The organism is Scytonema sp. HK-05, from assembly GCF_963872035.1.
In the GTDB taxonomy this organism is placed as follows: domain Bacteria; phylum Cyanobacteriota; class Cyanobacteriia; order Cyanobacteriales; family Nostocaceae; genus Kalymmatonema.
In genome coordinates, this window is record NZ_CAWMYC010000002.1 from 1 (window position 1) to 57671 (window position 57671).

Sequence of the window (57671 nt, forward strand, 5' to 3'; positions counted from 1 at the left end):
CCAAACCCTCGTTACCAGGTTCAACCTGGTAACGAGATATTAGAGCCTCTGGCTTTTATTGAAAATGGTGCAAGATCTGAGGCAGCAAAGGCGGGGCTTTGCGCTTACGCCAGTCGCCGTGACAGTTGGAAACACTCCTTGGCTGCGCTGGACTCACCGCAAGCGAGGAGGGGAAAACATCTCCCCCTCTCTGCTTGCGGAGAGGGGGTTGGGGGGTGAGGTTCCTTTGTGTATTGCAACGAAGAGAGAATAACGGTTCCGTCTGCCAGTTTTAATAAGCGAAGGACTGATAAACTTCTACTTCAGGTTTCTCCTCAACTGAATCGACAATCGGATTAAAACGCAACAAGTGACGAGCGCGAGGGGAGAGTGTATCCAAGGCTTGCCGTGGTATATTAATAGACACTTCCGGACGATACAGCCAGCGGCGACTATAGCCAATAACTACCATCGGACGTGGGATTGAGGTGTGGTTAGGCGTACCCCGATGCAAGCCCCGCACATCGCGGATCATCACGTCACCGAGTTGCATTGTCACTGGTTCTAACTTGATTTCACCCGACTCCATGCGGCGCAGTCCTTCCTCCTTGGACATCATGTGTGTACCGCGTGTAATATCCATTGGACCGTTTTCTAGGGTGATATCGACCAGCGGAAAGTTTACTGCTAGTTGATATGGTGGCGTTTCCTTACCAGTTTCGGGGAACAGTGGCAAAGTATCTCGATGCACGTCTTGATAATCAGAACCAAGCAACGGCGTATCAGTTGCCAACTGGCACATCACCATGTCTTTGCCTACCAATAGCTCAACAATTGCCAAAATATCCTCATCTTCGTAAATATTTGCATCGGCAAAGGGAGTCGTAAACGGAAGCGTGACATAATAGCGGGCTGAACCTCGATTCTGAAGCTTGCCTTCGCGCTCAATGTGCTCCTTGAGTAACGGTGCGAAAGCCTCGCGCCAAGCATCGAGTGTTGCCGGGGAGAAGTGATTGGGCAACACGCAGTAGCCATCAAGCAGTACTGCTTGGGCAAAGGATTCAATTTGTTGTTGGTTATAGCGTTGTATAGTCATATGCTAATTTTAAAATCAGCGATCCCCGATAGTGGTGAATCAGTTGTTAAAACTTGTTACACAGTTTCGGCAAGTATCCTGACTGGCTCCCTACAAATTAATACACTAAAGCTGAGCGCAGGTATTTTAATTTTGCTTTCGGGGATAATTCCTTTTATAAAGCAGTGCTGAGAGGGAGAACCTACCATGACATCACAAGATATAGTGATCTGGCTACAAGAACGCACGGCTTTAGGAATTCTTTCGCCTGCATCTTTGAGCGCATTAACCGAAGTTATTAAAGAAGAAGTTTTAAGCGCAAACCACCGTCTAGTTACCGAAGGGACTCCTCCAGAAGCCTTGTATATTCTCCAACAAGGTCAGTTGGAAAGCGATAGCAGCAATCAAACCAACCCAGCCTTAGCTGTTGGGTTGCTTCCCGGAGCAGTTATTCACCTACAAGAACTTCTTTTAGAACAATCAGCGCAGCGTACAATTACGACAGTCACAGAATGCCATTTGTGGGTTGTACCTGCCGCTAAATTTCGGGAGATACTCAGCCAGTATCCTGAAATTGCTCAGGCTTTTTCCCGCCAGATGGCGCAAGAATTAGCTCAAGTCACATCTGCTCTCACCTACGAACAGGAACGTTCCACAGCGTTGCGACCTTATTTAGTAACCAAGGCGCAACGTGGAATTGTGGGGACAAGTCGCTATGCTGTGCGTTTGAGACAAGAAATTCGAGAAGCAGCAGATGAGCGTAAGTCAGTGTTGATTTTCGGCGAACCAGGTTTAGGAAAAGACATTATAGCAGCCTTAATCCACTTTGGTTCCAAACAGCGGCGAGAACCGATTATTAAAATTAACTGTGGTATTCTCCAAACAAGTGGTGCTGATTTGTTTGGTCGCGCCGGAGGTAAACCAGGACTGCTGGAATGGTTGGGGGAAGGCACTTTAGTTCTCAACAACATTCAAGAAACACCAACAGAGTTGTTGCCGGCGTTAGCAACCTTGTTCAAAACGGGCAAATATACTCCCGTTAGCCGTTCGGGAGAACCAACCCCCGAACCCCGCGTCAGCAATGCTCGCATTTTGATAGTTGCAGAAAAAACACAACCCACAATTGAACGCTGTGTTGGTCGTGTTATCAAAGTGCCACCACTGCGGGTACGAAAAGCTGATATCAAAGCACAGGTTGAATATTACATCAGTCTTTACACACGCTCCAGAGGTATTGCCCGACCGAAAGTCAGCCCAGAAGCATTGCGCCGCTTGCAGTCCTACGATTTCCCCGGCAACTTAAAAGAGTTGCAAAATCTAGTGGAACGGGCGATAGTCCAAGCAGGGGAGGCAAAAGAACTCACAGAAGAAATTTTCTGGTCAGCTGATACTAAGAAAAAGCAATTTCGGGTGAATCTGTTGAATGCTTATCCTGGTTTGCGGAACTTTTTACGTAGTCCTTGGTGGCCTGATCGCATCAACTATGGTTTTACTTTAGCAGCGTTTGCCTTCATTGTCGGAGTGCTATTTATTGGTCCACAAACGCGCGATCGCAATTTCGCTTTAAATCTATTTTGGGCTTGGTGGTGGCCCTTCTCCCTGCTGGCATTTCCCTTTTTAGGTCGCGTTTGGTGTTCTATATGTCCTTTCATGATTTATGGGGAAGTCACGCAAAAGCTATCTCAAAAGTTCTTTCCTCGACAGCTGAAACGCTGGCCCAGACATCAAGCTGAAAAATGGGGCGGATGGTTTCTCTTTGGGCTGTTTACCCTCATTTTCTTATGGGAAGAACTTTGGAATTTAGAAAATACCGCCTACCTTTCTGGTTGTTTGCTGCTTTTAATTACTGCTGGGGCGATGATATTTTCTGCCATTTTTGAGCGGCGGTTTTGGTGTCGTTATCTCTGTCCCATTGGTGGAATGAATGGGTTATTTGCCAAACTCTCCATGACCGAACTCCGGGCGCAACAAGGTATTTGTTCTGCCACTTGTACCACGTATCAATGCTACAAAGGTGGACCGCAAAAGGGCGAGGGGATGGAAACTAATGGGTGCCCGTTGTACTCTCACCCAGCACAGTTGGAAGATAATCGAGACTGTGTGCTGTGCATGACTTGTCTCAAAGCTTGTCCCCATCGTTCTGTTGAATTTAATTTACGTCCCCCTGGGGTTGAACTGTGGACAACTCATGTTCCCCATACCTACGAAGTCGCACTGTTGTTTTTACTGTTAGGGGGAGTATTTCTCCATCGCTTACCAGAGTTGCAATCTTTGGTAGGGCTACATCTGGATTTAACCCAGTTTTTACCTCACTTAGGATTATCTTTACTGGCTCTGATTATCCCAGTAACTATTCCTTTTTTGGCATATGGCGTGATGCAAGTATTATATCTAAGTAACAAAGGTTTAAAATCTACTCAACAAAATCCTAAACCGCGACGATTTGTAGAGCTTGCCTATGGCTACTTACCACTTGTACTAGGAGGAAACTTAGCTCATTATTTGCGTTTAGGTTTGGGGGAAGGAGGGCGTATTCTCCCGGTAAGTTTTGCAACCTTCGGTTTAAATGGTGAACAATTACCTATATTGCTGGCTCATCCAGCCGTGATTGCCTTTTTGCAGGGAGTCACCCTGATTTTTTCAGTGCTGTTGACGGTAGTATTAACACAAAAAATTGCTCGTCAGCCGATGCGTTCGCTTTTTTGGCAACACTTGGCAACTATAGGGCTAGCAGCTAGTCTATGGGCAATTATTGTATCTAGCTAATTTGTTCGTAGTAAGCGCTTCAGCGCTATTGTTTACACCATTTTGAATTATTTTATGGCTAGTTTTTTAGAACCACCACGCTTACGCATCGGTGAAGACAGCGAAGAAGAACGACGCGCCACTTGGCTGGAACTGTTTTATGATTTGGTGTTTGTCGTTGCAGTTTCTCAACTCGCCCATTATCTTCACGATCATGTTTCCCTATCAGGAGTGTTGGGCTTTGTCGCTCTTTTTATACCCGTTTGGTGGTCTTGGATTGGTAGCACATTCTACGCCAACCGCTTCGATAGCGACGACGTGACACATCGAGTCCTGACTGCTGTGCAGATGCTTGCCATTGCTGCACTAGCTGTTAATGTCCATCACGGCTTGGGCGAAACTTGCACTGGCTTTGCCCTTTCCTATGCTCTCGGTCGCGCTGTGCTTGTCATTGAATACATCCGTGCTGGACAGCACATCCCCACAGCACGTCCGTTGACAACTCGTTACGCCACAGGTTTTGGAATTGCTGCTATCCTTTGGACTATATCAGCATTTCTACCGAGTCCTTGGCGGTTTGTATTCTGGGCATTGGGGCTTATCATTGACTTCGCCACACCCCTTTCAGCACGCAAGTTGATGCTAGAACTACCTCCCCACTCCTCCCACTTGCCGGAGCGTTTTGGGTTATTTACTATTATTGTCTTGGGTGAAGCGATTGTCGCTGTGGTCGATGGTGTCTCAGAGCAAAAATGGGATGTTTCAACGGTAATCGGCGCAGTTTTCGGTTTATGTATCGCTTTTAGCTTGTGGTGGGTCTACTTTGATAACCTGGGAGGCACACCTATTCAGAGGACGCGGACAGAAGGACGAATTGCCATTTTCAATATCTGGCTCTACACTCATCTACCTCTGGTGATAGGCATTGCCGCTACCGGAGTCGCCGTGGAACTCGTATTGTTGAGCGAGAGTGCGATCGCATTACCCGATGCAGTGCGATGGCTGCTGTGTGGCTCTGTAGCGCTGTGCTACCTAACTTTAGGTATTCTCCACCGGATTGGGGTCATCCGCTACTGTAAAATTCGTGCCAAGTTTCGCATTGGGGCAGCGCTTCTTATCCTGGCGATCGCCATTTTTGGCAAAGGTTTATTACCTGTTGCGGTCATTGGGCTTGTCGCCGTAGTCTCTGCTGTGCAAGTTGTGCAAGATTTGTCTCAAAGCCGTCCTACAACCCGCTTAGTTGACCCAGAAATTTAGTTTCAAATACTTGATGAAAATAAGTCGCAGCGCCAGCCCCCTATTTCGGCATGGATGCGGCTTGTTTGCTTAAAATGGGTAGTAATACCCAAGGATGAGCGGTGTTAAGCTAACAATTAAGTGTCAACACCCCTGCCTAAAGGCTATTGGCTCTCTAGCCTCAAACCGATAGGATTAGTTGACCAGACGCGCGTACCTTGAGTACTACGTTATTGGTAAGTGTTTAAGTTCCTACCTTGGGATGCGTTCGCGCAGCGTGCCGTTAGGCATAGCTAGTTCCAAGCTCTAGAACCAATCATATTAAACAAGTTTAGAGGGTTAAGCTAGTGTATGAATGGAAGTACCGACCAATAACATTGTCGTTCGCGTTCGCGCAGCGTGCCCGCAGGGCTCAGCGTCTCCCCTTGGGAGAAGCTAACTTTACTCCCGCAAGGGAAGGCTCTATGGAGCAAACTATTATGCGTACAGGGTGAAAAATATCAGTTCGCAATTGCCCGAACGAAAGTACAACGCATTCATTACACGGTATTAAGTAACCCCAAGGCGGTAATAGTTCACAAAGATGCAAAGCCGTCCTAGAAAGACGGGGTTTGTACCCACAATTTTCGATGAGTGAGCCTATGAGAGATATTATCACTGTGTACATTTGGCTTCCTAAGGAGTTCTTAGGGCACGCTTCAATGCAGGTAGGCGAAGATACTTATATAAGCTTTTGGCCTAACAAAGAAGTTTTAAACCGCTCATCAAGTGAGATTCGTAAAAATATAATTAATCATAAAAACCATAACATTAATCAATTGTTATTTCAGCACTTAAATCAGATAAAAAGTGATAGTTACGAACAAGATTGTTTGGTTTTAGGTAAAAATGGATCGAAAAGAGAGGCAGACTGTATAGTTGAGTTATTAAACCTTCCTCAAGAGCCTATAAAAATATTTTGGAGAGAATTTCAAAATCAGCAAGTTTCCTACCATTTGATAAAAAGGAACTGTTCTTCAGTCGTTGCAGAAGCGATAAATGAAGGCTGGAAAACTTATGTTGCGGCTGAAACAACAGTCAATAATTTTTTCGGAGATTTGGAAACCGTTGCAGAATATGAAAAAGATTTTGAAGCATTAAGCTTCACCACCGCTGCATTAAATTTAGGCAGATTGCTTTTTTGGTCTCCAAAACAAGTTTTGCTTTATGCACAAATGGTCAAAAGATTAACAGATGGAGTACAAGCGAAAGCCAACCTATAAAATTTCGTTCCTCTCATACCCAGTGCTAGAAGTAACTTAGAAGGCTGGACTATTTTCGGCGTGTAGTACCCTCGCCCCCACTAATTACATTCTGTATTCTGAGTTCTGCGTTCTCTTGTTCTTCTTCAAATTATCGTGTTGTCAGCTACAGTTTTGCCACAAATAAATGGGCAAGAATAGGAGGAAATGTCTAATAATGCAGCTTTTCCTTTGTAAGTCATGCTGCGATTACATGAAACCTCGAATCATTGTCTGTGGCTTAAGTCGCACCGGATATAAAATCTTTCGTTTGTTGCGACAACAGGGGGCGTTAGTCGTCGGCATTCATCATAAACCCATCCCAGGGGAATCAGCAGGAGATGTGATTGTCGGCGTACTGCACGCAGCTAGTACCTTAACAGCAGCGGGAATTCAGCAGGCGCACACTTTGGTGATTGCTGGACCTGACGATGAACTGAATTTGTCAATCATGATGCAAGCGCGGGTGTTGAATCCGCGAATTCGGATTATCAACCGCTTTTTTAATACAAATTTGGGCGATCGCCTCGATCAAACTGTGCCCAACCACTTGAGTATGAGTGTTGCCGGTTTGGCAGCACCTGTCTTCACGTTTGCGGCTTTGGGAAACCAAGCAATTGGACAAATCAAGCTTTTCAAACAAACTTGGCCGATCCACGAAGAATATATAGATGAAAATCATCCGTGGCTAGGTCGCAAGCTGGTTGATTTGTGGAATGACCGTTCGCGGATGCTCATTTACTATATGCCACTCAAGGGTGAGATCGATTTGGTAGCGGCGGTGTTGTCTGGACAAGAGTTAAAGGTGGGCGATCGCCTCATCGTTGGTACTCAACCCCGTGTCCGTTCCATCCGCAAATCCCTAATTGCAAAAGTGTTGAAAGTCCTGACCAATTTGCGGCAGTTTAAGAAACACGCGGAATCAGTGGTGGCAATGTCTATTGTGCTGTTTGTCATTGTTGTGATTGCCACACTCACCTACACTTCTACTAATACGAATATTTCTATTGTTGATGCCTTATATTTTGCAGTAGGCATGATTACGGGAGCAGGTGGTAATGACAAAGTCGTAGAAAACGCTCCTGCCAGCATTAAATTATTTACCGTTTTCATGATGCTAGTTGGGGCTGCCGTAATTGGTCTATTGTACGCATTGCTCAATGATTTTGTTTTGGGCAGTCGCTTCAAGCAATTTTGGGATGCAGCACGAGTTCCCCACCGCCATCACTACATCGTTTGTGGCTTGAGCGGCATAGGTATAAAAATTGTCCAACAACTCTATGCTAGCGGACATGAAGTGGTCGTCATTGAACGCGATTCTAACAACAAATATGTCAACACAGCCCGTGGAGTAGGTATTCCCGTCATTTATGCTGATGCCAGCTTCTCAGCAACGCTCAAAGTCGCCAATTTAGAATCTGCCGCAGCAGTGCTTGCCGTCACAGGGAACGACGCGACTAACTTAGAGATTGCCCTCAAGGCAAAATGCATGACACCCAAAGTGCCGGTGATAGTCCATTACGCAGAGCCGGATTTTGCTCGTATGGCGCAACAGGTGTTTGACTTCGAGGCGGTTCTGAGTCCTGCTGAACTCGCAGCCCCAGCTTTTGCCGCTGCTGCACTGGGTGGAGAAATACTCGGTAATGGCATCACAGCAGATAGTCTTTGGGTAGCTTTTGCAACTTTGATTACAGCCTCACATCCCTTTTGCGGTCAGCCAGTGAAAGATGTTGCCATGTCCGCTGACTTTGTGCCTTTGTACTTAGAAACCAACAGCCAAACCATCCACGGCTGGGATTTACTGGAAACGAGCCTGAGTGCTGGGGATGTGTTGTATTTGACTATGCCTGCGACACGGTTATATCAGTTGTGGCGTAGTGCGCCGCCGCAACTGATGGCGAGTTGATGATAACCCGAATTTAATTTTCTCATGCAAACTTTTTACCCAGTACTACTGGGTCTTTTTCTAATTCCTTAGTCTAAAGTCTAGTTTGGGAGCATCACGCTCACAATTGGTTCGTCTAATGTAAACTTTTTCTACTTTTTTGAGATCCTAATTTACTAGGTATAAAATATCTTTTACACTTGTTAAATTTCAAATTTTTATTATTTCTTGGAAGTTAAATTTCTTCATAACAAGATGAATAAATTAAAAGCATATGGTCTAACAGTTTTACTTTCAACTTTCACATTTATCCAAGCAAGCCAGGCTGCAACCATTCCTCCACCACTTGAGGAACAAGTTCAGGAGACAGCCCAGTGGTTCATTGGTGTATTTAACAATGCTCAACAGGTCACAAGTAACCCTTCTGTTCCTTTTATCAGTATGTCCAACTGTGGGGTTCAATTAGACAGTAATGCTTCTAGTAATGAAATACAGAACGTTTATCTGGAACAAAGAGGTGCTATTGCTCGCCAACGCCTTTATTCCTTCAGTCGAGGAATTTCTGCTGTAGAACTCAGTGTTCGCAGCCTTGTTAACCCAGATATTTTAAATGGCATATGTGGTGAGCCAGAATCACAGCGAATTGTTAACACTAGTAATCTATTAGCAACAAGCTGCAATCTCGAAATTCTATGGGAACCCAGTCGTTATGTAGGAACTAACGCTCCAAATGGTTGCCCAACAAGTACTGGTGGCAAGGTGGTTTCCAATATTGTTTTTTGGCAGACTGGTATTGACTCATTGGATCAGATCTTTGATGCCAGAGGTAATTTAATTGTCAATACACCAATCCAATTTCGGCGAGTTTATACTATTCCCGAACAATCATATACTTTGGGACTTATAGGCTTTGCGATAAGTTATGTAGGTCTGAGACATAGGCGCAAACAGAAACAAAGATTAACGCAGGGGCAAAAAACGTTTATCTAAAGTTTATGAACGAAGAACAGAGGTAGCAGATGAATACTGTTTGCATGACAGACAAAGGGGAAAACTGAAAGAAAAAAAATAAGTTGTTTAGGGAACCATCCTAAATATGTAAATTTATTTGATTTTGTAGTCCAGGCTTCTAACCTGCTTCGGTAATAAAGTAGGGAGCTTTTCGGCTCCTACTACCATCTTTACAAAATTGGGATGCTCCCGTTGTTTAGCCTATTCCCCTGCGCCTTCATAACCTTAGTGAAATTCAACTTCTTCCATCCACGCAATACACTTTTCCATTTGCTCTTTCATTGTTTCAGTATCACTATGATACCTTCGCCCATGACCTGGTAGAACCCACTCAAATGAGTAATGAGTCAGCTTACGCATCGATTGAATCTGTTCTGAGAAGGAATACCAGCTATAATCGCGGAACGCATAAAGGTGCTTCAGTTCATTAGACCATGCCAAATGGTCGCCAGTGAACAAAAACTTGTTCTTATAAAGTAAAACTGTGTGTCCTTTGCTGTGACCTGGAACCGGAATAATTAATACATCGGGAGCCAACTCAATGGGTTCTGTCCCTGTAAGCTGAATTTCCACACTACGAGTATCAGCAGTGATGTCATCTTTATGGAGGATGCGCTGACACTGAAAATGCTCCGCGAACTTTTGATGATCCGCCACATCATCTCTGTGAGTCAGGTACATATAGCGAATTCCTCCCATCTTTTCCAAACGCTTGACTAAGGGAGGGGTAAACCGGGGAGAATCTACTAAAATATTACCTTCAGGTAGCTCAATAAAGTAGCTAGCAGCGCCGTAGGAATTTTCCGAGTGATAACCGCAATGGTAAACATTATCCTCTACGGGGATAGGAAAACTCAGTTGAGCGGCTTTGACATCTTGGGGCTTTTCAACTGTACCAATAGAACTGGTAGGACAAGCTAAAAGAGCTTGAAGCGCTGCTAATCTTTGGGCCTCGTTAGCTGGTTGGTGATGCACCGCCGACTGTTCACCAGCTTCAATAAACACCTCTGGTGCCATCCATCGACAAGTATCACAATCAATGCAGGAAGTATCGACATAAAAATCGCCACTGACATTTTCGGGGCGACGCAGATTTAAATGAGCCATATGAAACCTCTTTCGCCCAAGCACTTGCGCTTAAGGGCGACGAACCCTGTATCCCCACGTTAGCAAAAGCGCTGATCGACTGTTGGGGAGTGATATTTGATAGAAGGAAATGGGATAACTTAATTAAAAGCACTCAGAGAATCTCTGAGTGCAAATGGTATATTCTGAAGTCTAGGCGATCGCCTAAATTAAATTTAAAGGATTATTGACACTCCCCAGCCTAAAGGCATGGGGATTCTTGCTTCATCCGTCCTCCCTAGACACCCAAATGCAAGCATTCAAATATCCCCGTTTGGATACGTCCACAAGCGCACACGGGCTGTCCGACCGCGTTTGAAACGATTTATTCAAATTTTTTATTTCTCATTCCCACACTATGTCGCACTCAGCTGAGCATTGTGGATGGTGAAGCAGCGCGGTCTTGGGGGTTTCCCCCATGAGCGACTGCTGAACCCGAAGGGCGAGCTACCAACGTTGGCTATCTAGGCGTATTACCGCAGTGCCATAAGTATGATATCACATCCGTATGCCCAGTTTAAATAAAGCCGTCCTAGAAGGACGGGGCTTTAGACCCAGTTTTTTCGGTAAAACTTAGACAGGTTTCAAAAGTTAGAAAAAGTTAGAAGTTTTTAAATGAAAAGGTCACAAAAAGCAATCATTTAGGCAATGGCGCTTACCCTGGTGTTCCAAGTTTGCACCCATTCGCATTCCTTAGGGTCATCAAGGCGCTTGCTTGTCCAAGACTACTTATAGGAATCAGTAAGCTTTGATTCTTCGCTTTCTAGACCAATTAAGCGATAAATAAAATTTAAAACTTTTTTCATTGTTTACTCCTCGATTTTGTAATTGGTGTTCTACATATATCCTCAACGTGTCTGCTGGCGTTTCCAGAAACAAAACATTTATTTTTTTATTAAGTTGGGTACCTCTATTACAAACACCTCTTGTTCCTGAAATTACTGCGAATCTGGCGCAGGTATTCTAACTTTTAAACGAAACGGTTTAGTTTAAGTTGTACAAACTAGGAGGGCAAAAATAAAAACCCCCCTGGTTTTACCTTCAAGGGGGCGAGGAGGTCATTTGGAATGTGGCGATCAGCAGTCTAATTATCAATAGGTGCAAGGAAAACCGACTTATGCACCTTACTTTTCACCGGATGTGAGAAACCTCGCTTCCATTCCTCTCTCCTACAAGGAGAGAGGCTTTCATTTTTCCCCCTTCCCTAGTAGGGAACTCGGGGCCCCCACGGAGTGGGGATTAGGGTCAGGGGGCTAGTACCGCTGCGCGGAAGTCAAAAGTCAAAAGTCAAAAGTCAAAAGGCTGATTCTGTGGGCTTTTCGCGCTATGAGTGAATGGTAGCTTTATTTCCGCCGTCGTGTACTAGGGGGTTAGGTTTTTCGTGGATTTTTCCACATGGCGTGAAAAGTCAGACTTATGCACTTGGAGGCGATTTTACTTGTGCTGCTCAGGTGCTAGCAGTTCTACATAGTCAGCAAGTTTCTTAAGTTGTTTCAATTGTTGGGTTCACGCCAAGTTGGTTGAGCCTTAAAGCTTGTGGAATGTAAAATCTAGTAGTTACACAAAATAGCTATGACTGAAATTGTATTTCTAGTTGAAGAAGATCCAGACGCTGGCTATACAGCCAGGGCATTAGGGGAATCGATTTTCACTCAAGCTGATGATATCGAAACCCTGAGAGAAATGGTGCGTGATGCGGTTCATTGCCATTTTCCTGATGCACAAAACCGTCCTAAGGTCATTCGTTTGCACATAGTCCGTGATGAGGTTATTGCTTCTTGAAGCTCCCACGAGACTTATCTAGTAGAGAATTAGTTAAAGCTCTTGCTCGTCTTGGATACGAGGTGAGTCATCAGACAGGTAGCCAGATTCGGCTAACTACCCTACGCAATGGTGAACATCACGTCACTGTACCAGCGCATGACCCTATCAAGATAGGTCACTTAACGCAATATTAAGAGATGTTGCTGACCATACTGGTTTGATCCGTGAAGAATTACTAGAGCTTCTATTTGGATAATTAGTCATATTAGCGCTTTAAACTATTACAGGTTTTGTTGATGGAATTGCGATTGGCTTTGCCACAGAAGCGAATCGCGATTGGGCACGAGGGCACTGGCACCTTTGCAATCGCCTCATCTATCTTTTCACGACGTGCGATGCTCGCAAAGGGAGCCGCCCAAAGGGCGGGCGCGGAGCGCCATCGCCCTTTAAGCGATCGCAAAAATTTCCAAGCCTTGTCTCAACCTATCAGTAGATGCACTTTATCTACCACAACATCAATGACATGATGAGTGATAGGAAGGCTATCAATGACCATGCCAAGGCACAACAGCATCATGTAGGAGATGGAATAGAGAAACAAACCTTTAGCTAAGCTGCGGTCTTCTGGGTTTTGCAACAATTGCCAAGCTTTGTAAATAAATACACTTCCTAAGCCGATGGCAATGACTCCGTAGAGGATTCCACTCACTTGCAAAGGATAAACTAACAAGAAAGTTGCTGCTACGGTAATTATGGTATAGTACCAAATCTGCCGCACTGTAGCCGTAGTTCCCGCAACTACTGGTAGCATTGGTACGCCAACTTTTGCGTAATCATCCCGAATCATTAAAGCGAGCGACCAAAAATGAGGCGGTGTCCACAAAAAGACGATCGCAAAGATTAACCATCCTGCCCAGCTTAACGTACCCGTGACAGCTGCCCAACCTACCAAAGCTGGAATTGCCCCTGCTGCACCACCAATAACGATATTTTGAGTGCTATGCCGTTTTAACAAATGAGTATAAACTAGCACATAAAAAACCAGACCAGACATTGCTAGCAGGGCGGCTACTAGGTTGGCAAATACAGAAAGCAAGGTAAAGGAAATGACAGCCAAAGTGGTGGCAAAAATCAGAGCATCGCGCGGCTGTATTCTCCCTGAAGGCAGTGGACGATGACGCGTGCGCTCCATGTCATAATCAATATCCCGGTCATAGACACAGTTGATTGCTTGGGCGCTTGCAGCTGCCAAAGTGCCACCAGTCAGTGTAACGAGCAATAACAGTGGATCTACCTCTCCCTTTGCTGCAATCCACATACTTCCAGCAGTGGTAATGAGTAGCAAAGGGATAATCCTGGGCTTTGTGAGCTGGTAGTAGCTTTGAATAACTTGTAGAAACGTTTGATGGTGGCGAGAGACATTAGTCTCAATCATTTTGGCACTATTTCCTTTTTTTCAAAACTTATAGGAACTCATGGCTAACTGCTAACAGCTAACAGCAACCAAAAATGAGCAATTAGCCATTAGCAGCCATGAGTAATTAGCAAGTCGATTGTCATGGATTCAATCCATCGATTGCTTGTTGGCTTATAGCGCCTGCTTCTTCCTTGTTGCTCGTAGCGTTGATCCCACGGCTACTCACCCAATCTCGCAGTGCGAGAACTGTAAAAGCCACCAAAGTACCCAGCAAAGCTGCCCCTATAGCTTGGTGAGAGACGGTGAGTGGCTCAACTTGAAGATGCAACCGGAAAGTGGCAACTCCCAACAGGAGTTGTATAATCAATAACCCACCAGCGAGATTTGCCAGTCGCCGTAAAGCTGGATGCAGTGCTGGTGTCCGCCAAGAAAGAAAGACCACTGCCAATGTTGCTACTGTTGGGGGCACGACGCCAGCAATATGGCTGTACATTACGGCACAAAGTTGAGATGCGCCAAAGCATTGATGGAGCGCCCAGCGAGAGCCTACCAAGGCACCTAGTAGACTTTGCAAATAAACTAAAATAGCTGCTGTTAAACCAACATACGGCAAGTTACCAACGGTTCCGGTTCCCTGGTAGGGGATGAGCGCGGTGCCGATGACCAATAGGGTAGTAAAAAATAACAGCGCTGTTCCTAAGTGGGCGGTGACAATATCAAACCGCAAAAGTTCAGTGACAGTCAGTCCGCCCAAAACACCCTGAAAAACGATTAAAAATAAGGCGAATGTGGATGCCCAAGGAAGCCATCTAGGTAAAGAGCGACGATGCCACCAAGACATTCCAACGAGTGCGATCGCGCTGACACCAATCAATGCCGCATCTAACCTGTGAAACCACTCCAAGAAAACCTGGAAATTCATTTGCTTGGTTGGCACAAGTTCCCCATAGCACAAAGGCCAATCAGGGCAAGCAAGTCCAGCATTCATCACACGGGTGGCACTGCCTATTGCCATCAAAATCAAGGTGGCTACACACATTCTCCACACCAAGCGACGAATTCGTTCCTGTGGCACCTGCTGCGGCGCAGTCGTTATGTTTTGTTGTTCTAGGACAAATTCGCTCATGAAGGATACCTTCTGTCGCTCTTTGAGAGCTATCTACGTTCTAAATGTGTCAGTACCAAACGGACATCTTGCAAGGGCAGGGGAACCCAAAGGAAGTTTGGAGTGGCGGCGCAGGACCGCTTCAACTTCTCGCCACAAGCAAGTGTCCTCCTCATCTCCCACCCTAGCGTACAAATAGGGTTCGAGACTGGCTCTCACTATACTGTGAATCACCCTAACCACTTTTTGCCTGAAGCTTTAGGGATTTTTAAGTTGTCAGGCAACCAGAAGAACTTAGAACACAAAATTTAGAATTGGTGAATGTTCCTACGAATCAATTCGCACAATTCAACAAGCCTGCATGAATAATAAATACAGAGCCTCGCATCCTGACTCGACACCCAGTTGCAAAAAACCATACCTGTGTTCTTTTGTTCTTTTCTCGTCGGGCATTGATTGATGGTAATTACTCTAAATCCTTGAAATTTTTCCCCCCTACCACATCCACCCTGCGGCACATCTCATAAACTACTTCTGCTCACAATTGAGAAAATTAGCCTAAAAATTAATAAAAATTTCAAGACTTCCCCCAATATGTCTTTTAGGCTGGACTACTGTAGTAAGTGAGCAGTTCTGTCCAACGTAGTAAAGTCATTAACTCAATAAACCCGTGAAAATTCCAAGTTCAATCTGGACATTACTCATTGGCATCCTGCTGACCCTAGTCAGCCTTTGGTACGGTCAAAATCATGGTCTACTACCAATAGCAGCCTCTGATGAAGCCACTCTGGTGGACGGTTTGTTCAACACGATGATGATCGTCTCCACAGGTATATTTCTGCTTGTAGAAGGTATTTTAATTTACTCTGCCATCAGATACCGTCGGCGTGCAGGTGACAATGCAGATGGTCCGCCAGTTCATGGCAACGTACCGCTAGAAATCCTTTGGACAGCGATCCCAGCTGTTATCGTTATCGGTATTTCTGTTTACAGTTTCGACGTTTACAACGAAATGGGCGGCTTCAATCCTCATGCCGTCCATGAAGCCCCGATCGCACCACAAGCAATGAGAATGCCTGGGGCAGCTATAGCAGCAACTTTAAGCGATACACCACCCAGTACCGAAGCCAACCGAAATCAGGAAAGATCTGATGAGGCAATGCAAGACCCAGCCACAGCAGCAGTCCGCAATGCTGATCAAATTCCTCAAAAGCAGGAAGCTCCTGGTACAGGGTTAGTTTCTCCCACCATTGGTCCTACTCCCGATAAAGAAGGCAGACCACCCGCATTTGTGGTGAACGTCACAGGTTTGCAGTATGCCTGGATTTTCACCTACCCTGAAACTGGTGTTACTTCCGGTGAACTACATGTTCCGATTGGGCGTGAGGTACAACTCAATATGACAGCGAACGATGTTATCCACGCTTTTTGGGTGCCAGAGTTTCGCCTTAAGCAGGATGTGATCCCCGGTCGGCAAAGCGAGATTCGCTTTACGCCCAGCAAAGAAGGTGATTATGCGCTGATCTGTGCTGAATTGTGCGGTCCCTACCACGGCGCGATGAGAACACAAGTTGTTGTTCAAAAGCCGGAAGAGTTAGAACAGTGGATTCAAGAACAGCTAGTTGCTAGCACAGAAGAGCTCAAGCAAGCAGTTGCTGTGAATCCTACGGATTTATCTCCACATGAATTTCTCACTCCTTACACAAGCCAGATGGGAATTCATTCAGAAATGCTACATCAACTGCACAAGTAATTATTCATCATCAGTCATTAGCAACTGACTTCTGAGTTGTGAATTCTGACTTCTGACTCCTGACAACTGAAATTTTTATGACACAAGCACAGGTACAAGAAACAGCCAATATCCCTGCTCGAATTGAAGAACCAGGGGTAAGAAATTGGCGAGACTACTTTACCTTCAACACTGACCATAAGGTAATTGGGATTCAATACCTGGTCACTACGTTCATTTTTTACTGTATTGGTGGCGTTTTGGCTGACTTGGTTCGTACTGAACTGCGAACCCCAGAATCAGATTTTGTCAGCCCGGAACTGTACAACAGTTTGTTTACGCTGCACGCCACAATCATGATTTTCTTGTGGATCGTGCCTGCGGGCGCAGGGTTTGCTAACTTCCTGCTGCCGTTGATGATTGGGGCAAAGGATATGGCATTTCCACGCCTGAATGCTGTTGCCTTTTGGATGATTCCTCCTGCTGGGTTGTTGCTGATTGCCAGTTTGGTAGTGGGCGATGCACCCGATGCGGGTTGGACTTCTTACCCTCCCTTAAGCTTGGTCACAGGTCAAGTGGGTGAGGGAATATGGATTATGAGTGTCCTCCTGCTGGGTACATCTTCGATTTTGGGGGCGATCAATTTCCTTGTCACCCTGATCAAAATGCGTACCCCAGGCATGGGATTCCATCAAATGCCTTTGTTCTGCTGGGCAATGTTTGCTACCTCAGCGCTGACTCTGGTATCAACGCCAGTGCTCGCAGCTGGTCTGATTCTGCTTGCTTTTGACTTACTTGCAGGAACAACATTTTTTAACCCGACTGGCGGTGGTGATCCAGTTGTGTACCAGCATATGTTCTGGTTTTACTCCCACCCAGCGGTTTACATCATGATTTTGCCCTTCTTTGGGGCGATTTCCGAGGTGATCCCCATTCATTCGCGCAAGCCAATTTTTGGTTATAAAGCGATCGCCTACTCTAGTCTTGCCATCAGCTTTTTAGGGCTTATCGTCTGGGCGCACCATATGTTCACCAGCGGTATCCCTGGTTGGTTACGGATGTTCTTCATGATCACCACAATGATCATCGCCGTACCTACGGGGATCAAAATTTTCAGCTGGTTGGCAACTATGTGGGGTGGCAAGCTGCGCCTCAACAGTGCCATGCTCTTCGCGATGGGCTTTGTTGGCACCTTTGTGATTGGCGGGATCAGTGGCGTGATGTTGGCGGCGGTGCCGTTTGATATTCACGTTCATGACACCTATTTTGTGGTGGCGCACCTGCACTATGTGTTATTTGGTGGTAGTGTTCTCGGTATTTATGCGGCGATATACCACTGGTTCCCCAAAATGACTGGGCGGATGCTAAACGAATTTTGGGGTAAGGTTCACTTTGCCCTGACGATTGTCGGTCTAAATATGACCTTCTTACCCATGCACAAGTTGGGGATGATGGGGATGAACCGCCGCATTGCTCAATATGACCCCAAATTCACATTTCTCAACGAAATTTGCACCTACGGTGCTTATATACTCGCGGTTTCCACATTCCCCTTCATCTTCAATGCGATTTGGAGTTGGATGTACGGACCCAAAGCAGGTAATAATCCCTGGCAGGCATTGACCCTAGAGTGGATGACGACCTCACCGCCAGCGATAGAGAATTTTGATAAATTACCAGTACTCGCGACTGGTCCCTACGACTATGGCTTGCAGAACACCAACCAGGGTGTCCCCTTATCTGACCCAGATCCAACCTTGTCTGGTGGTCCTAACTCGGTGTTACGCGCCGAACCGGACGAGCCATATGCCACCATCACTGCCGAGAAAGAAGAACGCTAATCAATAATGGATTATGAATGATGAATGCTAAAAGATTTCTTCATTCATAATTCATCAGCCATAATTCATCATTAAACGGAAGATTCATGCAAAGTCAAACTATTGACCCAGCAAAGACAGCCCTTAATCATCATCACGCTGCTACAGCAGAAGCTCATCACGAAGAACATCCAGATCATCGCATCTTCGGGCTGATTATGTTCCTAGTCGCTGAAGGGATGATTTTTCTAGGGTTGTTCGGGGCTTATATAGCTTTCCGTTCTACACTACCTGCTTGGCCCCCAGAAGGCACGCCAGAGTTAGAACTGTTGCTACCAGGAGTCAACACTATTAATCTGATTGCTAGCAGTTTTGTTATCCATAATGCCGATACCGCTATCAAAAAGAACGATGTGCGGGGAATGCGAATATGGTTCGGTATAACTGCGGCAATGGGTATTATTTTCTTGGTGGGGCAGGTGTATGAATACACCCATCTAGAATTTGGTCTAACTACCAATTTGTTTGCCAGTGCATTTTATGTCTTGACTGGCTTCCACGGTTTGCACGTGACTATCGGAGTTTTGGCAATTCTCGCCGTGTTGTGGCGATCGCGCACCAAAGGTCATTACAGCGATGAACATCACTTTGGTATAGAAGCAGCCGAAATTTATTGGCACTTCGTTGATGTGATTTGGATCATCCTTTTCGGTTTGCTGTATCTGCTTTAAGTTGTGGTTTTTACTCCACCTCAGGACTGATAAAAACCCCCATTTGGGGGTTTTTAGTTTTTTTATTGTCTCTTGCAAAAATTAAGAAGAATGAAAATGAAACCACAGATGGACACAGATGGACACAGATGATTAACGAGTGTTTATCTGTGGTGTGGTTCTAAATGGGAGCATCCCAATTTGGCAACAAACCGGAGGTGGATTTTATTTGCTTTTCCCAAGCATCATCTTTTCCACTAAAGACCGCCATAATCTATCGGGAAGAATGGCATGCATAAGGAAAAACAACTCGCCATGAGGGGAATAACGCAGTCTGCCAGAGTAATCATTTGCTGCTCGATAAATTGTTTTGGCAACACCTTCGGGTCCTGGCAGCGAATCATTAATTTTTTCCATGAACCCCTTGAGTTCGTTGCTCATCTGTGTATAATCAGCATGAGTCGCCCAAGCTGTACCGTGATTAATGAAATTCGTCCTGATGCCACCGGGTTCAATAATTTTTACGCGAATACCAAAACGGCGTAGCTCATAGCGTAGAGCTTCAGAGAGTCCCTCTACAGCCCATTTTGTTGCATGATAAGAGGACGTAAGCGGGAAGGCAAGACGACCCCCTATTGAAGTAACATTAATGATTGTGCCTCCTCCCTGTCGGCGCAAAACTGGAAGGATAGATTGGATAGTGGTCACCAGCCCGAAAACATTCGTTTGAAACTGATGCTCTAACTGCTCAGGTGTAACACCTTCAAGCGGACCCATAAGCGCGTATCCAGCATTGTTAACTAGCACGTCAATGCGCCCAAAATGCTCTAATGTTTTGTGCAGCGCAGATGTGATTGTCTCTGGGTCCGTCACATCAAGATGTGGACAGATAACTCGTTTTGCTTTAGCCCAATCTCCTGCTTTATGAGGCGATCGCATGGTTGCTGCAACATTCCAACTTTTTTGAAGGAAGTATTTCGCGGTCGCTTCACCAATGCCACTTGAAGCACCTGTAATCAGAATGGTCTTACTCATCGTTGACTTCTGTGAAATCCAAATACTGCTAAGCAAAAGCGTAAACTGTGGAGTATACTCCACAGTCAAGTGGTTTCTTCAAGAGATGGATTGATGCAATGCTGATTGGTGAACTATCCAAAAAAACAGGATTGTCGAAAGACACAATCCGCTTTTACGAAAAAATTGGACTCATTACTGCCAGTGAACGCCAAGCAGGAACAAGAGCCTACAAAGATTTCAGTTCAGAAATGGTTGAGCGTCTTTTGATGATTCACCAGGGTAAAGGATTAGGCTTCACTCTCGGTGAGATGAAGCATTTGCTGGATGAATGGGGAGAAAAGACCATCCCAAAACAGGAGCAAGTCCAAATTATTGAACGCAAACTGCAAGAGATTTCTGAAAAGATGCGTAACTTGGAGAACATTAAAACTTATTTGTCTTCCAAACTCCGTCGATTGCAAGAGGAAGTTTGTAAAGGAAATTAATTGATGCTTGACTGTCATGTATTACACGGAGGTAAGTGGATTCCTTTTTCCATGTACTACACCTTTACCCTTCTTCAGCCTTCCCACGTATTACATGGATCAGTACAATCAGATCCTCAACGTCGGTTTTTTCCTTACCGAGTCAGGCATTAATTCCTCTCTCTTCAATCAGGAGCAAACGTACAATTATTAGGTTTGCTTATCATATCTTTTTTCCATAAAATCTGAAATACTGTATTTTTTAATACAGTTAATGAAACAGTATTCTGATTTTCAATCTGTTTTTCAAGGCACTCGCAAAACTTTTTGGTCTACTGAAGTTACAAAAGGGTAAAGCAGCATTTGCTTACGACAAAATCAGGGCTTACGCACTTTACAAATTAACAATTATGTGCTGTTAAATCGCCGTTTGCCTCGTTCCCAGGCAGAGCCTGGGAATGTAATTAGGCGAGCCATTTGATGGTAGGCAGAGCCTCCTTAAAGAGCAGCATTACAAGGCTCTGCCTTGTAACGAGAATGTGATTTCACAGCCTGCGTTCTCTGTCAATGCGTAAAAGCTAAGTTATTAAAAAAATCACTCTAAAGACAGATTTTTAGCTTAACTGTCTTAACTGTCTTAACTGTCCTACCTGACTTTCTTAACTGTCTTAACTGTCCTTGTCTTTAAGTTTGAAATATGAAATCTTATTTATACACATTATTGCTTATTCTCACTCACGAGAAAAAGCATTGTTATGGCAATATATCTACCAAAATCGAGTCAGAAAAAAATTCCACATGGCATACCAATATTTCAATACATAAAGCAGCCCAGAAAATCGGTTCAACTCTGATTTTTTAATTTTTTGGCTTTGGTTCTTCTCAACTCAGCTTCCCTGACTCATTTTCTGCTTTTTAGTCTAAAGTCCAGTCTTAATATTTACTTTATAAATCACCTTTAATAATTAGGTATCAAGGAGTTCCTTTTATTTTGGATATCACTCTCTTCTCTGAAACAATTCGAGACAATTTCCTTCCTCTAGTCATTATTGCCTGTGCCATAGGAGTAGCAGTCAGTTTTTTTGGTCTGTTATTTTTTTTAGTTTTCTTATTTAAAAAAATGAGTCAATTCATGACAACTCGTTTCTTATCTACTCAAGGAACAAGAATGTATAACAAAGTTGTTTCTGACTATCAAAATTTGTTGGTCTTAACAGTCGTCTTAGTGCTGATTGACTTGACTTTGTTACTGATTCCCAAACCTAATTGGCTCAACTACCTGGAATTTGCTCTAGCGTTGTTAGTTGCCATTATGGTGGGTTGGTTGACTTCTCGCTTGTTTGAGAAATTCTACCAGGCTTACTTGCAAGAAAATGCCCTCAGCCGTAAAATTAACGCTGAGTTGCTGATGGTCGGTAATGTCGTTGCCGATACAGCTATTTTTCTGATTATTTTCTTCATTTTTGCTCAGACTCACCAAGTCAATGTCTTAGGTTTGACAGCAAGTTTGGGACTTGGGGGATTAGCTATTGCTTTTGCAGCGCAACAGACTTTGGAGCAGTTGTTGGGTGGGATCATACTCTATATTGACCGACCTTTTGTCATTGATGACTATATCGGTTTACCTGATGGGACATTTGGTAGAGTCGAGTCCATTGGGTTGCGTTCCACTAAGATTCGTAATTCTGGCAAAGGAACTTTAACCATAGTTCCCAATAGTTCCCTGACAAGCATGAGTATCGAGAACTTCACGGGAGCCAAAAAAGTTGTTTCTCTGGTTTATTTAACTTTCTATCGAGTTGTGCTGGAAGATGAAAGAGCTTTGATTCGTCAAGTCATATTAGAAAGTACCAATGAGATTTTTGGTATTGACTCTCGCAACACGGATGTGACATTTAAAGATACTATCCAAGAGGGAAGAGCCAATATGACTCAGGCTCAAATAAACTTTTTCATTCTTGGTTCTGGTGAGATGTCAATGGATATGCGCCGCCAGTTACTAGATATGGCGAAACAAAGCATGACTCTGCGATTAAAAGAGTATGGTATTAGCTTCGATATTGAAGAAAGACCGATTGATGTTGATGCACCCATTACTATCTAACTTAACCTAACTTAACTCTTGGGCGGAAATGGAAACTCTACTGAGCATAAAACTTTGGTTTTCGTTGGACGAAGCAACACAAAAGCTTCTGATTACAATTGGAATTAAACTCGCCATTTTCTTATTCTTTCTCTTCCTGGCTTGGATCGTTGGGAAATCTATTCCCCGCTTTCTCAAGCTAAGTGTTCGGAAATTTGCGCCCCAACTGTTGTTAAGGATTTATGAAAACTTAGTCGAGCCACAGGAAAAGATACTGGGAATTGTAGCAACATTAATTCTCGTTTCTGTTTGTCTAAATTTTATTCAAGAATACACGGGATTTTACCGATTTTTGAAATTTTTCTCCGACCTATCAATAGCTATTAGTTTAGCAATATTCATTTCTGGTTTATTTCGTCAATTCTTGCGTGTCTACGGAATTGAATTGATTCGTAAAGTGGGTTTTGAAATTGATGAGTTACTGCTCGTTTTTGAAACCATTGCTAATTTTGTTATTGGGTTTATTGTGGCTGTAGCATTTGCTCAAAGCCAGAATGTGAACTTGATTGGTTTAATTGCTGGTTTGGGGATTGGGGGTATAGCGGTTGCTTTTGCGTCTCAAAAAACTCTGGAACAGATTTTTGGAACAATTGTTATATACTTAGACCGTCCTTATATCCCTGGAGAATACATTCGCGTTCACTTAAGTTCCCAAGGAATTTTATTTGCCCGTGTCGAGGCTATTGGTTTGCGTTCAACTAAACTGCGGACACTTGCTAAAAGTACCCTCATAGTTGTTCCCAACTCACTGATGGCAGAAGCAGATATCGAAAACGTGACGCGAGGGAAAAAGGTCATGGTGTTGCTCTATCTTGATTTTACTCGGCATTTAGAAAAAGCTGAACAAGCATTGCTAGAAAAAGTCATCAAGGAAAGTACCAGCACATTGTTTGGAATAGATCCAAACAGTACAAAGATTAGTTTGTTTCCCCATCAGGATGATCCAAAAGGAGTTCGTGCTAGGGTGAGTTTCTTTATTTTAGGCTCAAATGAAAATTCGATTGAATTCCGCAAGCGTTTATTAGAGTTAGCCAATGAATCTATATCGAAAAAGCTTGAGACTCATGGCATAGAATTTACCATGCAAGAACCAACACTCTACCTTGATTCTCCCGTACCAATTTAGCTGTCTTTCATTACTAAGCGTGAGAGAATAATAGAGCAGGGTAAGCACATTTCAAATGGTATTGACAAGCGGATTGAGAGTCGTTACTACTACAGATCGGCCTAAGTAAAATTTCCAAGATTATGAGCGACTAAAGTGAGAGAAATCAAGACTTGTGAAAGTGGAAAATATCAAATTGCTAATTAATTTCATCTAATAGATAACTAAGCACATCCACTACAAAACCCGTTGCAATCGTTATGGAAAGAGCTATTGAAGTAGCCAAAGATTGATTCTTCTATCAAATCCCCCAGTAGCAAGCTTTGTCCCATCCGGACTAAAGGCTATGGCGCTTACCCAGTCGGAATGTCCATAAAGTGTCGTTATTAACTCGCCTGTTGTTAAATTCCACAGCTTAATTCCATCTCTGCCACCACTGGCAAGGGTTTGTCCGTTGGGGTTAATAGCTATTGTATTCACCCAGTTGTTGTGTCCTGTCAAGGTGCGAACTAATTCTCCACTGCTGGCATTCCAGAGTTTAATCGTGCGATCGCGGCTGGCACTGATCAAGGTATTTCCATCTGGAGTAAACAGGAGTTTGGTGACTGTATTCGCATGCGCCCCTGGAACTGTACGGATTAATTTTCCAGTACTCAAATCCCACAGCTTAACAACACCAATATTGTCACCACTTGCCAGCGTTTGACCGTCAGGACTAATTGCCAGGGTATAAATGAGGTTATCAAAGCGTGTCAAAGTAGCAAGTGGGCGCTGCTGTAGCAAATCCCACATCCGAATACCGTCCAATGCACCGCTAACGAGAACTTTACCATTTGGAGTGACTGCTAAGGACAGCACATTGCTCGTATGCCCGACAAAGGAGCGAGTAAATTTATTGTTTTTCAGGTTCCAAAGGTTAATCGTGTTATCATCACCGCCACTAACAAGAGTTTGACCATCTGGCGAAATGACCACAGATTCTATCGCTGTTTGATGCGCTCTGTTGATAATCCCACGTCTTTTGCCAGTTGCTGTATTCCATAAGCGAATGATGCCATCGTTATCAGAACCGCCGCTGATCAGAGTTTGGCTATCTGGAGTGAAGGCAAGGGATTTAATAGTTCCCAAATGCTCTGTGAAGGTGTAAATTAGTTGTGGATTAGCAAAGCTCGTGGTAGGTTGATCGACTGGTGTAATTTGTGGTGTAACTTCAACCTCAGCAGGAATCGCAGACGGTATTCGCATTAGGGGAGCAATAGCAACAGCACCTGCTACGCTCATAAGCATTAGAATATTTTTGGCACTGGTCATTTGAGATTTAGATCCTTGTCTACCTGTGGACGCTGAGCCCTTCGCACACGCTCTTGCAACGCGTTTTGGATTTGGGAGAGGAATTTATTGTAATTATTTATATACATATATTTCAAATATCTTAAGCTATCCTGTACCAAATTTTAGGGCAGGAAAGCCCCGCCCGCAAATCAGGATACCGATGCTCAGGGTTGCAAAGCATACCGTAGTTTAAATGGTTCTCCCAGCAACCATGTAAGTAACAGCCTAATCTCAAATCTCAACAGACCAAATCTACTAATATGGGGGCTTTTTCTTAGAAACACTCAGCATAGGTAAAGGAGAACTTGACGACGAGCGGGAAGGTAGGTAATGTTGCACCACAGGCTCCTCAGGCAGGGGTTGGCGCTGCTGGATACGCCACCACTTGTAAGCTAGCGTTATCCCTACTGTTCCCACGCCAAAAGCAAACAACGACCAGCTATCGTCAAATCCACCAATTAATGCATCTACCACTCCCATCGTAATCAATACACTAATGAGTGGTTCTTTACGGTAGGCTAACTTTAAAAAACGAGGAAATACAGCATTCATCACAGCTTTATTGGTTCCTGTTCACCTTTGATGTAAATTTACTGAGAATACCTCACCCGCAATTGGCGCTTTTGATGAGAGCCTCAATATTATTATACTTTTCTTAAGTAAAGGAGGGTGTAGGGGCGTATAACAATTCAAAATTTAAAATTCAAAATTTAAAATTCACGCATTCACCCATTCAAAATTATTGTTTTGACTTTGATTCTAAAGGCTATAAAGGCTTGATTAAATCAAAACCAGCTGGAATATACAGCTGGTTCTTTGCTTTTTGTCATTTATGGCGTACAACCAGCACTGTCTTAGCTTTGTGGAAATCCTACCTCAGACCGAGCCATGCTAACACTCCTTGGTTGGTGACGTATTCAATCACCACCATGATTACGAAGCCAATCATTGCAGCTCGACCATTCAAACGCTCAGCATACTCATTAAAACCGAACTTTGGTTCCTCCAGCTTGGGAGTAACGCTTGGCTGTGGTTGTGTCTGTGTCTGTGTCATCATTAAAAACCTCTTTTTGGCAAATGAACTTTATAACTGAATAACAAGAGCGACAACACAGCTTAAGCTATCAAGCAGGCTTGCCACTCTTTACATTTGTTTACGATTCTTCTTAATTTATTGTAGAAGTAGTTTGGCAATCGTCAAGGACAAAAGTTTGAAGTACATTAGTTGGTATAAGAGGAAGTTCAGTAGTCCTGAGTTCCAAGTGGTGAATGCTGAGTCGGAAAGAAAGTTCTGAGTTCTGAGCGCCCAGCTGTGAGTAATTTTTCTTACTTGCCCAAATTTGACTCACCATTCAGCACTCAACGCTCTCGCATTGTCTTTGCACTCAGGATATTCCGCTTATAACGACTTGTTAAATTCGTAGTCTCTGATTCAAAAGACTAGGGATGAGACTGACAAACTATAAGCTACACAAAAATTCATAAGAGGCAGTAAATGGAAATTGGTATTCCCAAAGAAACTAAGGATCAGGAGTTTCGGGTTGGGTTAAGTCCTTCTAGTGTACGAGTCTTACAGGAAAATGGTCATACGGTTTTCGTAGAGACTCAAGCAGGTCTTGGTGCGGGATTTACAGATGATGACTACACAAGCGCTGGTGCTAAGATAGTCACCACAAAAGAAGCTGCTTGGAACCGCGAACTGGTTGTCAAAGTCAAAGAGCCACTTGCAGCGGAATATAAGTTTTTGCAGAAGGAGCAAATTTTGTTTACCTATCTGCATCTAGCCGCAGATAGAAAGTTAACCGAACATCTGATTGATTGCGGTGTGACGGCGATCGCCTACGAAACTGTAGAACAACCAGGTAGCAACAAATTACCTCTGCTCACTCCCATGAGCATTATTGCCGGTCGTTTGTCGGTACAATTTGGGGCAAGGTTCCTAGAGCGCCAGCAAGGTGGTAGAGGGGTTTTGTTGGGCGGTGTTCCCGGAGTTAAACCAGGCAAAGTCGTGATTCTCGGTGGCGGTGTCGTGGGTACAGAAGCCGCTAAAATTGCTGTGGGCATGGGCGCTGCTGTCCAAATTCTAGACGTGAACGTCGAGCGTTTAGCTTATCTGGAAACTTTATTTGGCTCTAGAGTAGAACTACTTTACAGTAACTCTGCCCATATTGAAGCCGCAGTCAAAGATGCTGACTTGCTTATCGGTGCTGTTTTAGTACCGGGACGCAGGGCACCCATCTTGGTGTCACGCAATTTGGTCAAACAAATGCGTCCAGGTTCTGTGATTGTCGATGTTGCGGTTGACCAAGGCGGTTGTGTGGAAACTTTACACGCCACATCCCACACTAATCCAGTATACATTGAAGAGGGTGTGGTACATTATGGGGTTCCTAATATGCCAGGGGCAGTTCCTTGGACTTCTACTCAGGCACTAAACAACAGCACTCTACCCTATGTATTGCAGTTAGCGAATTTGGGGATAAAGGCACTGGCGACTAATCAAGCATTAGCCAAAGGTGTGAACGTGCAAGATCATCGCTTAGTTCATCCTGCGGTGCAGGAAGTTTTTCCTGACTTGGTGGCGTAGTCAGTTATCAGTTTGTCAGTTACCAGTTACCAGTTACCAGTTACCAGTTATTCACTGTTAAATGTTCATAGTTCACTGTTAACTGTTCACTGTTGTACAGTTGCGTTGTGCCAGTTTTACGATTGCATCAATCAAGTTAGCTGGTTCGACTGGCTTGGTGACGTACATCTCAAAGCCTAACTCCAATGCTCGCGTACAATCTTGTTCTCTGGCATACGCACTCAAGGCGATCGCTGGTATTTGCCCTCCTACCTCGGGTTCCAGGTTTCTCACTTCACGAATTAAGGTGTAGCCGTCCTCCTCTGGCATTCCAATATCACTCAGCAGGATATCAGGCGGCGATTTTTCAATAGCGCGAAGTGCTTTTCGTACTGACGCGACAGCTGTCACTGTCGCCCCAAATTGTTGCAGCACGGTGGTGAGGAGGTTTCGTGTATCGGTATCGTCATCAACGAGCAGCACTTGCAAACCTCTGAGGAGGGACTCGGAGGGGGATAAGGAAGATGAGGAGGATGAGGGGGATGGGGTAATACCTTGTGCGTGAGTTTCCCAATTCCATCTTCCCACATCCCTATCTTTACCGACTTCCCCTAATTCCTTGCCCCCCCTCTCCCCCTCGTCATCTGGACTCTCTGTATTTACAAGCGGCAGCTTCACGGTAAAAGTTGCTCCCTGTCCTATTCCCGGGCTTTGGGCATAAACGCTTCCCCCATGCATTTCCACTAGATAACGTACAATCGCCAGTCCAAGTCCCAGCCCACCTTGGTTTCTGGTGATGCTGCCATCAGCTTGACGAAAACGGTCAAAAACATGAGGAAGAAAATCTGGGCTGATGCCACTACCTGTATCGCTCACCTGAAGCAGTACTGAGGAACTTTTCGCCTGCAAAGGTTGCTGTTCAGATAAGTAGTCTTGCTGAGTGCTGAGTTGTTCAAAGCTAGACTCAGGACTACTGATAGACAATCGCACCTCTACCTTTCCGCCTTTGGGTGTGAACTTGAGCGCATTATTCAGTAAATTCCAAACAATTTGCTGCAAACGGTTTGGATCGGCAAAAACGACAAAGCCAGAGGTTGAGGAAGACGCCGAGATATTAAGCGTGTCCTGTTGTGTGTGTCCTGTTGTTTGGTTATTCCCCGTATTGCTGGATTCAATGAGAAAGTCAAGTTCAATATTTTTTGTCTGGGCTTCTAAGCGGACGCTATCTAGAACTGTTGGAATCAGAGATGTTAAGTTAACGGGACTTAGATTCAAATGCAGCTTGCCACGTATAATCCGCGAGACATCTAAAATATCGTCAATGAGTTGTGCCTGCAAATTAGCGTTGCGTTCCATTGTTTCCAAGGCGCGTTCAACGGCTTTTTCATCCAATTTTCGCTGGCGCAGCAGTCTCGCCCAACCCAGTATTGAAGTTAAGGGTGTGCGAAGTTCGTGGGAAAGGGTTGCTAAAAACTCATCCTTGAGGCGGTTTGCTGTTTCAGCTTCTTGTCGTGCTGTTTGTTCGCGGATGAACTTGATGTGTTCTTCTTGTGCTTGTTTGCGCTCTGTGATATCTTCTATTGTGCCTACATAACCGATGACTTCGCCTTTATCTGAAAGCATCGGAGACGAAGACATATGAACCCAACGCTCAATTCCTGTAGGCGTGAGTATGCGAAACTCTCCTTTGTATTCCTGACCTTCAGCGGATACAGCATACCAATCGGCAATAACTCGTCCTCTGTCTTCTGGATGAATTGCTCGCGTCCAACCGTCGCCTAAACTCTCCTCAAGCGTCATCTCATAGATTGCTTGATAGCGAGGATTAATATACGTGCATTTGCCTAATGTATCTGTGAGGAAAATGCCTACAGGCGAGCAAGCACTTAAAGAGCGAAACATCTCTTCACGCTTCCTCAGTTCCTTATTCATTGCTGCCAGTTGTGCCGCTTGTCGCTTCACCTCGAGGGTTTTCTGGAACAGATCAACAAATGCCGCTACCTTGGATTTCAAAATTTCTGAATCAATGGGCTTGAAGAGGTAGTCCACAGCACCAATGGAATAACCTTTAAACACCATGTTGTCGCTGGTGCTAAATGCTGTGAGAAAAATAATTGGCGTATGGCGCGATCGCTCTCGCTGTCGAATCAGGGTTGCTGTCTCGAACCCGTCCATATCAGGCATCTGCACATCCAGCAGAATCACAGCAAAATCCTGATTAAGCAAACATCGCAGTGCTTCTGCACCCGATGTCGCCCTGACCAAATTTTGCCCCAGGCTCTCTAAAATTGCCTCTAGGGCTAACAAATTTTCTGGATGGTCATCTACCAGCAGAACGTTAACTTTCGGTTCAAATGACATTTTTATCTGTATGCTTTAGGAAATATATTAAGGCGTTTTCACGTCTTCCTATTGACTGTGACGCTTGCGGTTATTCTATTCCCACTATCTTAAGTTATAAATTTGGTCTACTGTTGATGGTTAGAGTTCAAAGCTTTTTTCTATGAAGAATTCACAAAGAACTCGATCAAAAATTACAAATTTTCACTAAGAAAGGGGCGATCTCTGCCAAAGGTAGAATATTCTGGGCGACACCACGGGCGATCGCCGCTTTAGGCATTGTCGGACAAACTGCTGTTGAAGGTTCCTCTACCACAGTTCTGCCGCCGCGTGCCCTGATTTTTGCCATTCCTCCTGTACCATCATGGTTGGCTCCTGTCAAGAGTACTCCTATCACTTTTTCGGCATAAGTATCTGCTGCGGTTTCAAATAGCACATCTATTGACGGTCGCGCATAAGTCACAGGAGCATCAGTAGATAAAGAAAAGTAAGGATAAGGAACCGAGTCACTTCCCGCTTCTATCATCAAATGATAATCTGCTGGAGCCAAATATATGCAACCAGGCACAATTTCTTCTTTATCTTGCGGCTCTATGACAACCAAAGGACTATACTGCTGCAACATCATTCTCAATTTATCATCAGAAGATTTGTGACGGTGTTGGACAATTGCCACAGGTACTGGGAAGTTTTTGGGCAATCCGGCGAGTAAGACTTCAAGGGCTTGTAACCCTCCTAACGATGCACCGACAACAACCAGTTGAAAGGTCATTAGGAATGAAAAATTATAAGTAATTATAAATGATGAAATTTTATCATAATTTTTTTAGCATTCATCATTTTACCGAATTCGGCGGTAAAGCTTTTCTCCACCTTCTAACTCCTCATAGTCTTGCTCATGCGGGGTGAACTTCAGCGTTTCTTGGCGTCCCAAACCTAATATTCCAAACTTCACATGGCTTTCATAAAAAAGCTTATGAACTCTATCTTGTAAAGATTGATTAAAGTAAATTAAAACATTGCGACACAAAATAATATGAAATTCATTAAATGAATTATCTGTCGCTAAATTATGTTGTGAAAATATCATATTTTCTTTCAGATATGAAGAAAAAATAGCATTATTGTATGCCGCTGTATAATACTCCGAAAAAGATTTTTTGCCACCTGCTTGTAAATAATTTTGAGTATAACCTTGCATCAAATCTAGTGGATAAATTCCAGTTTTAGCTTTTCGTAATACCATGTCATTGATATCAGTCGCATACAATCGGCAACGGTGATAAAGCCCCTCTTCGTGTAATAAAATTGCCATAGAATAAACTTCCTCACCTGTCGAACATCCAGCGTGCCAAATGCGAATAAAAGGATAAGTTCGTAAGAACGGCACTACTTTTTTTCTAAATGCCAAAAAAAAGCTGGGATCACGAAACATGGTAGTAACGTTAACCGAGAGAGCGTACAAAAATCTCTCCATATATTCAGGGTGATGGAGAACTTTTTCTTGCAGTCCAGAAATACTGGTTAAACCTTCGGCTTGAATTATGTTCCAAATTCGCCGTTTGAGTGAAGCCAAAGCATAATTTCTAAAATCAAACCCATAATAACGATATATCCCTTCTAATAGCAATTTAATTTCAATGTCTTCGAGTTGCTCTCTAAGCATATAGATATCTATTTCATCATCGCAGTTGCCCAACAACCTCAACTTCTCCAGTTGCCCATCCCCTGTAACAAAGTGTAGGTTTGCTGTCAAACGCAATTCCTGAAAATTTATGTTCCAAATAACTCCCAGTATACATTGACATTTAACACTTCTAGGATATACTTGCGCCATATTGTGAGGTGTGCAACTATGGCAAATCAAAAGCTTGGGAGATTACTACCATTCAGTTTTATCAGTTTCTGTTTTTGCCTAGGGATTGGTATAGGATTATTCCTCCGCTTTGGGCAATTTCAACGAAGCAACGCCGCTACGACATCTACAGATACAGTGCCAGTTCCGTTCTCCATACCAGAAAACGCATCTCCAGACACCATCACTGTTCAAGCCGTTGGAGATGTTATTCCTGGGACAAATTACCCTAACTACAGACTTCCAAGCGATCGCAATCAGCTTATACCAAAGTCGGTAAGAGCATATCTGCAAAGAGCCGATATTTTGTTTGGTAACTTTGAGAGTAGTTTAACAAAATACCCCTACAGCGCCAAAGATATCACTCAAGGACAAGTTTTCGCTTTTCGCTCCCCACCAAGCTACGCCCAGCTTTTTGCTGATGTTGGGTTTAAAGTTATGAATATTGCGAACAACCATGCACAGGACTTTGGTATGGTAGGGTTCCAAGACACAGTAAAGAATCTCAAGGCGGTTGGCATCGAAACATTAGGTCACAAAAATCAAATTCTCTTGTTACAAGTGAATAATGTTCCGGTTGCGATGATTGGGTTTGCCCCTTACGAATTTTATAATTCTATTCACGATTTAGAAACAGCCAAAGCATTGGTACAACAAGCCAAAACACAGGCAAGTATTGTGATTGTATCGATGCATGCAGGAGCCGAGGGAACGAGCGCACTGCGTGTTCAAGATAAAACTGAGTTTTTCTATGGCGAAAACCGAGGCAATTCTATCCAGTTTGCGCGAAACATGATTGATGCAGGCGCAGATTTAGTCATCGGACATGGTCCTCATGTTCCTAGAGCTCTGGAAATCTATAATGGAAAATTGATTGCTTATTCTTTGGGAAACTTTCTCGGATACCGAACTTTATCGACAGCCGCCCAAACTGGCTACTCAATGATTTTAGAGGCGAAACTAAATTCCAAGGGAGATTTGGTGTCAAGTAAAATTATCCCTGTTCACCTGAATCGTCAAGGAATTCCCCACATTGATCAGCGTTTCCGGACAGTGGGACTTTTGCGTTATTTGATTAGTCGAGATTTTCCCAACGATCAGGTGAAGATTAACAAAAAAGGTGAAATTGTATTGGCGGATGTAGTGGCAAAGAGCAAATAGAAAGGTAACGAATGCAATGACGGATGTAACGGATGAGTGACTATCTACTCGTTACATCTGTTAGGCTAACCCTTGTGAGTCTGTGTTTGACACTCCTGCTTTGTAAAAGGCGATCGCATTCACCCAATCGCTTATTCTGAATCTAGAACCATTGAAAATCCTCAAAACTCATGAAATTTACCCGCATCACTGTTAACCCAAATCAAATGGGTGGTGTTCCTTGTATCAAAGGGTTACGGATTCCTGTAGCTACTGTGGTGGGAATGTTTGCCGAGGGGATGCGAGAGGATGAAATTTTGCAAGCCTTCCCAGATTTGGAATTGGAAGGTATTAGAGAGGCTTTACACTACGCCGCACTCGCTGTTGCTGAACGTGAATTGCCGTTGTTAATTAATCCATGAAATTTCTGGTAGACAATGCCTTATCGTCTCTAGTTGCACAAGGGCTTCGACAAGCGGGTTATGATGCAGTCCATGTCCGTGACTACGGAATGCAAGCAGCCTCAGACACAGAGGTATTCGCAACAGCTGCAGCCGAAGAACGAATTATCATTGTTATTGGGTACAAATACATCCGCAATAAGGAAATCCCCATTAAAATTAGGGGATTTCCTTATTGTCTATTACCTTTTAACCAAAGTTGACACGAAATAATGAGAGTTTTAGTCAATGAGTTGTGGAGTAGGAACTTGTGTGTCAATCTCTGCTTGAGATAATGCTGGGAGTAACCAGTCGCTTTCACCAGCCTTGAAGACTTTAGCAGGTTCAACATTCAATTCGATCACACCAGTTGCCGGATCAACTCTGGCAACCGATTGTGTACCGTCAACAAACTTAACGGCTATTGCTTCAGTTAACTCTTGTGCTGGAGTATTAGGACTGAGAACTACCGAAGTACCTGCGGGTAAATAAATCCCATCACAATCCCAATCATCATCCGTGATTTTTCCTGCTGCTAAGTAATAGAGTTGGGTGGGAGATTTTTTCGGTTTATTAGCATAAACTGCCAACGTCTTTCCAGTTTCATTACGGCATTGCGCCCGCTTCTTAGCAGTTTCTATAATATTCTTCTGAAACTGCAATTGTGCTAGTCGCTGCTGAAATTCCTCAGGTGTATAGCCAGCTTGCTCTGGTCTATCCTTCGCGGCTAGGAGTTGATTGAGTGCCTGAGTTACCTCAATATAATCAGCCCCTTTGGTGAAATCTTTTCCTGCCCAAGAAGGTTGAGCAATCATCAAATTAACGATAAATACAAGAGCGACAAGAACAATTTTTAAAATCTGCATATTTTTCTCACTTTGTTTGAGCCTAATGTCTAGATTGACAAAAAACTTCATGCTTAAGTTAGAACTTATTTACTACTTTACTCAGAGATAATAACTTGGAAAAATTTTTATATTCTTCCTTAAATTACAGATTTTCCACTTTTAGTTTTGGACTTTGAGTTGATTTGATAATGCCCATTAAAACTAAGCAGATAACTGTCAATACGAATGGAGTAAGTGAGGCACTATCTAAGATAATAAATACACCTAAACCTATCAAGATAAAAGGAACAAAATTATTGCCATAGTGAGTTAAGAGATTGGCGATCGCACTTTGGCAAGTCAGCTTGTATGCTATGTAGCACCAAACCCCAACCAATAACATAAATACGCCAATAATTACCAGCAACTCAGAAAGTACAGTGTTAGCAAACAATGGCATATATATGCCTACATTATCACTACCATTGGCTATGGTAATAGCTGTCACACTATAAGTTTGGGGAGACAGAAAAATAGCAAATATGGAAGCATGAATAGACTCGGTTTCTAACTCCTTTGGAGATGAAGAATCGCTGTTTAAACTCAGTAAACCATTTAGCCCAATAGTGATAGGAACCAAACCCAGAAGTCCAATCCAATGGGCTGGTAATACTAAACCTCCCAAAAAACCAACTAGGCTGACAATGACTAAAGTACAGAATCCCAAGTACTGGCCAATCACGATATGCTGAGGACGGAAAGTGGCATTCACCTGAGAGAATAATAATGTCAGGATAACTAAATCATCTAGATTGGTGGCGATAAAAGCTGTGATTCCAGTAGTAATTGCACTAATAAATTCATTCATTTATTTATAAGAGCTCCAGGCAATTTGCTGTAAATTATGATCCGGTTAAAAGCCGTGAAAACTCTGAAAGGGAACAAGTAACTCTTAGAACTAAATATTGCTTGGATATACACATTCACGATGATTCAGTTCTCAGATTTAACCATCTAGCCAAAGTTAGAGATAACTAAGCTAAAAGGATGGGAAAAATTGTGCGTATTGGTAAAAGTTCAATGTGAAGTTTTCGGTAGAAAAAGACGATAGGATTCGCTGTCCATCAAAATTCTGTAGCCCAGCCACATTAGTACGAAGGGAAATATCTTGCCAGCATAGCGACTGAGGACGAAAGCAATACCAGGTAGGCGAGTTAGGTTATAGGACATCAACAGCCAGCAGAAAAGAATGAAATAGCAAACTGGTATGATTACGGACAAATTTTGGATTGAGCTAGTGGCAAACAGGGGTATATAGATCCCCAGATTGTTACCACCGTTGGCAAGTGTGACCGCAGAGACGCGATAGGTATGGGGATCGCGGATTACGTCCCAGAGCGATCGCTTTCTTGAATCAAATCCTCGAAATCTAGAGTTTCTTTTCAGATTAGCTGACTTATCTTCGGCTGAGTCATCCTTATTAAGGTTGAGCAAATTGTTTAAGCCAATCAGTATCGGCAGAATCCCCAGTAAACCAATCCAAGTTGACGGAATTACTAGACCAAGTAAGAAACCAAGCAAACTTACTATCACTAATGCCGTGAACCCTAGAATCTCACCAACCACAATATGCTTAGGACGAAAAGTACGATTAACCTCACTGAAGAAGGCGGTCAGATAAATATTGTCGTCAAATGTTGTTGCCACAGCAGTAGCTAGCCCGATCTTAATTGTTGCAATCAACCAATCCATCACCATTCCTCACTCAACACCTGTCTGATGACCGAAACTAGGGATCGCTCAACCTTAGCAATCCCGACAATATCAAGAAATATTAATATGAGAACGCCAGTTTCGCGCATCGGGTGTGACTCGACTTCTTATTTATTCAACTTAGTTAGTTCTAATACAAGGATTACGCAGTAAAACTACTTATAGTGGAGATGGTGCATTATGCTGCGCTTTTCTTAAATGCCGCAGGCTATACACACCCTACATATAGAGGATTTGCGTAAGTCCTAATAAGATTATGTAAATAGCCCCAAAAAGTCTAACATTCTGGCTGCATTCTTGTATATAACGCGCCATTGATTCCAAGGATCAATTATTTTTATGGAATGACTTCGACGATCTAAGTAGGTCGGCGTAAATAATTATCAAGCGGTGCTTTGACTTTATCTCTTATCTCCAATTCATCCGGCAATGTCCATCACCTATGTTTATCAAAGGAGTCATCATGATTAGCCGTTTGATTGACCTTCTGCCTAGACGCACAGGTCAAAACATCTTACGGTCGCTCAGATCAGCCACTCGTATATCAGCTACATATAGGTTTGCAGTTCGATTTTGCATCGGACTTGTCTCGATTTTGGTCTTGACTCTAGTTTTTGACGGTCATGCTGTTGCTGCTTCTGAATCTGCCAATACACCCTCTTCTCTACTAAATCAGTTCAAAATACCCAACAATTCGACAATTCGGTTACTAGAAACCGTGGGACTATTTGTGGGAGGCATAATTTTTTGTATAGCTTTGGATCGTTGGTTTTCTAAACCTTCTACTGGATCTAGCAACACGCCCTTAGCTGAACAGGCGCGGCGGCTCAAACAACTCAAAATCGGGTATCCAGAGGGGATGACAAATCTGGAAGTTCTTCGGACTCAAGGGTTGCTCGAAAGGCGTTTGCAGCCGTTCGGACTGAGTGTCACTTGGTCAAGTTTTTTATCAGCTTCTTCTTTGATCGAGGCACTCAGCAATGGGACGATTGATTTCTGCGGTGGCGGTGGTACGGCCAGCATCTTCTCTCAAGCCGCAGATCATGTGTTTGTGCGGGTAGCTAAAGAAAAATATACTGCTCCCAAAGGTCAAGCGATTCTGGTACCGGAAGATTCACCGATTCAGACCTTGGCAGACCTGAAGGGTAAGAAGATAGCTTTTGATAAAGGTTCAAGCTCCCATTATGTGCTTGTGCGATCGCTGGCAAAAGTAGGCCTCGATTTTAGCGACATTGAGCCAGTTTATCTGACACAGCCGGAGGCGCTGCCCGCATTCCGCCGGGGTGAGGTCGATGCTTGGGTGATTTGGGTTCCCTACACAGCAACTTTTGCCCGAAGCGCTTACCCAGGGCGCTCGATTGCAGACCTAGAGAGCATATTTGCTGACAAAGCCTCTTTAGAAGTTCCGACCTATTACTACGCGATTCCAGAGCTGGTACGGGACTATCCCGACCTGCTCAAGGTGATTTTAGAAGAGGTAAACGAGGCTGGAGCTTTGGCTAAGAGACAGGAATTAGAAGCGGCTCAACGATTAGCCCAGAACCATCAAATTGATCCATCCATCGTAGAAACTTTACAGCAACATAGTGCGGAACGTGCCATCATCCCGATTGACGACCAATCGCTGACTGCTCTACAGCACCAGGCAAATATGTTTAGAGATTTAAATCTGATTCCTGAGCGGATAAATGTGAAAGATGGAACCTATAGCTTGCAGACCAAGCAAAACTGGACTTATTAATTCGACACTGACACTCCATCGCGCTACAAGAGCGAAGATTCTTCGTTAACTGACTGGAGTAAAATTTAGTTCCGTCGAACTCACGTTGTTTTAATGACAGAACAGGAGAGATATACATTCTGGCTATTGAAAACATTCAAATTCAGATAGCGCGCGACGGAAACTGGAGGTTTGTCAATGAAACCTGATTTTGAAAAAATGTCTTGGGCAGAACTGAGAGCATATGTGCTTGCACATCGAGATGATTTGGATGCACTTGAGGCTTTATTTAATCGCCGTAGTCCTGACTCTGAAGCGACTTGGTACAACTTTTTCTACACCGAAGAAGGACAGCGACAAATGGAGGAGGTTTTCCGACGCAAGATTAATGGAGAAGTTTGAAACCTAGGCTTAGCGCCATCGCCAACTATGTCTACTGTTGTCCACGCAGAAAGTTTCTTAACCACCTAATCGCCTCACTTGTCGTCTGCTCACTTGCAATTTGCAGACATTGCCGCACAATTTCTGAAACGTTAGGAAAGTAGCTACTTTCTCCAAGTACGTAGCTCTCGCCGTGCAATCTATAAACGAGTAACTGGTTATTCTTTAGCAGCCAAACCTCTGGCACTCGATAGGGTAAATAATCATTGATATCTGTATAACTAGTAACATCTATTTCAATGACCAAATCAGGCGGAGGATCGTTCTGCCAGTCGATGCGATCCTTGCCTTGAACTTTTTGCCAATTCTCAATGTAAAAGCAATAGTCAGGTTCAATGCCGCTGACTTCGCTCAAGCTCATAGTGATGGGTGTAAATGAGTCGTATACTCGGTTTAAGTGGTCAAGCAGAGTTATCACTACCAATGCAAGTAAACTTGCCTTTTTCCCATGCTCAGGTAAAGGAGCCATCAACAAAATCTCATGATGTCGATATTTGATGCGAGGAACAGTGCGATCGCCCAACTGTAAGAGCAGCCTTTGGTAGTCTTGCCAGTTTCCCAAGAGTTTCAAGACAGCGCCAGGAGGCAACTCGATTCTTTCTGGTGTAATTACAGTATTCATCTAGACCTGATCGCCTCTAGTATTTTATGCTTTAACGCCTAAAGTTTCTCGATTCAACACTTGATTTAACTTACCGCTGCGATAACCTTCTAAATCTAATGTGACGTAGAGAAAACCAAACTCTTGAAAAGCGGAAACAACAGATGGCAAATCAATCTTCAGCACAAACTCTTTGATTTGTTCTGGTGGTAATTCAATTCGTGCTGTCTCTCCTTCGGAACGCACGCGCAAATTCTGATAACCCAACTTTCGCAAGTATATTTCTGCCCTACCGACTCGTTGCAGCTTGGCTACGGTAATCTCTTCGCCGTAAGGAAAGCGTGAACTTAGGCAAGGTTGTGCAGGTTTATCCCACCAAGGTAAACCGAGTTCTTTGGAAATTTGGCGGACTTCAGCTTTGGTGATACCGACTTCTGCTAAGGGCGATCGCGCACCTCTTTCTTTTGCCGCCTGAATTCCTGGGCGATAATCATGTAAGTCATCAGCATTCACTCCATCCACCACGTATGGATAACCCAATTTGATAGCCAAGGGTTTGAGAGTGTCGTGGAGTTCACTTTTACAAAAATAACAGCGGTTCACAGGGTTGGAGGTGTAATTGGGATTTTCCATCTCGTGGGTTTTTATGATTTGATGAGAAATCCCAATAGTTGCTGCTTGAATGGAGGCGTCTTCCAACTCTTCTGGTAATAGTGAGGGAGAAACAGCCGTCACAGCCAAAGCGCGATCGCCCAACACATCATAAGCAATTTTGGCTACCAATGTGCTATCAACGCCACCTGAGTAGGCGATCATTGCCTGCTCCATTTCTACAAATAACGCTTTTAGTTGCTCAAGTTTTTCTGTTAGCATCATTTCCAATCTTGCCGAAACGGCATAGCACCCCATGAATTCCATTTTAGGGAGGCAATCAAGGAATTAGGGAATTTCTATGCTGTAATGACTGAAAACTAAGTAAAGATTATGAATGCACAATTTGCTCAATTAATAGTTAACGGTATTGCTGTGGGGAGCATTATTGCTTTAGCAGCAGTTGGACTCACGCTTATCAATGGAATTTTACGGTTATCTAACTTTGCTCACGGTGACTTTGTGACATTGGGGGCTTATCTGACGCTGCTGGTTAATACCTTTGGTGTCAATATTTGGCTGTCTATGGTAGTGGCTGCGATTGGCACAGTAGCAGCGATGCTGTTGTCTGAAAAGTTACTCTGGTCGCGAATGCGCTCTATCCGTGCGACTTCCACCACTTTTATTATTATCTCTATCGGGCTTGCCTTATTCCTTCGCAATGGCATTATCCTGATCTGGGGCGGTAGTAACAAAACTTACAATTTACCTGTCACCCCTGCTATGGATATTCTGGGCGTGAAAGTCCCACAAAATCAATTGTTGGTTCTGTTCCTGGCAGTGTTAGCAATTGTGATACTGCACTACCTTTTGCAAAATACCAAAATTGGCAAGGCAATGCGAGCAGTTGCTGACGATTTGGATTTAGCTCGGGTTTCTGGTATCAATGTAGACAGAGTTGTCCTTTGGACTTGGGTGATTGCCGGTACTCTGACATCTTTAGGCGGCAGTATGTATGGCTTGCTGACAGCCGTCCGACCAAATATGGGTTGGTTCTTAATTTTACCTTTATTTGCCTCAATCATTTTGGGAGGAATTGGCAACCCCTACGGTGCGATCGTAGCGGCTTTTATCATCGGAATTGCCCAGGAAGCCAGCACTCTTTTCCTAGGTTCTCAGTACAAACAAGGGGTGGCGCTGTTACTTATGATTTTGGTGCTGCTTGTTCGTCCCAAAGGTTTGTTCAGAAGCACAATTTAAGCAGCACCAGAACACAGAGATTCGGGATTCGGGAGTGGGAATTGTTAGTTGTGAAAAAGTACCGCTAACCAGTCCCCAATCCCCAATGCCATGAAAATGACAATTATGGATTAATCAGATGGAAGTAAATCGCTGCCACCAGGATGTTCCCTGCTAGTAGAAGAAGGCTGATTGCGGTGCGAAAGGTATAAGGAGGCTTAGCCCCGGTTTTGGCAACATCTGTGCCTACTTTTTTGTTAGCAGCTGCGAACTTGGCTTCAGTAGTCATTCTGTTCTCTCCTATTTTAAAGACTTATTAACAAATACCAAAGAGCCGTCATATATAGCCAGATTCTTTAAGAATATTTTTGAGGATTTTGCACCACAACTAATACTGTTGGCGAACAAACGTAACGGACCTCTGCCCTACCCCTCTCCACCTCTCCCTAACCCTCCCCTTTTAGGGGAGGGAAGAGGAGCAGCTTTTATTACTGAGAGGGGATAATTTGTTCCCCCTTAGTCCTCAACTCCTGCGTGATAGGAACTGCGAACGAGAGGACCAGAACGGACATGGCTAAATCCCATTTCCCGTGCTATTGTGCCTAATTCATCGAATTCTTCTGGTGTCCAATATTTTTGGACGGGCAAATGTTCCAAGGAAGGGCGCATATACTGACCAATTGTGATGCGATCGCACTCCACCTTGCGCAGATCCGCCATTGTCTCTATGACTTCCTCCAGTGTTTCCCCATGTCCCAGCATCAGACCTGACTTCGTGGGAATGGAAGAATCGATTTCTTTGACAACTTGCAGGACAAAGAGCGAGCGAGCGTACTTCGCTCCCCGGCGCACTGGTCCTTGTAACCGCCGTACTGTCTCAATATTGTGATTGTAACAAGCTGGTTTCGCCTGCACAACTTCATATATACGCTCGCGTTGACCTTGCTCTCCAGCACCCGCACCACCCCAAAAATCTGGTGTCAACACCTCAATTTGAGTTTCTGGGCTAAACTTGCGGATCGTTTCCATTGTCTTGACAAAATGACCTGCACCTTTATCTGGCAAGTCATCTCGTGCCACAGAAGTCAGCACAACATAACGTAATCCTAAAAGCTGCACGGCTTGTGCCACCTTTTGCGGTTCCTCAAGGTCAAGAGGCATGGGCGCATGACCTTTATCTACTTGACAAAAAGCGCAAGACCTGGTGCAAGTAGCGCCCATAAGTAAGAAAGTTGCTGTTTTTTGGGAGTAGCACTCCCCCCGGTTGGGACAGCGTCCTTCTTCGCAAATTGTATGAATTTGGCGCTGTTTGATAATACGTTGTACTGTAGAAAGTTCGCTGGCTTTGCCAATTGGGCGACGCAACCACCTTGGCATTGCCGTAATTTCAGACTTAAGTTGTTCCTGTTGTGAAGAAGTCATTTATCTTTCAATCTTGCCTTAAATATCACCATGACACAAATTCAGCCGCTGAAGTTCGACAGAACACATCAAATACTGTCATTTCTCCTAGAAATTACTCTCCCCCGATTCAAAGAAACATTGAGTATAGTGGGAGAATTCTTGGCATTACATGGCAAAATTACCAACTCAACCTAAAGTTTTTATTAGAGCAAACAGTCGTGGCAAGTCACAAAATTTTAGTTATCGATGACACTACAGTTGTCAGGGTAAAAGTACGAGAAATGTTGCCACCCGGCAACTTCGAGGTATTGGAAGCAAAAGATGGTCTAGAAGGATTGAATTTAATCCGTCAGGAAAAACTTAGCCTGATCATGCTGGATTTCCTACTGCCTAAAATGAGTGGTTGGGAAGTTTTTCAAGAGATTCAATCCCAACCGGCTCTCAGGAAAATCCCCCTGGTCATTATCTCTGGTCGTAAAGAAGAGGTGACGGAGAAAATACCAGAACCCTTTGAATATTTTGAATTTCTCGGAAAGCCTTTTGACCAAAAGCAACTCATTGACGCAATTAAGTCAGCAATGACAAAGGCTAAACAGCCGCGCCAAGAACCAAATCAACTCTTAGCAGCAGCTGCAAATAGTGCTGCTTCAGCCACCTCTGATGCTGGAGGAGCATCAACTGCTGAGATTCAGGTATTAAATGAGAAAATTGCCAAAATGCAGGCAGAAATAGATAGTTTGAAGAAACAGTTAGCTCAGGTGATCACCTTTATTAAACAGAAAATCACATAAGTAGATAAGTAGAAAAAAACAGAACTACGTTAAGAAATGTAAAAACGCTTGAAGCTCTTGCCAATCAATAATGACTAATGACAGTTTGAACGAGTTAACTTTATTTATCAGACCTACTTAGTAGAAGCTGAACGATGTATATGTATGGTTAAACCACTTAGCCTGCCCGAATTTATTCTCAAGCGGAGCAAAGACCTTCCAAGGCTGTCTGCTTGTGGAGTCACGCAGGCTTTTTTGTTGTTTAGGCTATTGACTGAAAATTGTGTAAAGACGGTTGGAAATAAGGTTTGTAGACAAAACTTACTATCGCCTGCAAGCTCCATGCAGTGTTATAATCAAGTCTTCTGTTAATGTTCGTGGTGTTTAACGATATTTTTGTTTATCCAAAACTTTTTTTGGCAATTTTTTTTATTTTTCTATTTAAAAATATCCGTCATTACCTAGGTTTCTAGTTTCGAGACTGCATATAGTAGCTTAGGGTAAGTGAATTCCAATATATTATATTTTTAGTATATCTTCATAGGTATACATAATAAATCGAAGTCATGGAAGTCTCTGTAATGTTAAGTATTTTTATTTAGATATCAGAAATTCTGTACTTTAGTAAAAGCTCAGAATATACTGATTAGCCTCTAGACAGCATTTCCTACTTAGGACAGATGCCAATTTAGGCATTACTACAAACATAATTTGAAGGGGTGAGAAAAATAATACTCAGGAAATATATTAATTGAATAAAAAATATGAAATGAACCTCCAATATTAATCTCGGCTTACTGAAGCTTTCCCCGAAAGAGCCGTAAACTACTCTGTTCTCACTTGAAAACGACCATTAACCTAGCGAAACCGAAATGTTTTGCCCTTTTTTGTTCCTCAATCGGTTGTACGAAATTTTGTGGTTTGTGTAGCGAGTTATTATCCAGAAAAGATTCATAATTTAATCAGCCAAAATATAAAGCCATAAATGAAAAACAATGAATTTCATAGAAAAATATAATTTCAGTCGGGAATGATACTCCTGGTAATCTAGAAATAATCTTAAAGTCATTGACGAACACAGACTTTGAAGTTGCTACTGCTATAAATGGTGAAGCAGCTATGTTTTGAGAAATACTATTGATGCTGTCAACAAAGCAAATTATCAGTGGTTCTGATACATTTCAATAAAAAAACTAAAATTATCTGGCTTAATCACAAATTATTTCTAGATAAGAAATTGGATTGAAATAATGTTTGACTTACAAAAAATGACTTTGAGAGATATGTCAGAATGCGGTTTAGCTATTCGCTCCCTAAGCGATAAAGCTAACAGCATGGAAGATGTAAGTCGGATAATTATTGAGTATTTATATAATCATATAATTGATACAAAAAATAGTGAAAGAACCTGTGTGCTTGTCCGTTTTTTTAAAACTCATTCTTATGGAGAACTACCACTTGATTTACAAGAAGATGCTCGTTTCATATTAGGTAATATTACAGTTCCTGATGGTCTTAAATGCTTAACTTTATTGGCAACTGCTGGGGAAGTAGCAGAATGGAACTCGCGGCACAAATCTGTAGAACATAAGGCAATTCCCCTAAAGAGCGAAGAGGCGATCGCTCGTATCCCAATGATTTCCCAACTCATCCAGCAACTAGGGTTAAATCCTGGTACTGTCGTGCAACCAGACCCTAATTTAATCACTGATTTAGAACAGCGGATGTATAACGTTTTTTACGTCCCTGATGCTTTGGGTAGTCCTTACATTCCCTCACAAAGGAGCTTTGTGGTTCCGTTTAAGGTTAAGTCTGTGGTAGGGTTTGGGGGATTATTGCCTTCAGGGAATATGTTTGCCGTTCTCATGTTTTTGAAGGTTGCAATTCCTCGGACAACTGTTGATTTATTGCGTCCACTTGCATTAAACGTTAAAATGGCAATTCTCCCCTTTGATAGTGGTAGGATTTTCAGCACTCATAGCCAATACGTTACGAATGAGAACACAAAGACAACTCCTCAAGATGAAACTATTGGGCGTCTCAACTCGCAAATTGCCACATTAACTCAATTGTTGGATGTTTCCGAGCAATCTACAAAAACCCAATCTGACCGCCTTGAAAAAGCTATTACGCATCTTCAGAAAACTTTAGATAAGCTGCAAAAAACTCAAATTCAACTCATTCATACTGACAAAATGTCCAGTTTGGGACAGTTAGTTGCTGGTATTGCTCATGAAATTAACAACCCGATCAACTTTATTCATGGCAATGTCTACCATGCGTTAGGCTATACGCAAGATTTGCTGAAATTAGTGCGGCTCTATCAACAATATTATCCAAATCCTCCACAAGAAATTCAAGAAGTCATCGATTCAATTGAACTCGACTTTTTGACCCAGGACTTGAATAAAATCTTTAATTCTATGACAATAGGAACAGAGCGAATTAAGGAAATTGTTCAGTCACTGCGAACCTTCTCTCGTGTTGAGCATGCAGTAGAAAAAAAGGTTGATATTCACACAGCTATAGACAGTACCTTAATGATTTTGGAACACCGATTGCAAGCAACGGACAAGTATCCAAAAATCAAAGTTATCAAAGAATACGGTCAACTTCCTTTACTTGATTGCTATTTTGGTCAACTTAACCAAGTGTTTATGAATATCATTGCCAATGCCATTGATGCGCTGCAAGAAGGAATAGGGAATAAGAATGACCAATCTGCAATCCCTACGATTCACATTCGCACTCAAGTGCTCAATGACAAATGGGTAATTATTAGTATTGCTGATAATGGTCCTGGAATAAATGGGGAAGTATGCTCAAAATTATTTGACCCCTTTTTTACCACCAAACCTGTGGGTAAAGGCACTGGAATAGGGCTATCAATAAGTCATCAAATTGTAGTAGAAAAACATGGGGGAGAACTTAGCTGTCACTCCATTCCAGGACAAGGCGCAGAATTTATCATTAAAATTCCTTTAAGAAGAACGCAGAACACAGAACACAGTTGGGTATCCTCATAAAAAAGTACCAAAAAATAAATTATCCATTATGTAGGGGGGCTGACGGCGCACGACAGTTGAGGTTTTACATACACGACTAAAGCATTAATCCCTAATCCCTAATCCCCAATCCCTTTTATTATTCTGACTACTGAGTCCCTAGTCTATGGTCTTTTTTGGTCAATGCTAATAGTGAATAATTGGGCTGGTAGTTGCGCTTGTGCGCAGCTACCAACACAAAACTAACTTACTCGTTGTTCATTGCACTCACTTGAGTGGTCACAACCGTTGTCGGTTGCAAAATTGCCGTATGAGCGATGGAATTGTTCGCCAGTGTAAATAACGGATTTGACAAAATCCCAGCGATGGAAGTGGCGATTAATGTCGCTACCAATCCCACCTGCAAAGGTCTATACCCAGGCAAATTCCAACGCACTTCAGGATAATTCTTCACCACGTCCGACATTTCATGAGGTTCTTTAACCACCATCATCCTAACCACACGAATGTAGTAGTAGATCGAGACGACCGTGGTCACTAACCCCAGCAAGACTAACCCGTATTCTCCAGCCTGCCAACCAGCCCAGAACAAGTAAATCTTACCGAAGAATCCAGCAAGTGGCGGAATACCACCTAAGGACAGCAGGGAAATGCTCAAGCCCAAAGTCAAAAGCGGGTCTTTCTGGTACAAACCAGAGTATTCCACAATTTGGTCAGTTCCTGTTCGCAGGGAGAACAGAATCACGCAGGTAAAGCCGCACAGATTCATGAACAGGTAGACTAGCAGGTAGAAGACCATGCTGGCATATCCTGCTTGTGTCCCAGCAACTAAGCCAATCATGACGAACCCGGCTTGACCGATGGAAGAGTAAGCCAGCATCCGTTTCATGCTGGTTTGGGCAAGGGCGACTACGTTACCCAACACCATACTTAGGACAGCGAGGGCGGTGAAGACAAACTTCCATTCGTTAGCAACCAAGGGGAAGGCTGTTGTCAGCAAGCGAATGGCTAAGGCAAATCCAGCTGCTTTGGAACCGACTGATAAAAAGGCAATCACGGGAGTGGGTGCGCCTTCATAAACGTCTGGTGTCCATTGGTGGAATGGTGCAGCGGAGATTTTGAAGCCAATACCTGCAACCACAAAAACCAGAGCAATTACCAACCCTAGAGATTGACCAAAACCAGATATGGCAATTCCATTGGCGATCGCACTCAGTTCAGTCTGTCCACCCGATAAACCGTACAGCAGCGAAACTCCATACAAAAATACTGCTGTACTCGAAGCGCCAATCAACAGGTATTTCAGCGCCGCTTCGTTAGAGCGGGGGTCACGCTTGGTGTAACCTGTGAGCAAATAAGAGGAAATACTTAGGGTTTCTAGAGAGATGAAAATCATCACCAACTCTCCAGCCCCTGATAGAAACATTCCTCCCAAGGTCGCAGTTAGCAAAATCGCTATGAATTCGGCTAAAGCGGTACCACTTTGTTCGACGTAGCGAATCGACATCAAAATGGTGACAACGGCAGATAAGGCAACAATACCGCGAAAGACGATACTCAGGTCATCACCATTAAAGGCACCGCCAAAGGAGATGGGGTTTGTATTCTCCCATTCAAAGAACAGGGCGACGATAGAAGCGAATAAACCTGCAATTGCTAGATATCCAATCCAGCGCGAGGATGTCCGCCCTAAAATCAAATCAACAATCAAAACCCCCAAGAGGGTGACAATCACAATTCCCTCAGGGAGAATCGTTCCAGCATTCAACTGGGATGCAAGATTAGCAAAATCCATGAGCTGTATAGGTTCTGGCTATCACACATTCAGGTCTAACTGTGTTCATTCTATTGTCTTTTACCCGCTGCGATTTAAAAGCCAAAATAAAACTAACTAAAACTAACTAAAAGTTGTTCTCATACAATTAAGCAGATCGGTCTACTACCGATCTGCTTGCATACAATACTCCAGAAACAGTTCTTTGATGAACTGCTATTTCTGTAGCATATTAAGTTTCGTGCCTGCAAATGCTTTTTGTGCTTTTTGGCAATAGCTCTGAAGCTTGATTAATCAATAACTTCAAGCCTTAATAGCGTCTACTAGAATATCCACTGGTGTTACTTCTGCCGCCCCAGCTACCGCTGCTAGAGCGAGTACTTTTTTCCTCCCGTGGTCTTGCTTTATTGACTTTCATAACACGACCCATCCACTCAGCACCGTCTAGAGCATTAATGGCAGCATTTTCTGCGGCTTCTGATTCCATTTCTACGAAACCAAAGCCACGCGCGCGTCCTGTTTCCCGGTCTGTGGGTAGTTGAACTCGCGTTACAGTACCATACTCAGAAAATACTTTGGTGAGGTCGTCCTGTGTGACGCTGTAGGACAGGTTACCTACGTAAATTGACATGAAACTCTCCAGAATCCTATATACAAGAGACATCTATCCGGAGAGCCGCTTGCAGTTATTGATAATAACAAGGTCAGAATCGCCGAATTTTCTTCTCCATATTTATCCTAACACAACTTTTCTTAAAGAAAGGTTAAATCTGTCCTTAGGACTTGATTTTTATAAAATGTATCACTAATTACTATATTTTCTCAGCCATATATCACTTCCTTAAATATTTCTTAGGGTAGATGACTTTTATAAATCATTTCAATATTGTTTTTTAGGTTGAGCTTACTCTCATATAGCAAAGATAAGGGAATGAGTATTAACTTATTTTAAATTTGAAAATAAAATAAACAAAATAAGGTTGCTAGATAAAATTTTCACCCCAGCAATTCCCCAATTCACTGAATTCATTGCCTTGAGCGCGTGATTTGATATTAGGTGGAATAGGTAAGGCGTGAATATATCCCGCGAACAATGCAAGTGATTTTTAATGAGGAAATAAACTCAACACCGACATGAGGCTCTATTTTTTATAGAGTGCATGACTACCAGAAATCTAAAATGAAGTGTAAGCCTCTTGCAGATAGCAGTGCATAGCGGCGCAATAGTTAGGTAATTTCTACTGTTAACAAAAAAATGCGACTAACGCAGCCTAGAAACAGTCTCTTATTTTTGGAATCTATTTGTATTTTGTATTTTTCTCCCTCTTGGCGTATTTTTTGAACAACTTAACAAAAGAAACGGCTTTCCTCCCCATCCCTCCTAGGAGGGGTGGGGAGGAAAGCCGCCAGCCATTTCTTGGGGCATGGGGGCATCGAGCATGGGTATTGCTCGCGTTTGAGTCTGCAACATAGCGCCAACCTTGCGGCTCGTATTCGCGCTCTCATTCGTACTATCCACCTACCCTAAAGAATAGAAATGCAGTTATGCTCTTGGTGAGCAAGCTTTGTTTATGGTCAACAACCCAGGTCTAAAGACACGCTTGCTTAAGCGCCTAAAGTCTAAAGACGATAGTTGACCCGACGCGCGTACCGAAGTGTACTACGTTATCAGCAAGTGTTAAAGTTCCTACCTACGGATGCGCAGCCAGTCTGTAGCTCTAGAAATCAGAGATTAAACAAGTTTATTGGGTTAAGCTAGTGTCTTTGATAAGTGCCGACTGATAACTTTGTCCAGGCTAACTAAACCCCTATTGGGAGGCTCTAGGGAGCAAAACATTACGCGTACAGGTGAGTCCAGTCAGTCATCGGCGGGTTTCCCACGCCCAGGGAACTGGCTCTCCCGTTGGGGTGAACAAGTTGAGATGGTAAGCCAGTACTGAAGGAGGGTCTCCCTCCTTGGAGGTACATGGCGAACCCGTAAGGGTAATTGTCCCATCGAAAGTACATTACAAAAGTACACCGATTCAAGTAACCCCAAGGCGGTAATGGAATAAAGCGAAGGTGCATGAGTCGTGTTTCCTAGGAAGGTCTGTTCGCGCAGCGTGCCGCAGGCATAGACGCGCTCGTTTCCACACATCCCATGAATTTTTATGAAACTGTGTAACGATGCAAGCAGGTGGGAACCCAGGGAAGACAAGGGAACTTCCTCGTGTCCTGTTGCTCCCAATAACACAAACCGTAACAATCAGCCAGACTGAAATCACACAAAAAATTTCTGTATTCACCTTGAGGGGGATGAGTGAAAACTGTAGTCGCCAATAATGTCCTAGATAAGTTAAAGATTGAAATAAAAGCGAAATTCACAACAAGCTGCTGCTAGCTTTCCCTCTGGGAGGGACTTGCGCCATTGTGGGCGGTTTGTGTCAGGATGAAATCACATGTTCCCTAGCGTGAGGTTTTAGCTTGACCGATGCGCTTTTAATGATTTCAATTGAGTGTTTAGCTTAGCAGCTATTCTTTTTTTTTGAAGTTTCCATGTCAACTCTCGTCATCGTCGAATCTCCGACCAAAGCTCGTACCATTCGCAACTACCTGCCACAAGGCTTTCGGGTGGAAGCGTCAATGGGTCATGTGCGTGACCTTCCCCAGTCTGCTAGTGAAATTCCCGCGACTGTCAAGGGAGAGAAATGGGCGCAGCTGGGGGTAAATGTAGAGGCCGACTTTGAACCGCTATATGTCGTCCCTAAAGATAAAAAGAAAGTTGTCACTCAGCTTAAAGACGCCCTTAAAGAAGCAGATGAACTGATCCTGGCAACGGACGAAGACCGGGAAGGTGAAAGCATCAGTTGGCATTTACACCAGTTGCTCAAGCCAAAAGTTCCAACAAAGCGGATGGTGTTTCACGAAATTACCTCTGACGCCATCAAAAAAGCTTTGAAAAACTGCCGCAACATCGATGAACAGTTAGTTCGTGCCCAAGAAACGCGGCGGATTTTGGATAGACTTGTGGGCTATACCCTGTCTCCTTTGCTGTGGAAAAAAATCGCCTGGGGATTATCTGCTGGGCGCGTGCAGTCGGTTGCGGTGCGGCTGTTAGTCACCCGGGAACGCCAACGTCGTGCTTTCCGCCAAGGTTCATACTGGGATTTGAAAGCAACGTTGACCCCCCCTGATTCTCCTAAGCAGTCATTTGCTTCCCAACTGGTCACACTGGGAGGCACAAGGATAGCAAATGGTGGTGATTTTGACGCCGCCACAGGGCAAATTGCCAGCGATCGCAATGTCGTCCTGCTCAATCAGGAGCAAGCCCAAGCCCTTAAGGAACGCCTAACCGGGAAAACCTGGAAAGTCAGCGACCTAGAGGAACGCCCTGTCACACGCAAACCCGCACCACCGTTTACCACCTCGACCTTGCAACAGGAATCTAACCGTAAACTGCGCCTTTCGGCACGGGACACGATGCGAATTGCCCAGAATTTGTACGAACAAGGGTACATTACCTATATGCGTACAGATTCGGTGCATTTGTCGGATCAGGCGATCACTGCCGCCCGTGACTGTGTAGAAAAACTTTACGGGAAAAATTACCTTAGCCCCCAACCAAGGCAATACACCACCAAATCCAAAGGCGCACAAGAAGCACACGAGGCAATTCGCCCAGCCGGTAGCACCTTCCGCACTCCCCAAGAAACTGGTTTAGGCGGTCGGGAACTACAACTGTACGACCTGATTTGGAAGCGTACCGTCGCCAGCCAAATGGCAGACTCTCGCCAAACTCAAATCACCATGCAGTTGCAAGTGGAAGATGCTGGTTTTCGCTCTTCTGGCAAACGCATTGACTTTCCAGGGTACTTACGCGCCTATGTGGAAGGTTCCGACGACCCAGAAGCGGCGCTGGAAGACCAGGAAGTCATCTTGCCTAACTTAAAAGTGGGCGATAGTCCCAACTGTTCCAATCTAGAAGCAGTTGGTCACGAAACCCAACCCCCGGCAAGATACACCGAAGCCACCCTGGTGAAAACCTTAGAAAGCGAAGGCATCGGACGTCCTAGCACCTACGCCAGCATCATCGGCACAATTATTGACAAGGGTTACGCCCAATTGACGAATAACGCCCTTGTGCCCACCTTCACCGCCTTTGCGGTCACGGAACTGTTGGAAAAACACTTCCCCGACATTGTTGATCCCAGCTTTACCTCCAAAATGGAGCAAACCTTGGATGACATTTCCACAGGTGAAGCTAAGTGGCTACCCTACCTAAAGGAATTCTATTTGGGAGACAAAGGTCTAGAAACCCTAGTCAAGGAACAGGAAAACCAAATTGATGCCAATGTTGCCCGGACAGTGGAACTGGAAAATCTAGATGTCAAAGTCCGTATTGGTAAATATGGTGCTTATTTGGAAAAAGAGAATGGTGACGGTGTTGTCACCGCCTCGATTCCCAAAGACCTGACTCCTGCTGACCTCGATCCCCAAAAGGTAGAAACGCTGCTGCGGCAAAAAACCGAAGGTCCGGAACAGCTCGGTCGTCATCCCGAAACTGGCGAACCGATTTATGTGCTTATTGGTCCTTACGGTCCTTATGTCCAGTTGGGTGACAAAACCGAGGAAAACCCTAAACCCAAACAAGCTTCCTTACCTAAAGGTGTAACGCCAGAAAACGTCACCCTTGAGCAAGCTGTTGGTCTTTTGTCACTACCCCGAAAACTAGGAGCTCATCCAGCAACAGGTGCTGAAATCCAAGCGAATTTGGGACGCTTTGGACCTTACGTGGTTCATAACCAAAGTGGTGAAAAAGACTACCGTTCTCTGAAAGCGAGTGATGATGTATTGACAATTTCCTTAGAACGTGCTTTGGAATTGTTATCTGAACCGAAAAAGGGACGCAGTACCAGCAGCAAGTCTAAAGCGGCTGTGCGGGAATTGGGTCCTCACCCCGAAGACGGCGAACCAGTCAATATTTACAATGGTCCCTACGGACCTTACATTAAGCACGGCAAAACGAATGCCAAAATGCCAGAAGGAGTATCTGTGGAAGATATGACCCTTGCTTCAGCGCTAGAGTCGCTGGCATCCAAAGCATCAACAGCAAAATCTACTCGCAAAACAACGAGTAAATCAACGAGTAAATCAACGAGTTCTAACTCTAAATCAACGACCAAGTCGTCAAGCACCACTGCCAAAAAAAAATGACAAACAAGGCTAGTTAAGCTGAAAAGTCCACAGTCAATAGTCTATGAGCATCTAATCTTGACTATTAACTATGGGCTTTTCACACAAAAACGCGACCCAGCAATTGAAGCAAAAAGCCCAAGCCTGATATACCAGGCTTTGGATAAGATGATGAGTCACTGCACGCTCAAAGTGCCGTGACTCTTTGCTAAAATCAGATAAGCCCTAAAGCGGATATGTAAAAAGCCAAAAGGTATAGTCGCCAGTTGAGAGCGAGAACCTAGGGGCATTTCTCAGCCCAAGAATGCCACCGCCTAAAAGACAGTGGGAGTGTCAAACCCATCAAAAACCCTCATTGGTAGGATGCAGTCTCATAGGTGGTGATGTGATACTCTAAAATGTAGGAGAGATAACACCGAATTTTTAAAATTCAAGAAGTGTAAACCATCCTATTTTTAAACCAAAGGTGCAAAAATACTTTGGTTTGTCCGTAAATGATAATAAACATATTTGGAACTATTTCAGGAGCGGTCAGTTCAATGGACTATATAGAAAAGGTGCTAGAAAAGCTTAAGGACTTGGCACGCAAGCTAATAGAAGCCCTTTTGGGACCAGAGGCTGAACAGGAGCCGGAACTTATTCCGATTCCTGTAGATGATCGTTCACGCCGTCGTTAACAAGCATTCATTGTGCAGGACTTGACGTTGCAACCCAACCGCGTTCTGGTGCTACATGGACCAAACCTGAATTTGCTGGGACTGCGAGAACCAGGAATATATGGTTCGCTGACATTGGCTGAAATTAATCGCGCCTTAGAGGAAGAAGCAAAAAAACTACAGGCGAAGGTGTTCCCATTGCAGTCAAATCATGAAGGTGTTCTGGTAGATGCTATTCATGAAGCACTAGGGCAACATGAAGGAATTTTAATCAATCCAGGGGCATACACTCATACGAGTGTAGCGTTACGAGATGCGATCGCTGCTGTTAACTTGCCTACAGTAGAAGTGCATTTGAGTAACATTCACCGGCGGGAAGAGTTCCGGCATCATTCGTATATAGCCCCAGTCGCAATTGGGCAGATCAGTGGTTTTGGGGCACAAAGTTATTTACTAGGCTTGCAGGCGTTAGTGCATCATTTACGGAAGTTATGAATGATGAATGATGGATTATGAATGGAAATAAGGTCATAATTCATCATTGATAATTCATTATTATTGCTATATGCGCTACTCTCTTGGAAGTCGGTTTAAAGGCACAATACTCGGGGCACTTCTTGGAGAAAAGACAGCTTGTAGTCGTAGAAATCAGTTACAGGGTGCAGGGACGTTGAAAATTACATCTTTGCACTGGAGTGACATGGCTATTGAGTGTGCTTCAAGTTTGATTTCTTTGGGTAAATTTGACCAACAAGATTGGCAAAAAGCAAAGCAACAAGAATTGACGAACTTAGAAAATAGCTATGAAGCTATTCTTGCCACATTGCCTGTGGCGCTTTTTTTTCACGAAAATCCGATTAAACTACGACACAACTTACTGCTGGCGGCTCAAATTTGGCAGAATGACTTGGTTGTGCGGGATGGAATACTCGCAGTAGGCTACGCGATCTCAATTGCGCTGACGGAAAAGCTCACTCCAGCAAGCCTCATTTCTCAGACTATCTCCTTTGTTGGAGAAACATCGACAGACTTGCCACAACAATTATTAAAAGTTAATAATTTGTTAGAAGACGGTGCAGGGTTAGAAAGGGTACAAGCCGAATTCAGTAAGGAAGGAAAGTTAAGCCACTCTATTGCTGTGGCTTTTTACTGTTTTCTGAGTACCATAGAAGACTTTCGGCTTTCAGTTTTGCGGGGTCTTCAAAATAGTCATCGTTCACAAGAAATAAGTGCAATTACTGGTGCTTTATCAGGAGCATACAATAGTGCAGTAGGTATTCCCATCACTTGGCAGGTTATGCTTGTGCAAGCAAACTCAACAGAAGGTCAAGTAAGCTCATCTCGTCGGATGGTAGAATTAGCTGATGCGCTTGTAGCTGTGTGGTCAGGAGTGTATGACCTGGCTTTGCATCCAGTCATGGTCACTGAAGAAGGAAGTGCCCTTGCACCACATCTTGTCTCCTTACAAGCAACAGCAGCTCCTCGCGTCATTCGGTTACGCTAATAGTCTTTGGAGTTAACAAAGGCGCTTGTGCAAAACATGACACACTACAAAACCATTTTGTGATAACCAAGTAAATTTTAATACTAATATCGAAAAGCAAACCTGAAATCAAAATCTGTAGGTAGCTATTGTGGCAAATCGGCTTCAAGTATATTCCCGCTTCGGATTGTCTTGTTTTAAGCTATCAGAGTAAACAACTGCGGTCATAGGTGATGAAAACGCAGCAATTTTTTCAGTCCTTGACCCAGAAATTGACTTTCTGGCGGCGAGAGTACAAAGTGCTACACCGTCATATGCATTTATCAAAAACAAGTGGGAAAGACGGATACCCAATAGCAAGAGCGTCAAGCTCAATGACACAATCGGTCAAAGATAAAAAAAATGGTATTTATCCACTAGGTTCGCGCTGGGTGAAAACAAAGCGTTACCCTGTTGTTTTCGCGATCGCAGTTGTCTTGTTGACAGGGGTGATGGGGCAAAAGTTATATAACCAACCCCAGTTGCAGGTGGGGACTTTTGCGCCACAGACGATCAGAGCACCAGCTACTGCGAGAATCGAGAATAAGAAAAAAACAGAGGAAAAGCGCAAAGCCGCAACTCAAAACTTCCTACCAGTGCTGATGATAGATGCGCGAATCAATGCAGAAATTAAGGAAAATTTACAACAGATGCTGCAAGAAGGTAACGAAATTCGTACCTCTGTAGGGTCTTTTCCTTTTTTTGACACTTTCATTCTCTCCGTCTCTACCCAGCGTTACTTGCGTTCCTGTTCCGATGCGGAATGGCAAGCACTGCTGTTAGCAGTAGAAAATACTGGTAAGCACAAATCAGGAGTTTTGGCTCAAAAGCAGACAAGTCAAAGAGGACAGATAAAGCGGATCACTCCCTCATCCTCCTCATCTCCCTCATCTCCCTCATCCTCCTCATCTGCCTCATCTCCCTCATCTGGCCATCTTCCCGTCTCACTTTCTACGTCTTACCCACTCAACACGTTAGACTCAAAATCAAATGATTTGTTCCAAAACATAGACTTTACACAAGCAGTGGAGGAATTAGAAACTTACCGCCTCACAACTTCTAAGCAAAACTTGTCTTCACTGATCGCTCTAATCATAAAAATACGGCAGGGATACAAAGAAGCCAAGACCAAACTGACAGATCTGGTGAGTGCCAAACCAGAAACAGTGTACGATGAAGCTTCCCTACTTGATTTGTCAGATGAGGAATGGGCGAAAACACAGATGGGAATTCAGCTTTCTTTAACGCGGATTCTCACCCAAGGTGTTTCACCGGGGCTACCGCAAAGCATCCTACGAAATGCAGTCAACCTACACGTGCAGACTTTAGTACCAAAAGACGCCGAACCCTTAGCAACCAAACTTTTGTTAGCCGTACTCAAGCCAAATCTTAAAAAAGATGAATTACGAACGCAACTCATAGCTGCAAAGGCTGCTGCTGAGGTAGAACCCGTAATCATCACTGTACAAAAAGGTGAGGTGATTGTCCGCCAAGGACAGAAGATTACTGCATGGAACTTTGATGTACTAGAGCATTACCACCTGATTCAGCGCGAGGTTCATTGGCTGGGATTGATACAGTTAGGAGGTGCTGTCACTGGGTGTGTAAGTATTTTTGCGCTAGTAGAACGGCGGATTAAGTGCCGATTGCGGCAAAGCGATCGCCTGCTGGTGTTGCTGCTTTCCCTAAGTGTGCCACTGGTACTCATGATGGGTACACCGTATACAACCTGGAGTGCTGTTGGTTTGTTGTTGGGTAGCTTCTACGGACCGACTCTCGGCGTGACTGTGATCGGGTTGCTGTCGCTTTTGCTGCCTATAAGTTTAGAAATGAGTAAAATTGCGCTTTTGGCTGGTGCAGCAGGGGGAGTTTTGGGCAGTTACGTAGCACAACGCTTGCGATCGCGCGAGGAACTCGCACTTTTGAGTGTTGCGATCGCCTTTACAGAGGGCGGTGTTTATCTGATCATCAAGCTCCTGATCAGTGCAGCATTTGGTCTTCCTGTATACTACGTCATACTACAACACGCCGGATTATTTGCTTTATCCGGTTTAGTGTGGAGTATCGTGGCGATGGGGTTGAGTCCTTACCTGGAAAAACTATTTGATTTAGTCACCCCAATCCGTTTGGCAGAACTGGCGAACCCTAACCGCCCCTTATTAAAAAGACTTGCTACTGAAACACCTGGAACCTTTCAGCATACGCTGTTTGTGGCGACCCTTGCCGAAGCCGCTGCCAAACACCTAGGATGCAATGTCGAACTTGTCAGAGCAGGTACATTATACCACGATATTGGAAAAATGCACGACCCGATGTCATTTATCGAAAATCAGATGGGGGGACCGAATAAACACGATACAGAAATTAAAGACCCTTGGAAGAGTGCCCAAATCATCAAAAAGCACGTCAGTGAAGGGTTGGTGATGGCGCGGAAGCACAGTTTGCCTTCCTCAATTCAAGCATTTATTCCAGAGCATCAGGGAACAATGCAAATTGCCTATTTCTATCACCAAGCACAGCAAATGGCGTTGTGCGATCCAAGTTTAAAAGTGGACGAAGCAGATTTTCGCTACGATGGTCCAATTCCGCAGTCACGAGAAACAGCAATCGTCATGTTGGCAGATACTTGCGAAGCAGCGCTGCGATCGCTTCGAGACGCCACTCCAGAAAAAGCCCTAGCAATGCTGAATAATATCCTTCGTGGCAGATGGCAAGACAATCAACTAGTAGATTCTGGGTTAACACGAGAGGAGATGAGCCAAATTGCTGAAATTTTCGTGCAAGTTTGGCAGCAATTCCATCACAAGCGCATTGCTTATCCAAAGTCAACAGTAAATAATAAGTAGCTTTTTATAGCTGATGCCAGGTATGTCGAATCACGAACCACCCC

At 43.8% G+C, this 57671-nt stretch carries 50 protein-coding genes and 1 pseudogene (1 of these 51 running past the window's edge); 31 read left to right on the plus strand and 20 right to left on the minus strand.

Annotated features, from left to right (window positions below; all coding sequences use genetic code 11):
- Positions 1–219 (plus strand): hypothetical protein (locus AACT52_RS01035; protein ID WP_233153836.1); only part of this gene is annotated, 219 nt, incomplete at its 5' end.
- Between the two features lie 52 nt (positions 220–271).
- Here AACT52_RS01035 and AACT52_RS01040 read toward each other — a convergent pair.
- Positions 272–1075: a phytanoyl-CoA dioxygenase family protein gene (locus tag AACT52_RS01040; protein WP_073628962.1), complete on the minus strand. Its 804-nt coding sequence runs from the start codon at positions 1073–1075 to the stop codon at positions 272–274.
- Positions 1076–1261: 186 nt separating this feature from the next.
- Between AACT52_RS01040 and AACT52_RS01045 the strand changes: the two genes are divergently transcribed.
- The 5 genes from AACT52_RS01045 (at position 1262) to AACT52_RS01065 (ending at position 9190) form a co-directional block, all read left to right on the plus strand.
- Positions 1262–3820, plus strand: coding sequence for a sigma 54-interacting transcriptional regulator (locus tag AACT52_RS01045; protein ID WP_073628964.1), 2559 nt, complete (start codon positions 1262–1264; stop codon positions 3818–3820).
- 54 nt (positions 3821–3874) lie between these two features.
- Positions 3875–5056, plus strand: coding sequence for a low temperature requirement protein A (locus tag AACT52_RS01050; RefSeq protein WP_073628966.1), 1182 nt, complete (start codon positions 3875–3877; stop codon positions 5054–5056).
- A 620-nt stretch (positions 5057–5676) separates the two neighbouring features.
- Positions 5677–6297 (plus strand): hypothetical protein, encoded by a 621-nt coding sequence (locus AACT52_RS01055; protein WP_073628968.1) that lies wholly within the window; start codon positions 5677–5679, stop codon positions 6295–6297.
- A gap of 232 nt (positions 6298–6529) precedes the next feature.
- A complete protein-coding gene (locus AACT52_RS01060; RefSeq protein WP_073628970.1) occupies positions 6530–8221 on the plus strand; it encodes an NAD-binding protein in 1692 nt (563 codons plus the stop codon).
- A gap of 234 nt (positions 8222–8455) precedes the next feature.
- Positions 8456–9190 carry a chromophore lyase CpcT/CpeT gene (locus AACT52_RS01065; protein ID WP_073628972.1) on the plus strand — a complete coding sequence of 245 codons (735 nt, stop codon included), beginning with the start codon at positions 8456–8458 and terminating at the stop codon, positions 9188–9190.
- Between the two features lie 246 nt (positions 9191–9436).
- Here AACT52_RS01065 and AACT52_RS01070 read toward each other — a convergent pair whose 3' ends face one another.
- On the minus strand, positions 9437–10318 hold the full coding sequence (locus AACT52_RS01070) for an MBL fold metallo-hydrolase (RefSeq protein ID WP_073628974.1): 882 nt from the start codon (positions 10316–10318) through the stop codon (positions 9437–9439).
- 1590 nt (positions 10319–11908) lie between these two features.
- On the opposite strand from AACT52_RS01070, the gene AACT52_RS01075 reads away from it, so the two are divergent.
- The 3 genes from AACT52_RS01075 (at position 11909) to AACT52_RS01085 (ending at position 12627) form a co-directional block, all read left to right on the plus strand.
- Entirely contained in the window at positions 11909–12118 is a 210-nt protein-coding gene (locus tag AACT52_RS01075) for a 2-oxoisovalerate dehydrogenase E1 subunit beta (protein ID WP_073628976.1), read from the plus strand.
- Positions 12115–12294: a type II toxin-antitoxin system HicA family toxin gene (locus AACT52_RS01080; RefSeq protein WP_233153837.1), complete on the plus strand. Its 180-nt coding sequence runs from the start codon at positions 12115–12117 to the stop codon at positions 12292–12294. The genes AACT52_RS01075 and AACT52_RS01080 overlap by 4 nt, the downstream gene beginning before the upstream one ends.
- A 102-nt stretch (positions 12295–12396) precedes the next feature.
- Positions 12397–12627: a hypothetical protein gene (locus tag AACT52_RS01085; RefSeq protein ID WP_143172727.1), complete on the plus strand. Its 231-nt coding sequence runs from the start codon at positions 12397–12399 to the stop codon at positions 12625–12627.
- Here AACT52_RS01085 and AACT52_RS01090 read toward each other — a convergent pair.
- Both AACT52_RS01090 and AACT52_RS01095 read right to left on the minus strand, forming a co-directional pair.
- Positions 12579–13535, minus strand: a complete 957-nt coding sequence (locus tag AACT52_RS01090; RefSeq protein ID WP_073628978.1) for a heme o synthase — start codon at positions 13533–13535, stop codon at positions 12579–12581. The genes AACT52_RS01085 and AACT52_RS01090 overlap by 49 nt on opposite strands.
- Before the next feature lie 121 nt (positions 13536–13656).
- On the minus strand, positions 13657–14643 hold the full coding sequence (locus AACT52_RS01095) for a COX15/CtaA family protein (protein WP_073628980.1): 987 nt from the start codon (positions 14641–14643) through the stop codon (positions 13657–13659).
- A gap of 649 nt (positions 14644–15292) precedes the next feature.
- Here AACT52_RS01095 and AACT52_RS01100 point away from each other — a divergent pair.
- The 3 genes from AACT52_RS01100 to AACT52_RS01110 all read left to right on the plus strand — a co-directional run bounded on the left by AACT52_RS01100 (position 15293) and on the right by AACT52_RS01110 (position 18905).
- On the plus strand, positions 15293–16375 hold the full coding sequence (locus AACT52_RS01100) for a cytochrome c oxidase subunit II (protein ID WP_073628982.1): 1083 nt from the start codon (positions 15293–15295) through the stop codon (positions 16373–16375).
- A gap of 77 nt (positions 16376–16452) precedes the next feature.
- Positions 16453–18195: a cytochrome c oxidase subunit I gene (gene ctaD, locus AACT52_RS01105; protein WP_073628984.1), complete on the plus strand. Its 1743-nt coding sequence runs from the start codon at positions 16453–16455 to the stop codon at positions 18193–18195.
- Between the two features lie 86 nt (positions 18196–18281).
- Positions 18282–18905: a cytochrome c oxidase subunit 3 gene (locus AACT52_RS01110; protein WP_073628986.1), complete on the plus strand. Its 624-nt coding sequence runs from the start codon at positions 18282–18284 to the stop codon at positions 18903–18905.
- 204 nt (positions 18906–19109) lie between these two features.
- Here AACT52_RS01110 and AACT52_RS01115 read toward each other — a convergent pair whose 3' ends face one another.
- Positions 19110–19919, minus strand: coding sequence for an SDR family oxidoreductase (locus tag AACT52_RS01115; RefSeq protein ID WP_073628988.1), 810 nt, complete (start codon positions 19917–19919; stop codon positions 19110–19112).
- A gap of 47 nt (positions 19920–19966) precedes the next feature.
- Between AACT52_RS01115 and AACT52_RS01120 the strand changes: the two genes are divergently transcribed.
- From AACT52_RS01120 to AACT52_RS01130, 3 genes are all read left to right on the plus strand, one after another.
- A complete protein-coding gene (locus AACT52_RS01120; protein ID WP_083630123.1) occupies positions 19967–20386 on the plus strand; it encodes a MerR family transcriptional regulator in 420 nt (139 codons plus the stop codon).
- A gap of 1111 nt (positions 20387–21497) precedes the next feature.
- Positions 21498–22469, plus strand: a complete 972-nt coding sequence (locus AACT52_RS01125; protein WP_233153838.1) for a mechanosensitive ion channel family protein — start codon at positions 21498–21500, stop codon at positions 22467–22469.
- A 28-nt stretch (positions 22470–22497) separates the two neighbouring features.
- The gene (locus AACT52_RS01130; RefSeq protein WP_073628990.1) at positions 22498–23634 is read left to right on the plus strand and encodes a mechanosensitive ion channel family protein; all 1137 of its coding nucleotides are present in this window, start codon (positions 22498–22500) and stop codon (positions 23632–23634) included.
- Positions 23635–23883: 249 nt separating this feature from the next.
- Here AACT52_RS01130 and AACT52_RS01135 read toward each other — a convergent pair whose 3' ends face one another.
- From AACT52_RS01135 to AACT52_RS01145, 3 genes are all read right to left on the minus strand, one after another.
- Positions 23884–24924: a WD40 repeat domain-containing protein gene (locus AACT52_RS01135; RefSeq protein ID WP_233153839.1), complete on the minus strand. Its 1041-nt coding sequence runs from the start codon at positions 24922–24924 to the stop codon at positions 23884–23886.
- 276 nt (positions 24925–25200) lie between these two features.
- Complete coding sequence (locus AACT52_RS01140; RefSeq protein WP_073628992.1) at positions 25201–25497, minus strand: hypothetical protein; 297 nt, start codon at positions 25495–25497, stop codon at positions 25201–25203.
- 319 nt (positions 25498–25816) lie between these two features.
- On the minus strand, positions 25817–25999 hold the full coding sequence (locus AACT52_RS01145) for a chlorophyll a/b-binding protein (protein ID WP_073629271.1): 183 nt from the start codon (positions 25997–25999) through the stop codon (positions 25817–25819).
- A gap of 441 nt (positions 26000–26440) precedes the next feature.
- Between AACT52_RS01145 and ald the strand changes: the two genes are divergently transcribed.
- The gene (gene ald / locus AACT52_RS01150) at positions 26441–27532 is read left to right on the plus strand and encodes an alanine dehydrogenase (protein WP_073628994.1); all 1092 of its coding nucleotides are present in this window, start codon (positions 26441–26443) and stop codon (positions 27530–27532) included.
- Positions 27533–27610: 78 nt separating this feature from the next.
- Here ald and AACT52_RS01155 read toward each other — a convergent pair whose 3' ends face one another.
- From AACT52_RS01155 to AACT52_RS01165, 3 genes are all read right to left on the minus strand, one after another.
- Positions 27611–29872 carry a hybrid sensor histidine kinase/response regulator gene (locus tag AACT52_RS01155; RefSeq protein ID WP_073628996.1) on the minus strand — a complete coding sequence of 754 codons (2262 nt, stop codon included), beginning with the start codon at positions 29870–29872 and terminating at the stop codon, positions 27611–27613.
- Between the two features lie 166 nt (positions 29873–30038).
- Entirely contained in the window at positions 30039–30623 is a 585-nt protein-coding gene (locus tag AACT52_RS01160; RefSeq protein ID WP_073628998.1) for a chemotaxis protein CheB, read from the minus strand.
- 69 nt (positions 30624–30692) lie between these two features.
- Complete coding sequence (locus AACT52_RS01165; protein WP_073629272.1) at positions 30693–31517, minus strand: CheR family methyltransferase; 825 nt, start codon at positions 31515–31517, stop codon at positions 30693–30695.
- Between the two features lie 189 nt (positions 31518–31706).
- Here AACT52_RS01165 and AACT52_RS01170 point away from each other — a divergent pair, with 189 nt between their 5' ends.
- From AACT52_RS01170 to AACT52_RS01180, 3 genes are all read left to right on the plus strand, one after another.
- A complete protein-coding gene (locus tag AACT52_RS01170) occupies positions 31707–32867 on the plus strand; it encodes a CapA family protein (RefSeq protein WP_073629000.1) in 1161 nt (386 codons plus the stop codon).
- A 170-nt stretch (positions 32868–33037) separates the two neighbouring features.
- Complete coding sequence (locus AACT52_RS01175; RefSeq protein ID WP_073629002.1) at positions 33038–33268, plus strand: DUF433 domain-containing protein; 231 nt, start codon at positions 33038–33040, stop codon at positions 33266–33268.
- Positions 33265–33510, plus strand: coding sequence for a DUF5615 family PIN-like protein (locus tag AACT52_RS01180; protein ID WP_083630127.1), 246 nt, complete (start codon positions 33265–33267; stop codon positions 33508–33510). Before AACT52_RS01175 ends, AACT52_RS01180 begins: the two co-directional genes overlap by 4 nt.
- Positions 33511–33528: 18 nt before the next feature.
- Here the strand turns inward: AACT52_RS01180 and AACT52_RS01185 are convergent, their stop codons facing one another.
- The 3 genes from AACT52_RS01185 to AACT52_RS01195 form a co-directional block, all read right to left on the minus strand.
- A complete protein-coding gene (locus tag AACT52_RS01185; protein WP_073629273.1) occupies positions 33529–34152 on the minus strand; it encodes a hypothetical protein in 624 nt (207 codons plus the stop codon).
- A 124-nt stretch (positions 34153–34276) separates the two neighbouring features.
- Positions 34277–34981: a cadmium resistance transporter gene (locus tag AACT52_RS01190; protein WP_073629004.1), complete on the minus strand. Its 705-nt coding sequence runs from the start codon at positions 34979–34981 to the stop codon at positions 34277–34279.
- 209 nt (positions 34982–35190) lie between these two features.
- Complete coding sequence (locus tag AACT52_RS01195; RefSeq protein ID WP_073629006.1) at positions 35191–35865, minus strand: cadmium resistance transporter; 675 nt, start codon at positions 35863–35865, stop codon at positions 35191–35193.
- A 484-nt stretch (positions 35866–36349) separates the two neighbouring features.
- Between AACT52_RS01195 and AACT52_RS01200 the strand changes: the two genes are divergently transcribed.
- From AACT52_RS01200 to AACT52_RS01205, 3 genes and pseudogenes are all read left to right on the plus strand, one after another.
- Positions 36350–37627: an aliphatic sulfonate ABC transporter substrate-binding protein gene (locus AACT52_RS01200; protein WP_073629008.1), complete on the plus strand. Its 1278-nt coding sequence runs from the start codon at positions 36350–36352 to the stop codon at positions 37625–37627.
- Positions 37628–37725: 98 nt separating this feature from the next.
- A pseudogene (locus AACT52_RS41135) lies at positions 37726–37815 on the plus strand (DUF6888 family protein); the annotation flags it as partial.
- Positions 37805–38008: a DUF6887 family protein gene (locus tag AACT52_RS01205; RefSeq protein WP_073629010.1), complete on the plus strand. Its 204-nt coding sequence runs from the start codon at positions 37805–37807 to the stop codon at positions 38006–38008. The pseudogene AACT52_RS41135 and the gene AACT52_RS01205, both read left to right, overlap by 11 nt.
- A 31-nt stretch (positions 38009–38039) precedes the next feature.
- Here the strand turns inward: AACT52_RS01205 and AACT52_RS01210 are convergent, their stop codons facing one another.
- Entirely contained in the window at positions 38040–38669 is a 630-nt protein-coding gene (locus AACT52_RS01210) for a Uma2 family endonuclease (protein WP_073629012.1), read from the minus strand.
- A 24-nt stretch (positions 38670–38693) separates the two neighbouring features.
- On the minus strand, positions 38694–39524 hold the full coding sequence (gene larE / locus AACT52_RS01215) for an ATP-dependent sacrificial sulfur transferase LarE (RefSeq protein WP_073629014.1): 831 nt from the start codon (positions 39522–39524) through the stop codon (positions 38694–38696).
- Positions 39525–39632: 108 nt separating this feature from the next.
- Here larE and AACT52_RS01220 point away from each other — a divergent pair, with 108 nt between their 5' ends.
- The gene (locus AACT52_RS01220) at positions 39633–40499 is read left to right on the plus strand and encodes a branched-chain amino acid ABC transporter permease (protein ID WP_073629016.1); all 867 of its coding nucleotides are present in this window, start codon (positions 39633–39635) and stop codon (positions 40497–40499) included.
- A 103-nt stretch (positions 40500–40602) separates the two neighbouring features.
- On the opposite strand, the gene AACT52_RS01225 is transcribed toward AACT52_RS01220, so the two are convergent.
- Positions 40603–40767: a photosystem I protein PsaX gene (locus AACT52_RS01225; protein WP_073629018.1), complete on the minus strand. Its 165-nt coding sequence runs from the start codon at positions 40765–40767 to the stop codon at positions 40603–40605.
- A 227-nt stretch (positions 40768–40994) separates the two neighbouring features.
- Positions 40995–41900, minus strand: coding sequence for a lipoyl synthase (gene lipA, locus AACT52_RS01230; RefSeq protein ID WP_073629020.1), 906 nt, complete (start codon positions 41898–41900; stop codon positions 40995–40997).
- Positions 41901–42100: 200 nt separating this feature from the next.
- Between lipA and AACT52_RS01235 the strand changes: the two genes are divergently transcribed.
- Positions 42101–42673, plus strand: coding sequence for a response regulator (locus AACT52_RS01235; RefSeq protein WP_073629022.1), 573 nt, complete (start codon positions 42101–42103; stop codon positions 42671–42673).
- A gap of 1229 nt (positions 42674–43902) precedes the next feature.
- Positions 43903–45678 carry a sensor histidine kinase gene (locus AACT52_RS01240; RefSeq protein ID WP_073629024.1) on the plus strand — a complete coding sequence of 592 codons (1776 nt, stop codon included), beginning with the start codon at positions 43903–43905 and terminating at the stop codon, positions 45676–45678.
- A gap of 226 nt (positions 45679–45904) precedes the next feature.
- Here AACT52_RS01240 and AACT52_RS01245 read toward each other — a convergent pair whose 3' ends face one another.
- Positions 45905–47452 (minus strand): NAD(P)H-quinone oxidoreductase subunit N, encoded by a 1548-nt coding sequence (locus AACT52_RS01245; protein ID WP_073629026.1) that lies wholly within the window; start codon positions 47450–47452, stop codon positions 45905–45907.
- A gap of 289 nt (positions 47453–47741) precedes the next feature.
- Positions 47742–48062 (minus strand): RNA recognition motif domain-containing protein, encoded by a 321-nt coding sequence (locus AACT52_RS01250; RefSeq protein ID WP_073629028.1) that lies wholly within the window; start codon positions 48060–48062, stop codon positions 47742–47744.
- A 1904-nt stretch (positions 48063–49966) separates the two neighbouring features.
- On the opposite strand from AACT52_RS01250, the gene topA reads away from it, so the two are divergent.
- From topA to AACT52_RS01280, 6 genes are all read left to right on the plus strand, one after another.
- Positions 49967–52624, plus strand: coding sequence for a type I DNA topoisomerase (gene topA, locus AACT52_RS01255; RefSeq protein WP_073629030.1), 2658 nt, complete (start codon positions 49967–49969; stop codon positions 52622–52624).
- Between the two features lie 518 nt (positions 52625–53142).
- Positions 53143–53280, plus strand: coding sequence for a hypothetical protein (locus AACT52_RS01260; protein ID WP_041035496.1), 138 nt, complete (start codon positions 53143–53145; stop codon positions 53278–53280).
- Positions 53281–53292: 12 nt separating this feature from the next.
- On the plus strand, positions 53293–53754 hold the full coding sequence (gene aroQ / locus AACT52_RS01265) for a type II 3-dehydroquinate dehydratase (protein ID WP_073629032.1): 462 nt from the start codon (positions 53293–53295) through the stop codon (positions 53752–53754).
- A 70-nt stretch (positions 53755–53824) separates the two neighbouring features.
- Entirely contained in the window at positions 53825–54763 is a 939-nt protein-coding gene (locus AACT52_RS01270) for an ADP-ribosylglycohydrolase family protein (RefSeq protein ID WP_073629034.1), read from the plus strand.
- 212 nt (positions 54764–54975) lie between these two features.
- The gene (locus tag AACT52_RS01275; protein ID WP_073629036.1) at positions 54976–57627 is read left to right on the plus strand and encodes an HD family phosphohydrolase; all 2652 of its coding nucleotides are present in this window, start codon (positions 54976–54978) and stop codon (positions 57625–57627) included.
- A 22-nt stretch (positions 57628–57649) separates the two neighbouring features.
- On the plus strand, positions 57650–57671 hold the 5' portion of the coding sequence (locus tag AACT52_RS01280; RefSeq protein WP_198940857.1) for a helix-turn-helix domain-containing protein. 833 nt of this gene lie beyond the right edge of the window; only the first 22 of its 855 coding nucleotides appear in the window; its start codon is at positions 57650–57652; its stop codon lies off the right edge, out of view.

Excerpts from the sequence above, each read along its gene's own strand:
- AACT52_RS01245 (WP_073629026.1), bottom strand. The coding sequence starts at position 47,452 with ATGGATTTTGCTAATCTTGCATCCCAGTTGAATGCTGGAACGATTCTC.
- AACT52_RS01130 (WP_073628990.1), top strand. The coding sequence starts at position 22,498 with ATGGAAACTCTACTGAGCATAAAACTTTGGTTTTCGTTGGACGAAGCA.
- AACT52_RS01185 (WP_073629273.1), bottom strand. The coding sequence starts at position 34,152 with ATGCAGATTTTAAAAATTGTTCTTGTCGCTCTTGTATTTATCGTTAAT.
- AACT52_RS01205 (WP_073629010.1), top strand. The coding sequence starts at position 37,805 with ATGAAACCTGATTTTGAAAAAATGTCTTGGGCAGAACTGAGAGCATAT.
- ctaD (WP_073628984.1), top strand. The coding sequence starts at position 16,453 with ATGACACAAGCACAGGTACAAGAAACAGCCAATATCCCTGCTCGAATT.
- AACT52_RS01045 (WP_073628964.1), top strand. The coding sequence starts at position 1,262 with ATGACATCACAAGATATAGTGATCTGGCTACAAGAACGCACGGCTTTA.
- AACT52_RS01170 (WP_073629000.1), top strand. The coding sequence starts at position 31,707 with ATGGCAAATCAAAAGCTTGGGAGATTACTACCATTCAGTTTTATCAGT.
- AACT52_RS01075 (WP_073628976.1), top strand. The coding sequence starts at position 11,909 with ATGACTGAAATTGTATTTCTAGTTGAAGAAGATCCAGACGCTGGCTAT.
- topA (WP_073629030.1), top strand. The coding sequence starts at position 49,967 with ATGTCAACTCTCGTCATCGTCGAATCTCCGACCAAAGCTCGTACCATT.
- ald (WP_073628994.1), top strand. The coding sequence starts at position 26,441 with ATGGAAATTGGTATTCCCAAAGAAACTAAGGATCAGGAGTTTCGGGTT.
- AACT52_RS01220 (WP_073629016.1), top strand. The coding sequence starts at position 39,633 with ATGAATGCACAATTTGCTCAATTAATAGTTAACGGTATTGCTGTGGGG.
- AACT52_RS01175 (WP_073629002.1), top strand. The coding sequence starts at position 33,038 with ATGAAATTTACCCGCATCACTGTTAACCCAAATCAAATGGGTGGTGTT.
- AACT52_RS01065 (WP_073628972.1), top strand. The coding sequence starts at position 8,456 with ATGAATAAATTAAAAGCATATGGTCTAACAGTTTTACTTTCAACTTTC.
- AACT52_RS01210 (WP_073629012.1), bottom strand. The coding sequence starts at position 38,669 with ATGAATACTGTAATTACACCAGAAAGAATCGAGTTGCCTCCTGGCGCT.
- AACT52_RS01070 (WP_073628974.1), bottom strand. The coding sequence starts at position 10,318 with ATGGCTCATTTAAATCTGCGTCGCCCCGAAAATGTCAGTGGCGATTTT.
- AACT52_RS01135 (WP_233153839.1), bottom strand. The coding sequence starts at position 24,924 with ATGACCAGTGCCAAAAATATTCTAATGCTTATGAGCGTAGCAGGTGCT.
- AACT52_RS01260 (WP_041035496.1), top strand. The coding sequence starts at position 53,143 with ATGGACTATATAGAAAAGGTGCTAGAAAAGCTTAAGGACTTGGCACGC.
- AACT52_RS01155 (WP_073628996.1), bottom strand. The coding sequence starts at position 29,872 with ATGTCATTTGAACCGAAAGTTAACGTTCTGCTGGTAGATGACCATCCA.
- AACT52_RS01055 (WP_073628968.1), top strand. The coding sequence starts at position 5,677 with ATGAGAGATATTATCACTGTGTACATTTGGCTTCCTAAGGAGTTCTTA.
- AACT52_RS01095 (WP_073628980.1), bottom strand. The coding sequence starts at position 14,643 with ATGAGCGAATTTGTCCTAGAACAACAAAACATAACGACTGCGCCGCAG.
- AACT52_RS01200 (WP_073629008.1), top strand. The coding sequence starts at position 36,350 with ATGATTAGCCGTTTGATTGACCTTCTGCCTAGACGCACAGGTCAAAAC.
- AACT52_RS01180 (WP_083630127.1), top strand. The coding sequence starts at position 33,265 with ATGAAATTTCTGGTAGACAATGCCTTATCGTCTCTAGTTGCACAAGGG.
- AACT52_RS01275 (WP_073629036.1), top strand. The coding sequence starts at position 54,976 with ATGAAAACGCAGCAATTTTTTCAGTCCTTGACCCAGAAATTGACTTTC.
- AACT52_RS01250 (WP_073629028.1), bottom strand. The coding sequence starts at position 48,062 with ATGTCAATTTACGTAGGTAACCTGTCCTACAGCGTCACACAGGACGAC.
- AACT52_RS01195 (WP_073629006.1), bottom strand. The coding sequence starts at position 35,865 with ATGGATTGGTTGATTGCAACAATTAAGATCGGGCTAGCTACTGCTGTG.
- larE (WP_073629014.1), bottom strand. The coding sequence starts at position 39,524 with ATGATGCTAACAGAAAAACTTGAGCAACTAAAAGCGTTATTTGTAGAA.
- AACT52_RS01040 (WP_073628962.1), bottom strand. The coding sequence starts at position 1,075 with ATGACTATACAACGCTATAACCAACAACAAATTGAATCCTTTGCCCAA.
- AACT52_RS01050 (WP_073628966.1), top strand. The coding sequence starts at position 3,875 with ATGGCTAGTTTTTTAGAACCACCACGCTTACGCATCGGTGAAGACAGC.
- AACT52_RS01145 (WP_073629271.1), bottom strand. The coding sequence starts at position 25,999 with ATGACACAGACACAGACACAACCACAGCCAAGCGTTACTCCCAAGCTG.
- AACT52_RS01190 (WP_073629004.1), bottom strand. The coding sequence starts at position 34,981 with ATGAATGAATTTATTAGTGCAATTACTACTGGAATCACAGCTTTTATC.
- AACT52_RS01240 (WP_073629024.1), top strand. The coding sequence starts at position 43,903 with ATGTTTGACTTACAAAAAATGACTTTGAGAGATATGTCAGAATGCGGT.
- AACT52_RS01060 (WP_073628970.1), top strand. The coding sequence starts at position 6,530 with ATGAAACCTCGAATCATTGTCTGTGGCTTAAGTCGCACCGGATATAAA.
- lipA (WP_073629020.1), bottom strand. The coding sequence starts at position 41,900 with ATGACTTCTTCACAACAGGAACAACTTAAGTCTGAAATTACGGCAATG.
- AACT52_RS01110 (WP_073628986.1), top strand. The coding sequence starts at position 18,282 with ATGCAAAGTCAAACTATTGACCCAGCAAAGACAGCCCTTAATCATCAT.
- AACT52_RS01085 (WP_143172727.1), top strand. The coding sequence starts at position 12,397 with ATGGAATTGCGATTGGCTTTGCCACAGAAGCGAATCGCGATTGGGCAC.
- AACT52_RS01225 (WP_073629018.1), bottom strand. The coding sequence starts at position 40,767 with ATGACTACTGAAGCCAAGTTCGCAGCTGCTAACAAAAAAGTAGGCACA.
- AACT52_RS01140 (WP_073628992.1), bottom strand. The coding sequence starts at position 25,497 with ATGAATGCTGTATTTCCTCGTTTTTTAAAGTTAGCCTACCGTAAAGAA.
- AACT52_RS01115 (WP_073628988.1), bottom strand. The coding sequence starts at position 19,919 with ATGAGTAAGACCATTCTGATTACAGGTGCTTCAAGTGGCATTGGTGAA.
- AACT52_RS01160 (WP_073628998.1), bottom strand. The coding sequence starts at position 30,623 with ATGACCTTTCAACTGGTTGTTGTCGGTGCATCGTTAGGAGGGTTACAA.
- AACT52_RS01090 (WP_073628978.1), bottom strand. The coding sequence starts at position 13,535 with ATGATTGAGACTAATGTCTCTCGCCACCATCAAACGTTTCTACAAGTT.
- AACT52_RS01165 (WP_073629272.1), bottom strand. The coding sequence starts at position 31,517 with ATGCTTAGAGAGCAACTCGAAGACATTGAAATTAAATTGCTATTAGAA.
- AACT52_RS01270 (WP_073629034.1), top strand. The coding sequence starts at position 53,825 with ATGCGCTACTCTCTTGGAAGTCGGTTTAAAGGCACAATACTCGGGGCA.
- AACT52_RS01125 (WP_233153838.1), top strand. The coding sequence starts at position 21,498 with ATGACAACTCGTTTCTTATCTACTCAAGGAACAAGAATGTATAACAAA.